The following is a 57,671-nucleotide window of genomic DNA, read 5'->3' on the forward strand; positions in this document are numbered from 1 at the left end:
TTACTCATGTTGCTCTTGCTACTCACTCCTGTGACTGCTTCCTCCGGGACCATCCGTCCCAGTATCAACCTGTCCGGCCGACAGGGGGAACCTCACTACCGTGCCGGCTCCGAGGATGCGTCGGGTGGTGTTCGTCGCGGTGCTGAGCTCGGAGCGGACCCTCGCCCTGGTACCTGACGAATCTCCTGGACGCCCGGCCCGATGGGTGCTTCCTTCAGGATCCGCCCAGGCTACGGAGCCCTACCATGATGCGGCGATGCGACTAGTCCACAATGTGGTCGGCACGATGCCAACGCGCGGTGGCACCGTTGAGGGGTGCCGTTGGGCTCAAGTTCCTGTACCCGTCGGCCAGAGCCGTCGAGAGGCGCACGTGTTCATCTTTCGCCTCATGGTGGCCGGCGGTCCGCCAAAGCATCTGCCTGGGAAGAGGCCAGTACGCTGGGCGGGACCAGACCAGTGGCCGGAGTTATGCGCTCACTGTGATCTGCCCGATGTAGATGCGCTGTTGACGGGATACCTGGACGGGTGGATCCCGGACGGGCGGATCACGTTGGGGCCTTGATCGCTCACGCTGTCCCGACGATTGCGGTGGCGGTCTCCTGCAGAGCCGTGGCGACTGCGGGCATATCTTGTTCTCGGAGGCGTACGGCGGGTGCGTGCACGGCGATCGCAGCGAGTGGCTCCCCAATGCGGTTCCGGACGGCCACCCCTACGCTGTGCAGGTCGTGCGCGCTTTCTTCGAGGTCTGCCGCCCATCCCCGGCCTCTGATTTCCTCCAGCTCCACCTCGAGCAGCGGCCATTCGGTGATGCTTGCTGCCGCCGTTGCGGCGAGTGCAGCCGGGAGAGCTGCGCGCACCTGTGCCGGGTCGCGGAGCGCAAGAAGGGCCTTGCCCGCCGCTGTGACATGCGCGGGAAGAGACTGGCCGAGTGGAGCGCTGACTCGCAGAACCTGCCGGCACTCGACTCCGTCGAGCAGCCGGACGACAGCGGCGTCCAAGCTATACAGGCATACCGTCTCCTGCAGCTTCTCGGACAGTTCTTCGAGGGGTCTGCGGGCCTGCTTCCGGACGTCCAGTTGAGCGATGGCGTCCAGTCCCATGCGTACGAGTTGCGGCCCCAGTGAGTATCCGCGCTGCCCCAGATCGTGCCGCAGGAAACCCGTGCGCGTCAGGGTGACCAGGATGCGATGCACGGTGGAGCGGGACATGCCGAGTTCCCGGGCAGTCTCCATGACACCGATCTTCCCCCGGTCATGAGCCAGGACAAGAACATCCAGAGCCTTCGTCACCGACGCCAAGGCCTCGGTCGCCGACAGATGATTAGCATCCACCATGATGGAACCGTAGCGCCCACAAGCTCCCAGGGACCGGGAGCTTCGACAGAATCCACACCGCCAGATTTCTGCGGTGCCACGCCTCACGGATCCAGCACGGCTTCTCAGGATTCCGACGAGTCACTTCTTCGCCAAGGCAGGTCGATTTCTGCGATAACTCCAACTGGACTTACCGCACTTGGGTGCGCTGCTGACCGTTTGGCGTCACCTCACAGGAACTGTGGGCGTGCCACAGTGTGCCGTCCCTACACTGGCAGCGGCCTTCCTCGAGGAGTTCACCATGGCGGGATACCGGACAGGCGCGCCTGCGTCGAGCAAAGGTGTCTATGTCGGCCTGGCCCGGCATGCCGTGGAGGAACTGATCACTTCGCTGCGTGGCGAGTTGGCCACGCTGGAGGCGGTCCTCGCGATGATGTGCCAGGAAGTCGAATCCACCGATGTTCACGAAGAGCGGCCGGCCACCGAGGAGGACACGGCGACCGTCCAGCCCTCCGGGGGGGCACCGTCCGAAGATTCTGTCTCCGACGAGGATCCGTCGACAGAAGAGGCGCCTCCGAGCTCTGGTACCCAGGCCCTGGGGCCTCCGCGCAACGGAAGCATGCGTGATGCGATCCTCACGCTCCTGTGCGCCACCCAAGAGGCGATGTCGATCACCGAAATCGCGGCGGCCGTGCGCCCGGGAGCGGACGCGACGGTCCGCTCATCCGTAGGGAAAACCCTCAACCGTATGAAGCAACTTGGCGAGGTGGAAAACGTAGCGCCAGGGATGTTCCGGGCCGTGCTGTCATCCCGAGTTGCTTGATCCACCTGAGCACGACCTCAACCCAATAAGCAGGCCTCCCTCGATTATCGGTCGAGGGAGGCCGCCCAAACGCACGAACGGACGCTTCTCCTAGCAGGGTTCCGGTCCGTCGTGCACGTTCACTCTAGCGCCGCCGACGGTAGCGCTAGAGAGAATCTGCGCCGTCATAGAATGGACCGTGCACGACTGACCCCAAACAGGCAATTGAGGATCAGTCATGGGCACATTGAGTCGCATTCGATCCGGGCCAGAGCGCAAGGCCCAGAGCGTGCTCCAGCCGGCAGACCGTCAGGACATCCGGCCAGCTGGCGCCCGCCAGCAGATCGCCGATGGTCTGCCTGCCGACATCGCTCTGGGCAGCCAGTGCGCGCAGCGAGAGTTTCGGTCGCTCCCCCAGGGCGGCGGTGAGGCGGCGGGCAATCGTCTGGACCACCGCTGCGGCGGGCTCCCCAACAATCCTGGCATCAGGCCACTCGTCCGGGTCGACGGCGTAATTCCGTGGCGACGCCGTGCGCGCTCGGCCTCCGGTCATAAAGATGCGCTCCTTCAGATCGTGATCGACACTGACATCAGCGGCCGGTTAACCGGCCAGATGTCATGGGCCTTGCGCCTGGAGGTCGCTGTGTCGAATCGTTTGCTGGCGTACTCGCCGAAAACGGAGACGGTGCCGCCCGCCCAGTGGCGACGCATCGCGCCGGTCGTCCGCTCGCTGGGATTCCTGGCCGTTGCGGCTGGCCCCTACGGCCCGGACGTGATCATGACGCCGCTCGCACGGCTGGTCGCCTGGACCGAGGCCCAGGGCCTCCCGCTGGAACCCTCGGTGATCCTTGACCGAAGCACCGTCGAACGGTTCATCCTCGTCGGCTGCAGCAGCATGGCCGCCAACAGTCGGCGGACCTGCAGTAGCCAGCTGCGCCGGGCTTCCGAAGCGCTCCTGCTGGATCAGCTCGGGCAGCATCCGCCGATTCGACTGAAGGCTGCCGCAATCCCGATGACGCCTTACCCACGGGCAGAAGTCGCCCACTGGCTGATCTGGGCGCAGAGCCTGCCCACCACGGCCCAGCGGCGCAATGCATGTTTGCTCTTCTGCCTCGGTATCGGGTGCGGCCTCGCCGTCGAGGATCTTGTGTACGTTCAGGGGCGGGACATCCACGCGGGCCCCACCGGGCGGGCACTGGTCAAGGTTCACGGGCGCCGGCCGCGGACCGTCGTGTGCCGTTACGCCTACGAGGAACTGCTCCTGGCGGAGGCTGCAGACATCCCGGCAGACGCGTACGTGTTCCGGCCAGACTGGCAGGACCGCACCAGCAAGCACATCGCATCGGATTGGCTCGCCAAGTACCCACGCATCATCGGCCGTTGCGACGGCGCGGTGCTGCAGACCCAGCGGCTGCGCACGACCTGGATTGTCGATCTGCTGAATGCGGGCATTCCACTGAAGGTGATTCTCAAAGCATCGGGGCTCGCGACGCTGCACAGCCTCTCGCGCTACCTCGTCTTCCTCCACGACGTATCCGAAGCAGAGGCATCCGATCTGTTGCGGGGAGCAGCGGCGTGAGCAGGAAGAACCCGGAGAACAAACCCTGTCGGCGTACCGGCCTCGCTTTACGCCCCGCACCGCAAGCCCCCGGCCGTACCCTCAACGATCGTGTCGTGAACCAGGTCTTCAATCTTGTGCGGCACAGCGGCGCACTGGAGCGCCTCCCCTCCGACAACCACAGGCCGGGGCCCAAGGGCATGCCCTTCCGCACCGTATTGATCGGCCTGATCCTGTCGCAGTACACGGGCAAGAGCGCAAACATCGACGACGCTTGGGAGACACTTTTCTTCGCGCTGTCTCCAGGGGCCAAAGCCCTGCTCGACGTTCCCGACATCGACCTGAACATCCCTGAGGGCGCCACCGGCGAAGAGATCGACCACATCGCGCACAAGCAGTACGCGATGTCGAAGCGGGTCTACCGGTCCTGGACATCGATGACCAAGCGCCTCGACCCGGCGCCGCACGACCGCCGCAAACGGCTGACACTCGGCGAGGCCAAGAAGATCCGGCGACGGTGGAATGCCCGCGCCAGCAGGGACACCGTGCGCAACCTGGAAGCCATCGCCCAGGACCTGGTTCTCGCCCCGGTCCTGGCCTCCTACCAGCGCGGCGACTTCGCTCGCTGGCACGGTCACGTCGCGGTCGACGACACTCCGGTTCCGATCTGGGGCAAAGGGCCTGACTACCGCAGGGACCGGGCCTCGCTTGAGATCACCGCGGGGATGTACGTGAAGGGAGGAGCGCCGAAGCGGCCACTGGATCCCGGCGGAGCTGCGGCCCCCACGAACACCGGCACCCGACGCGGCACCGCGAACAAGCCAGCGACTCGCAGTACCAAACCGACGCAGAAGAAGACCAAGGCACCAGAGAAGAAGGAGTTCCGCTACGCCATGATGGCCGCGTTCCCCGGCCACGGCCACGGCGACCTCGCCGGCGCCTACCCTGCGGTCTGTCTCGGCATGATCCTCCACACTCCGGGCACCGAACCGGGGCCGGCCGCCTTGCGCGCCATCCAACCGGCCTTTGAACGAGGCATGGTCAAAGACCTCTTCTGCGCCGACCGGGGCATCTCCCAAGCCAAGCCCCGCAACCTGCATCTGCAGCTGCTCGAACTCGGCCTCAACGCGGTGAAGCACTACAACGACGACAAGGTCGACCGGCAAGGGGAGTTCCGCGGCATGGAGCTGGTCGGCGGCGAGTTCTACTGCCCGATGATGCCGACCCCGCTCGTGACTGCAGGTACCACTTACATCAACAGCCGCACGGACGAGGACCGCGCCCACGCACTCAGCTTGATCCAGTCCCGAAAGGACTTCCAGACCAAGGTCAAGGAGTACGGCCCCGCGGGTGACCAGCGTCGACAGTGCCCGGCCCTCGGACCACACGCCACGGTCACCTGCTACCGCCGCCCCCAACCGCGACCGTCCACGATCGTCGACCTCGACGCCCCCACCGTCCGCACCCCAGCTGCCCTGCCCACCATCCCCCGGCCCAAGCGGGACACCAGCGCCTACCCCGACATCTGCACCGGGAAGAGCATCACTGTCCCGGGCGCCGTGCTGGCCAAATGGCGGCAGAAGTACGCCCTGTTCACACCTCTGTGGCAAGAGGCCTGGTCCGGACTGCGCAGTCAGAACGAAGGCGGCAACGGCAATCTTAAGAAATCCACCCTCGACAGCATCGACAACCCCCAGTTCCGCCTGCCCCACGGCCGCGTCGCGCAGACACTGCTCAACGCCGTGATCATCTTCGTGGCGAATCTCAGAGCCATCGAACGGTTCCGCCGCGACCAAGGCATCCAGCCGCGCCGAATCAGCACGCCGCATACCGCATCCCCAAGCGGCCGACCCGCCGACCCACCCCGGTCGGAACCGCTTCCGACCGGGCAGGGCAAGCCTCCGCCACGTGAGTGACGCATCCCCGCCGCGCTGCGCCCCCTGAAAACCCCACATGCCTGCGCCACGGCTACCAGCCGTCGCGCAGGCATGTCCTGTTTCCGCAGGTGAGAGGCGCAGCACCCGGACCGCCACCGCACCAACCCCTCACCGAGTCGATCACGCGACCCGAAGGCCTCAGGAACGACGAAAAACCGGTGAGTCACATGACTCGACCGGTAATTCGTGAACGCTTCGGGACGATCTCGTGAACGTCCCACAATGTGTCCGAGGGGGGACTTGAACCCCCACGCCCGTTAAAGGGCACTAGCACCTCAAGCTAGCGCGTCTGCCATTCCGCCACCCGGACAGGGTGTCTGCCGCCTGGCCGGAGGTGTTCCCCGCGGCGACATGGACAACAATACCAAGGTTTCGGAGTGCCTCTCACCTGCATATCCGGGCCTTCGGAGCGGGTCCGCGGCACACGGTGGGGGTGCGCATACAGTCTCACCATGGGTGACTGGATGACTACCGGTGGTCTGCGGGAAGGGCGGCGGCCGAGGGCGCTGTCGCCGTGGCGGGAGCATCTGCGGGACACGTTCTGGTTCGCGCCCACCGCGGCCATGGTGCTGGTCTTCGTGGTGTGGGCGGTGGCGACGGAGATCGACACCGCGATCGTCGACTCGCTGCGCGACGCTCGGGACTTCGACACCCTCGACGATCTGCTGCGGCTGGCCGACGACGCGAAGGCCGTGGTGACCGTCGTCAGCTCGGCGATGATGACCTTCATCGGTGTGGTCTTCAGCATCTCGCTGGTAGCCGTGCAGATGGCGAGCGGGCAGTTCAGTCCGCGCGTGGTGCGGATCTTCGTACGGAGCCGGATCACCAAGGCCACGTTCGCCGTGTTCCTCGCCACGTTCCTGCTGTCGCTGCTCGTACTGACCTCGTACGAGGGGCAGGCCGAGGCGCGGTACGTGACCTCGATCCCGCTGATCCAGTCGGTGCTGACGCTCACGATGCTGGGGCTGAGTCTCCTGCTCTTCGTGCTGTACGTGAACCAGACCCTGCGCCTCATGCGCATCACCCATGTCATCGACCGCATCACCCGCGAGGCGTTCAAGGTCGTCGCGCGCATGCCCGTGGGCCGCTCGACCGGCGAGGAGGACACGCTCGGGCCCGAGACCGCCCTGGTCACCCATCACGGGCGGGCCGGGGTCCTGCGGGATGTGAACATCGCCCGGCTGGTGAGGGCGGCCCGGCGGGAAGGTGTCGTGCTGAGGCTGATCCCGCGGATCGGAGACTTCGTCGTACCGGGCACGCCGCTGTTCGCCGTGTACGGAGGATCCGCCCCGGCGGGGCGGCCGCTCAATCGCACCGTGTCCGTCGGGGTGGAGCGCACCTTCCACCAGGACTTCGCGTTCGGACTGCGCCAGCTGTCCGACATCGGGCTGCGGGCGCTGTCGGCCGCGGTGAACGACCCGACCACGGCCGTGCAGGCGATCGACCGCATCGTGCAGTTCCTGGCCGCCGTCGCCGGCCGGCCCCTCGACGCGGCTCTCCATCGCGACCGGAGCGGGAACGTACGGCTGGTGCAGCCCGTGCCGGGGTGGACCGAGCTGGTCGATCTCGGGTTCGCCGAGATCCGGGGCTGTGCCACGGGCACACCGCAGGTCACCCGGCGCCTCGTCGCCGGGCTCGACGATCTGGCCGTGATCGCTCCCGCGGACCGGCGTGAGCCCCTTCTCCGGCACCGAGCGCTGCTAGTCGAGGCCGTGGAGCGCTCGGTCGCCGAGGCCTCGGACCGCGCCTTCGCCCTGCGACCGGACCGGCAGGGCATCGGTTGACCGGCCGGCACACCGGGACTTCCCCGCGGGGCGGCGCCCGGTCGCGGACGCCACCCCCGCCCACGCCCGCTCCCACTCGCACTCCAGCTCCGGCTCCGGCTCCGGCTCCGGCTCCGGCTCCGGCTCCGGCTCCGGCTCCGGCTCCGCAGAGGATCACGAAGGCTCGGAGCTCACGAGGCTCACGAGGCTCACGAGGTCACGGCATCAAGTGGTAATCCGGGAAGTTCCCCGGCAGCCGCTCCCCCGCCGGGCCCCGGGTCACCGCTCGCACCAGGAGTTCCCCGCCCACGAACGCGCCCCGCCACGAGGCCCCGAAGCCGCCGAAGAGTTCGTCGCGGTCGCCGCGGGAGCGGGGCCTGCCGTGGCCGACCTTGAAGGCGCGGATCTGGGGTGCCAGCCGGGTGTACGTCGCCTCGTCGTCCGTGGACAGCGTGGCGACCAGCGCGCCGTTCGACGCGTTCATCGCGGCGAGCAGTTCGGCCTCGGTGTCGACCAGGACGATGGTGTCGACCGGGCCGAAGGGTTCGGCGTGGTGCAGCGGCGAGGAGGGGGGCGGGTTGAGGAGCGTGACGGGCTGGACGTACGCCGCCGTGTCCTGGCCGGGCAGGAAGCGGGCGTCGGACGGCTTGCCGCGGTACAGCGGGACCGCGCCCCGGTCGATGGCCTCGGCGATCTGGTCCTTCAGCTCCTTGGCCTTGGCCGCGTTGATGACCGGGCCGAAGTCCAGCGACGGATACGGGTCGCCGGGCTGCTCGACGGCGAGCGGGTGACCGGTGCGCAGGGTGCGTACGGCCGGAAGGTACGCGGCGAGGAAGTCGTCGAACAGGGCGCGCTGGACGACGAAGCGCGGGTAGGCGGTGCAGCGCTGCTTGCCGTAGTCGAAGAGCTTGGGGACGACCGCCGTCAGCGCGTCCCAGTCGCTGTAGTTCCAGACGCCCCAGGTGTTGAGGCCCTCCTGTTCGAGGACATGGCGCTTGCCGAGGTCGGCGACGGCGGTGGCCACGGCGGCGCCGGTGTCCCGGCCGCCGACGAAGGAGACGCACCCGATCTCGGGCGCGCGCACGAGCGCCTCCGAGAGTTCGCTTCCGCTCCCGCTGACCAGGGTGAGGGGGAGGCCTTCGCGCGCGGCGAGCGCGCAGGCCAGGGTGAGGCAGGCGACACCGCCGTCGGTGGGGGTCTTGGCGATGACCGCGTTGCCCGCGAGCGCCTGCACCAGCATCGCGTGGACCAGAACGCTCATCGGGTAGTTCCAGCTGGCGATGTTGGACACGGGTCCGTCGAGCGGGGTCCGGCCTTCCACCATGGGCTCGACGCCGTCGACGTACCAGCGCACGCCGTCGATGGCGCGGTCCACGTCCGCCCGGGCCAGCCGCCAGGGCTTGCCGATCTCCCAGACGAGCAGGAGGGCGAGCAGTTCGCGGTGTTCGGTGAGGGCGTCGAGGGCCGCCGCGACGCGGGCCCGGCGCTCGGCGAGGGGAACATGGCGCCAGGCTCGGTGCTGGTCGAGCGAGGCGCGGACGGCCGCGCGGGCGGTGACGCCGTCGAGCCGTGGCGGTCCCGCGACGGGGCTGCCGTCAACGGGGCTGGTGGCGGGCAGCGCCCGGCCGTCGGCCTGCCAGCCGGAGTTCCAGAGGTTGAGCACCCGCTCGTCGCGGAACGCCTCGGGGGCGACGGCGAGGGATCTCCGCCAGGCGTCGGCCCAGGACGTGCCCGACTTGAGGACGAGAGGGGCGGCGTCGAAAGAGCCGGGTCCGGGACGGGTGGGGCCGGGAAGCGTGGGATCGGGAGGGGTGGGACCGGGTGGCGTGAGGTCGGGAGGGGTGGGGTCGGGGGTTGGCATCGGTTGTCTCCGCTCTCGGTGCACAGTCGGGGGCGGGGGCCCGGATCCTGCCGGACGGCAGGCCGCACAGGCCGCGCGAACAGTCGTCGCGTACATGAGGGAACGTAGTGGGGTCCGACGGTTTCCGACAGTCACCCCACATCAACTATGAGTGACATCACTCGCCGCCGCCCTCCGCCAGCCGCGCCAGGACCAGCCGTGCGGTCTCGGTCGGGGTGTCGCCGACCCGCACTCCGGCCGCCTCCAGGGCCTTCTTCTTGGCCCGGGCGGTGCCCGAGGAGCCCGAGACGATGGCGCCGGCGTGCCCCATCGTCCGGCCCTCGGGGGCGGTGAATCCGGCGATGTAGCCGACGACGGGCTTGGTGACGTGATCGCGTACGTACGCGGCCGCCCGTTCCTCGGCGTCGCCGCCGATCTCCCCGATGAGAATGATCAGCTCGGTGTCGGGGTCCTCCTCGAAGGCCGCCAGACAGTCGATGTGAGAGGTGCCGACGACGGGGTCCCCGCCGATTCCCACGCAGGTCGAGAAGCCGATGTCCCGCAGTTCGTGCATGAGCTGGTAGGTGAGGGTGCCGGACTTGGAGACCAGGCCGATGCGTCCGGGCCCGGTGATGTCGGCGGGGATGATGCCCGCGTTCGACTGTCCCGGCGAGATGAGGCCGGGGCAGTTGGGGCCGATGACACGGGTGCCCCGGGCGGCTGCGTGCGCGCGGAAGGCGACGGAGTCGTGGACGGGGATGCCCTCGGTGATGACGACGGCGAGCGCGATCCCTGCGTCGGCGGCCTCCATCACGGCCTCGCGGGCGAAGGCGGGCGGCACGAACACGACGCTCACGTCGGCTCCCGTCGCCTCGATCCCCTCGCGCACGGAACCGAAGACGGGGACGGTCCTCCGGACGCTCTCACGGCCCCCGGGGCCCGGAACGTCGAACTCCACGGCCAGGCCGGCCTTGCGCGGATTGACGCCGCCGACGACATCCGTGCCGGCGGCGAGCATGCGCCGGGTGTGCCGCATGCCCTCGGCGCCGGTCATGCCCTGGACGACGACCTTGGAATTCCTGGTGAGAAAGACGGCCATGTCCCGCTCCTTCAGCCGATGTGGGCCAGTCGGGCGGCGAGGCGGGCCGCGTCGTCCATGGTGGCGGCCTGGTGCACCAGGGGGTGCGCCCGCTCGCCGAGGACGGCGCGGCCCCGGGCCGCGTTGTTGCCGTCGAGCCGGACCACGAGCGGCTTGGTCGGCCGTACGGCGTCCAGCGCCCGCACGATGCCGTCGGCGACCGCGTCGCAGGCGGTGATGCCGCCGAAGACGTTGACGAGGACGGATCTGACGCCGGGGTCGGACAGGACGACGGACAGTCCGTCGGACATGATCCGCGCGGAGGCTCCGCCGCCGATGTCGAGGAAGTTGGCGGGGCGGGCGCCGCTGCCGGCGACGACGTCGAGCGTCGACATCACGAGGCCGGCTCCGTTGCCGATGACACCCACCTCGCCGTCCAGCTTCACGTAGTTGAGGCCCTTGGCCGCGGCGGCGGCCTCCAGCGGGTCGCCGTGCGAGTCCTCACCTTCGGCCCAACGCGGCTGGCGGAAGCGGGCGTTGTCGTCCAGGGTGACCTTGCCGTCCAGGGCGACGATCTGCCCCTGGACGGTGCGGACGAGCGGGTTCACCTCGACGAGGAGGGCGTCCTCGCGGATGAGCACCTGCCAGAGCCGCACGAGGACGTCGGCGGTCCGAGGCGGCAGTGCGGCGGCCCGGACGATCTCGGCCGCCTTCTGCGGGGTGACACCGTGCGCCGGGTCCACGGGGACACGCGCCACCGCCTCCGGCCGGGCCGCGGCCACCTCCTCGATCTCGGTGCCGCCCTCGGCGGAGGCGATCGCGAGGAAGCGTCCGGCGGCGCGGTCGAGGACGTACGAGACGTAGAACTCGCTCTCGATGTCGACCGGTTGGGCGAGCATCACCGTGCGGACGGGGTGCCCCTTGATGTCCGTGCCGAGGATGTCGCGCGCCGCGCGTTCGGCGGCGGCGGGGTCCTCTGCGAGCCGCACTCCGCCCGCCTTGCCGCGCCCGCCGGTCCTGACCTGGGCCTTGACGACGACCCGGCCGCCGAGTCGGCGCGCGATGCCGCGCGCCCGGCCGGGCGAGTCGGTGACCTCGGCGTGCGGCACCGGAACGCCGTACTCCTCGAAGAGTCGCCGTGCCTGATGTTCGTACAGATCCACGTTTCGGCTCCTGTCCTGAAAGTGGTGCACGACCCCTGGACATCACCCATCGGATGCGGGATAACAATCTTCATACAGTATTCGTCGACTGTATGCAATGTACGAACCTGACTCACCGCCGGCTCCACCGGGCGGCTCAAGGCAACGGACAAGTGAGGTGACCTGTGACGACCAAGGCTCTCGAAGGCATCCGGGTCCTGGACATGACGCACGTTCAGTCCGGTCCCTCGGCGACCCAGTTGATGGCATGGCTCGGCGCCGACGTGGTCAAACTCGAGGCGCCGGCCGGTGACATCACCCGCACCCAGCTGCGGGACATCCCGGACGCCGACTCCCTCTACTTCACCATGCTCAACAGCAACAAGCGCAGCATCACCCTCAACACCAAGACCGAGCGCGGAAAACAGCTCCTGACCGAGCTGATCCGCCGCTCCGACGTCATGGTGGAGAACTTCGGCCCCGGCGCGGTCGACCGCATGGGCTTCACCTGGGACCGCATCCGCGAGATCAACCCGCGGATCGTCTACGCCTCCATCAAGGGCTTCGGAGACGGCCCTTACACCGACTTCAAGGCGTACGAGGTGGTCGCGCAGGCCATGGGCGGCTCCATGGCCACCACCGGATTCGAGGACGGCCCCCCGTTGGCCACCGGCGCCCAGATCGGCGACTCCGGCACCGGCGTCCACGCCGTCGCCGCCGTTCTCGCGGCCCTCCTCCAGCGCACCCGCACCGGACGCGGCCAGCGCGTCAACGTGGCCATGCAGCACGCCGTCCTCAACCTCTGCCGGGTCAAGCTGCGCGACCAGCAGCGCCTGGCCAACGGACCGCTCGCCGAGTACCCCAACGACGACTTCGGCGACGAGGTCCCCCGTTCGGGCAACGCCTCCGGCGGCGGCCAGCCCGGCTGGGCCGTCAAGTGCGCGCCCGGCGGCCCCAACGACTACGTCTACGTCATCGTCCAGCCCGCCGGCTGGAAGCCGATCACCCGGCTCATCGGCCGTCCCGAGCTGGCCGACGACCCCGGCTGGGCGACCCCGCGGGCCCGGCTGCCGAGGCTCACCAAGATGTTCCAGCTCATCGAGGAGTGGACGACCACGCTGCCCAAGTGGCAGGTACTGGAACAGCTCAACGCCGAGAGCATCCCGTGCGGACCGATCCTGTCCACCAGGGAGATCATCGAGGACGCCTCGCTCGCCGCGAACGACATGGTCGTCGAGGTCGAGCATCCCGAGCGCGGCTCCTACGTCACCGTCGGCAGCCCCCTCAAGCTCTCCGACTCCCCCGTCGACATCACCGCCTCCCCGCTGCTCGGCGAGCACAACGAGGAGATCTACATCGGCGAACTCGGCCTCGGCGAAGAGGAATTGCGGCTCCTGAAGTCGGGCGGGGTGATCTGAGATGGCGGCACAGGACCGGGTGGCGAGGGTAAGGGCGCTCCTCGACGGCGTACGGCGCCAGGGGCGCACCGCGCTGACGGCACCCGAGGGCAAGCGGATCGCCGACGCCTACGGGATCGCCGTACCCGGCGAGGAGATCGCCCGCGACGAGGACGAGGCGGTCGCCTGCGCGGAACGCTTCGGGGGCCCCGTGGTGATGAAGATCGTCTCCCCCGACATCCTGCACAAGACCGACGCGGGCGGGGTGCTGGTCGGTATCGAGGGAGAGGCCGAGGTCCGGGCCGCCTTCCGGACCCTCGTCGAGAACGCCCGTGCGTACGACGTCCGCGCCCGGATCGACGGCGTCCAGGTGCAGGAGCTGATCCCGCCGGGGCAGGAGGTCATCGTCGGCGCCGTGACCGACCCGACGTTCGGGAAGATCGTCGCCTTCGGGCTCGGCGGTGTGCTGGTCGAGGTGCTGAAGGACGTCACCTTCCGGCTCGCGCCGGTGGACGCGGGCGAGGCGCTGTCGATGCTCGACTCGATCCGCGCCGCGCCGGTCCTGCACGGGGTGCGCGGTGCTCCCGCGGTGGACCGGACGGCGCTGGCCGAGCAGATCCGCCGGGTCTCCGAACTCGTCACGGACTTCCCCGAGATCGCCGAGGTGGACCTCAACCCGGTGATCGCGACCTCGCGGGGCGCGATCGCGGCGGACATCCGGGTGATCCTCGGCGCGGGCCCGGTGGCCGGGCGGCGCCGGTACACCCGGGCCGAGATCCTCGCCTCCATGGACCGGCTGATGCGGCCGCGGTCCATCGCCGTGATCGGCGCCTCCGACGTCCCGGGCAAGATCGGTCACGCGGTGCTGCGCAACCTCGTCGACGGGGGCTTCGCGGGCGAGATCCATCCGGTGAACCCCAAGGCCGACGACATCCAGGGCCGCAAGGCCTACGCGAGTGTCACGGACATCCCCGGCGAGGTGGACGTCGCGGTCTTCGCCGTCCCCGCCAGAGCGGTGCCACGGGTCCTGGAGGAGGTGGGACGCAAGAACATCCCCAACGCGGTCCTGATCCCCTCCGGGTTCGCCGAGACCGGCGAACAAGGACTCCAGGACGAGATCACGGCGATCGGCGAGCAATACGGCATACGCCTGCTCGGCCCGAACATCTACGGCTACTACTCGACCTGGCAGGACGTGTGCGCCACGTTCTGCACACCGTACGACGTGAAGGGCGGAGTCGCGCTCACCTCGCAGTCCGGTGGGATCGGCATGGCCGTCCTCGGGTTCGCGCGGACCACGAAGACGGGCGTCTCGGCGATCGTCGGGCTCGGCAACAAGGCGGACCTGGACGAGGACGACCTGCTCACCTGGTTCGGCGAGGACCCTCGCACCAGGTGCGTCGCGATGCACCTGGAGGACCTCAAGGACGGCCGCGCCTTCGTGGAGGCGGCCCGCGCCACCGTCCCGAAGAAGCCCGTCATCGTCCTGAAGGCCGGGCGGACCGCCGCCGGCGCGCGGGCCGCCGGCTCGCACACCGGAGCCCTCGCCGGTGACGACGCCGTGTACGACGACATCCTCCGGCAGGCCGGCGTCATCAGGGCTCCCGGGCTGAACGACATGCTGGAGTACGCGCGCGCCCTGCCGGTGCTGCCCGCTCCCCGGGGCGACAACGTCGTGATCATCACCGGCGCGGGCGGCAGCGGTGTCCTGCTGTCCGACGCGGTCACCGACAACGGGCTGTCCCTGATGGAGATCCCGCCGGATCTCGACGCCGCCTTCCGGGAGTTCATCCCGCCCTTCGGGGCCGCGGGCAACCCGGTGGACATCACGGGCGGCGAGCCTCCGTCGACGTACGAGGCGACGATCCGGCTCGGTCTCTCGGACCCGCGCGTCCACGCGCTCGTCCTCGGCTACTGGCACACGATCGTCACCCCTCCCATGGTCTTCGCCGAGCTCACCGCGCGCGTGGTGGCCGAATTCCGCGAACGCGGCGTCGAGAAGCCCGTGGTGGCCTCGCTCGCGGGCGACGTCGAAGTGGAGGAGGCCTGCCGGTACTTGTACGAACGGGGCGTCGTCGCCTACCCGTACACCACCGAGATGCCGGTGGCCGTCCTCGGCGCGAAGTACCGCTGGGCGCGCGCGGCAGGGCTGTTGGGGGGCCGTCCATGACATGAGTGTGCGCGGGGGCGGCCGACGGTGCGCGTCGGCCGGCCCCGGGACCCGCGGGCGCACGAAAGGCATTTGGCAGGGGGCGCTGACCAGATCTTTCGACGCAAGGGGATCTCGATCGACATGACAACCACCGGCTACTCGACCCCGGTCCCTCATCGCGAGGTGACGGACCGCAACGGACGCGTGTACCGCGTCGGCGAGACCGACCTCGACATCATGGGCCGAAAACGCGCCTGGATGGTCTTCCTGCCCTGGGCGGGCATGCTGGGCATCAGCTCGGCCGAGTACGCGTTCACTTCTGCGGAGGACACGCTCCACGAGGCACATCTGTGGAGCGGCGGACACATCTTCTGGCTGATGGGCGTCTGGGTGTTCTTCCAGGCGGCCGTGGCCTTCCCGGCCGGGCGGCTGCGTGAGAGCGGCAGGCTGCCCGCCCGTACGGCGATGCTGCTGGGCGCGCTCGGCACCCTGCTCGGCTATGTGTCCCTGGCCTTCGCGCCGCATGTGACGGTCGCCTATCTCGGCTTCGGCATGTGCAGCGGCATCGGCGCGGGTCTCGTCTACGCGACCTGCGTGAACATGGTCGGCAAGTGGTATCCGGAGCGCAAGGGCGGCAAGACGGGCTTCGTCAACGGCGGTTTCGCCTACGGGTCCGTGCCCTTCGTCTTCCTGTTCACCTCGTACATGGATCTCGGCAACTACCGGGGCGTCCTGGTGGGCACCGGCCTGGTCTGCTGCGCGCTGGTCGCGGCGGCCGGCTGGTTCTTCAGGGACCCGCCGAAGGGCTGGTGGCCGCCGGACGTGGACCCGCTGAAGGTGCCGGACGACCCCAGGATCCGGCGGGCGCTGGAGAAGAACCCGCCGGCGGTCAGGCAGTACACCCCGAGGGAGGCCGCGCGTACCCCCGTTCTGTGGATGATGTGGTTCTGTCTGCTGTGCACGGCCGGGATCAACATCTTCGGCATCGCCTTCCAGGTCCCGTTCGGCAAGGACATGGGCTTCACCGGCGGGATCGTGGCCACGGCGATGTCGCTGAAGGCCGTCGTCAACGGCACCGGGCGCGGGGTCATCGGCTGGATCTCCGACCGCGTCGGCCGGCGCCACACCCTGATCATCGTGTGTCTGGTGCTGGGTTCGGCCCAGTTCGGTGTGCTGGTGTCCGGCCGGATGGGCAGCATGCCGTTCTTCCTGATCTGCTCCATGGTCTCCGGCTTCGGCGGCGGCGCGATCTTCCCGCTGTTCGCGGCCATGACGGCGGACTACTTCGGCGAGAACAACAACGCCTCCAACTACGGGCTGGTCTACAGCTCGAAGCTGATCTCGGGCCTCGTCGGCTCCGGTATGGGCGCGGTCGTCGTCGGCGCCTGGGACTACCACGGCGCCTTCGTGCTCGCCGGGTCCGTCGGTCTGGCGTCCGCCGTACTGGCCCTGTTCCTCAGGGCACCGGGCCGGCCCGGTGCCCGGAGCATCGTTCCCAATCCGCACCCGCTCGGCGAGGAGATGGCGTCATGACGGCGGAACCCATCGCGGCGAAGGACTCGCCGGACGACCACGGCGCCCCGGGGCGCGCCTACCGGGAAATCACGGACGCCCGCGGCCGTGTCTACCGGGTCGGCGAGACGGACCGGGACATCCTCGGCCACTCACGCTCGTTCATGGTCTACCTGCCCTGGGCCGCCATGATGGCCATCAGCGTCTTCGAGTACGCGTACGGCTCGGCCGAGGACACCCTGTCCCACGCCCACGGCTGGTCCCAGAGCAACACCTTCTGGATCCTCAGCATCTGGGTGTTCTTCCAGGCCGGTATCGCCTTCCCGGCGGGCTGGCTGCGGGAGAGGGGCATCCTGACGGCCCGGGGAGCCATGTACACGGGATCGGTCATGTGCGCGTTCGGCTTCCTGGCCCTCTCGCACCTGAGCGATGTCCTGCTCGCGATCCTGGGCTTCGGTGTCATCGGCGGTGTCGGATCGGGCCTGGTGTACGCGACCTGCATCAACATGGTCGGCAAGTGGTTCCCCGAACGCCGTGGCGCGCGTACGGGATTCGTCAACGGCGGCTTCGCGTACGGCTCGCTGCCGTTCATCTTCATCTTCAACTACGCGTTCGACACGGCCAATTACCACCGCGTCCTCGACCTCATCGGCTGTTACGTGATGGTCGTGGTGCTGACGGCCGCGTTCTTCTTCAAGGACCCGCCGAAGAACTGGTGGCCCGCTGACATCGACCCGCTGACCCGCGACGGTTCCGGGAAGGGTGCCGCGAGCCTGTCCAAGAACCCTCCCGCCGTGAAGCAGTACACCCCCGAGGAGGCGATCAGGACCGGCGTGCTCCCGCTGATGTGGATCGCGCTGGTGATGACCGCCGGTGTGTCGATCTTCGGGATCTCCTTCCAGGTCGACTTCGCCAAGGAGGTGGGATTCGGCCCGCTGGTGGCGGCCTCGTCGATGGGCGTGATGGCGGTCGTCAACGGGGTCGGCCGGGGTGTGGTGGGCTGGCTGTCCGACTCCTGGGGGCGCAAGCGGACCCTGGTCTTCGTCATCGTGGTCCTCGGACTCGCGCAGTTCGGCGTGATCTGGGCCGGTGACATCCACAGCGAGGCGCTCTTCCTGTTCTTCGCCTTCCTCTCCGGGTTCGGCGGCGGCGCCTTCTACCCGATGTTCGCGGCCCTGACCCCGGACTACTTCGGCGAGAACTACAACGCCACCAACTACGGGCTGGTGTACAGCGGAAAGCTGGTCAGCGGTCTGTTCGGCGGCGGGCTCGGCTCGATGGTGGTCGCCGCCTGGGGCTACGACGGCGCCTACGCGCTGGCCGGCGGCATCTCCATGGTGGCGGCCGCGATCGCCCTGCTGCTCCGGCAGCCGGGGCACAGCACGGCGGACACCTCCTCGCCACAGCCGCAGCCGGTCGGCTGAGCGTCCACGGGCCACCCGGAGCCGGGTGACCCGTGGGCGGCCGTGCCCGGAACACCGCACGGCCGGCCCGCGCGGGCGTCGCCGACGCACCACCCGTACGCGAGGGTGGCCCTCACCTGCGAGTCGGCGGGGAGGGCCACCCTCGCGTCCGCCACAGGTGGGTGGCGGCTACTTCACGACGACGTGGTCGGCGGTGGAGGTGGCGGCACCGGTGGTGCCGGTGCCGGCGAAGACCCAGCGCCGGGAGCCTTCGGCGATCGCGGGGACGGTGGCCTTCAGGGCGCCGTCCGTACCGGACGTGACCGTCCTGACGGTCGTGTAGGCGTCATCTTGCACGTGTAGTCGCCGGTGCGGCCCGCGCACGGCTTGACGGGGTCCACCCACACGTCGGTCGAGACGGGCCAGCCACCGTGGTGGAGAGTCGCGCCGGCGCCGACCCGTGAAACCGTCCCGGGGCGGAAGCGGAACCCGTCGGCCGGCTACTTCGCGCGGTCGTGGTACATCTTCCGCGTGTGTTCGGTGTGGGCCCGCATGATGTCGGTGGCCCGCTGTCCGTCGCGCTGCGCTATCGCGGCGATCAGTTCGCGGTGTTCGATCCAGGACTGCCGCCCGCGCTGCCTGGCCACCGGCGTGTAGTACCAGCGGACCCGGCGGTCGACCTGTGCGGCGAGCTCGGCGAGGACCGTGTTGCCGGCGAGTTCCATGATCTTGGCGTGCAGCCGTGCGTTCATCGCGACCGCGGCGTCGACGTCGTCGGCGGCGACCGCGCGCTCGCCCTCCGCGCACAGGTCCTCGAGCGCGCCGACTGCGGAGGGGCCCGCGTTGGCGGCGGCGAGACGGGCCGCTTCGGCCTCCAGGAGCGTGCGGACCGTGAGGAGCTGGTCGGCCTCCTCCTCGGTCGGCTCGTGCACGAACGCGCCCTGGGCGGGCCGCAGATCGACCCAGCCCTCGGTGCTCAGCCGCTGGAGCGCCTCCCGTACGGGCTGCCGGGACACCCCCAGATGACCGGCGAGTTCGCTCTCGACGAGGTGCTGGCCCGGCTTCAGGGCACGGGTGGTGATGAGTTCGAGCAGCGCCTCGTAGACGCGGTCACGGAGCGGGCCGGGCCGCTCGAGCTTGGGTACCGCTCCCGAAGGCAGGCTGGTCGACAACATCACGGTCCCTCCCTGGGCGGCGTCGTCGCCGCGATAGGAAAGTCGATTATCAATTGTCTTTCGCCTACAGTCTACGGCGCACAAACGCGCCGCAGACAGGGGAGTTGGGCTTGTCACACCAGGGACACGGAGGGCCGGACGAGCGGTTCGGGCCGCCTCACGGGCAGCGGACGACCTGCCCGGCGTAGGAGAGGTTGCCGCCGAAGCCGAACAGCAGGACGGGGTCGCCGGTGGAGATCTCTCCGCGCTCGACGAGCTTGGAGAAGGCGAGCGGGATGCTGGCGGCGGAGGTGTTCCCGGAGTCGACGACATCGCGTGCCACGACGGCGTTCACCGCGCCGATCTTCAGGGCGAGCGGCTCGATGATGCGCAGGTTGGCCTGGTGCAGGACGACTCCGGCCAGGTCCTCGGGCGTGAGGCCGGCGCGCTCGCAGGCCTTCCGGGCGATCGGCGGGAGCTGGGTGGTGGCCCAGCGGTAGACGCTCTGGCCCTCCTGCGCGAACCGCGAGGGGGTGCCCTCGATGCGCACCGCGTGCCCCATCTCCGGCACCGAGCCCCACAGTACCGGCCCGATGCCGGGCTCCTCGCCCGCGGGGCAGGCCTCGACCACGGCGGCCCCCGCGCCGTCCCCGACGAGGACACACGTGGTGCGGTCGCTCCAGTCCGTCACGTCGGTCATCTTGTCGGCGCCGATGACGAGCGCCCGGGTCGCGGCCCCGGCACGCACGGCGTGGTCGGCGGTGGCGAGGGCGTGGGTGAACCCGGCGCAGACGACGTTGACGTCCATCGCGGCCGGCGAGGGGATGCCGAGGCGGGCGGCGACCCGGGCGGCCATGTTCGGGGAGCGGTCTACGGCCGTGGAGGTGGCGACGAGGACGAGGTCGATGTCGCCGGGCGCCAGACCGGCCGAGGCGAGCGCCTTGGCGGCGGCGTGCGCGGCCAGCTCGTCGACCGGTTCGTCGGGCCCGGCGACATGACGGGTCCGGATGCCCACACGGCTCCTGATCCACTCGTCGCTGGTGTCGACCAGGGCCGCCAGGTCCTCGTTGGTGAGTACCTTGGCGGGCTGGTAGTGGCCGACGGCGGCGATCCGTGAGCCGTTCATGAGTGGTCCCCCTCGTGCTTCGGGTAGCGGGATCCACCAGTCTGATCAGTGACTCACCAGTACGGCGGCAGGTGAAGCCACAGGATTGCGGCGCCAGGCTTGTCGGCTTCTGTCAGACCTTGGGACGTCCGAACAGCTACCCCGAAAACAGTTGAGTGGCCTTTTGTACGAGCTCGTAGACGCCATAGCACAGGGGCGCGCCCACCCACAGCCAGGCCAGGACGCTCAGCGCCCGCCGGTCAGGCGGACTCGGGCTGCTGTCGTGCGACATCGGTGGCCTCCCTCGGTGCGGGGATGTGATGGCGGGCGTGCACGGGCCGTACGAACTCGTTCGCGACGAAGCCGACCGCGAGCAGCCCGATCATGATCAGGAACGACAGGCCGTACAGGGACGAGCCGTGTCTGCCCGCCGCCTCCTGGTGGTCGGCGATCCGGTTCACGATCAGTGGTCCGAGGACGCCGGCGGTGGACCAGGCGGTGAGCAGCCGGCCGTGGATGGCACCGACCTGGTAGGTGCCGAAGAGATCCTTGAGGTACGCCGGGATCGTGGCGAAGCCTCCGCCGTAGAAGGAGAGGATCACCAGCGCGCTCAGGATGAACAGCGGTTTCGAGGAGTCGCCGAGCCAGGCGATGAGCGCGTACATCAGGGCGCCGACCCCGAGATAGACGCGGTAGATGTTCTTGCGCCCGATCAGGTCGGAGGTCGAGGACCAGCCGATCCGGCCCGCCATGTTCGCGGCCGAGAGCAGGGCGACGAATCCGGCGGCCGCGGAGGCGGTGACCGGGGTGGAGGTGTCCGCGAAGAAGTCCGTGATCATCGGGGCGGCCTTCTCCAGGATGCCTATGCCCGCGGTGACATTCATGCACAGCACGATCCAGAGGCACCAGAACTGGGGGGTGCGGACGGCGTTGCGGGCCGAGACCTGGACTCCGTCGAGCGCGCTCGGCCCGGACGCGGCCGGCTTCTCGCCGCGCGGCACGCGCACCAGCAGCACACCGAGCGCCATGAACACGGCGTACGACAGACCGTGCACGAGGAAGGCGAGCGCGATCCCCGAGGAGTCGGAACCGAACGACTTCAGCATCTGGGCGGACCAGGGCGAGGCGATCAGGGCGCCGCCGCCGAAGCCCATGATCGCGATGCCGGTGGCCATTCCGGGCCGGTCCGGGAACCACTTGATCAATGTGGAGACGGGGGATATGTAGCCGATGCCGAGTCCGAAGCCGCCCACGAAGCCGTAGCCGAGGACGATCAGCCAGTACTGCTCGGTGGCCGCGCCGAGCGCGGAGATCAGGAAGCCGGAGGAGAAGCAGACGAGGGCGACGGTCATGGCCCAGCGGGGACCGTTGCGCTCGACGAGGGTGCCGCCGAAGGCGGCCGACAGGCCGAGCATCACGATGGCGAGCTGGAAGGGCAGCGCGCTCTGGGTTCCGCTGAGACCGAGCGCGGATTCGAGCGGCGGCTTGAAGACGCTCCAGGCGTAGGCCTGGCCGATGGAGAGATGGACCGACAGGGCGGCCGGCGGGACGAGCCAGCGGCTCCAACCGGGCGGTGCGACAGGAGGGCTCATGATCCGGGACGATAGGAACGCGCCGCCCGGCTGTGAAGCGGCGCGACGCGAACTCGTCGACCGTATGCGATGAGCGGTATCCCTGACGCGACGAACGGTCGCTGCGCGGCCGGTGCGCCGACTGCACAGAGGGCGGTTCGGCCATGTCCGGTGAGATGAGCCCCGGCGGGGCGGCGACATCCAGTGCGGTCCGGCGGGCCGGCGGCATCCCGTGCGCTTCGGCGGGCCGGCGGTCCCACCGCCCGACGGCGGCCGGCGCACCCCAGGCGGTCCGGCCACGCCCAGGGCTCCCCGGGCCGCCCGAGTCGGCCGTCGCCGCGCCTTGGTTCCTGTCCGGGCCCGGCAGAGGCGTGGAGTGCCTGTCCGGGCCCGGCCGGGACTCCCCACCGTGACGGCGGACCCGGTCCGGCCCCTTGTCGGCCTTCATTCCATCCTGTAGACAATATTTCGTCGACAGAGTTCGGCAGTTCCTCGGTACCCTCGACCGAACGGAGCGCCACACAGTGAGAGTCGCAGTTCTCGGCGCCGGTGCGATCGGCGCCTACGTCGGCGCCGCCCTGCACCGCGCGGGCGCCGACGTGCATCTCGTCGCCCGCGGACCGCATCTCGCGGCCATGAGGCGGCACGGCATCCAGGTCCTCAGTCCACGCGGGGACTTCACCGCGCGTGCCCACGCCACCGACGACCCGGCCGAGATCGGTCCGGTCGACTGCGTCTTCCTCGGCCTGAAGGCCAACTCGTACGCGGCGTGCGGGCCGCTGATCGAGCCCCTGCTGCACGACACCACGGCGGTGATCGCGGCCCAGAACGGCATTCCCTGGTGGTACTTCCACCGGCACGGCGGACCCCACGACGGGCACCGGCTGGAGAGCGTGGACCCGGGCGGCGCGGTCAGCGCGGTGCTGGCCCCTGAGCGGGCGATCGGGTGCGTCGTCTACGCCGCGACCGAACTGGAGGAACCGGGTGTCGTCCGCCACCTCGAAGGCACCCGGTTCTCCGTCGGGGAACCGGACCGCTCCGTCTCGGCACGCTGCCGGGCCTTCAGCGACGCCATGCGGGAGGGCGGCCTGAAATGCCCCGTCGAACCGGACCTGCGCAACGACATCTGGCTCAAGTTGCTGGGGAACATCTCCTTCAACCCGATCAGCGCGCTGGCCCGCGCCACCATGCGGCAGATGTGCCTGCACGGCGGAACGCGCAGGGTCATCGAGATCATGATGGCCGAGACGCTGGCCGTCGCCCAGGCCCTCGGCTGCGAGGTGGGGGTGTCCATCGAGCGGCGCCTCGCCGGTGCCGAGCGGGTCGGCGACCACCGCACCTCCACGCTCCAGGACCTGGAGCGCGGCAAACCGCTGGAACTCGACGTGCTGCTCGCGGCCGTCGTGGAACTGGCGGAGATCACCGGGGTGCCGGTCCCGACGCTGCGCACCGTGTACGCCATCTCGGATCTGCTCGCGCTGCGGACGACGGCGTGAGAGCGGGGCGGGCCGCGCCCCCGGCGAGGCAGCACGCGGCCCGCTCCGCGGGTGCAGGACAATGAAACGTGGAGGTCGCCTCCGCACCACGGCCCGGGCGACCCGAACGTCAACCGGTGACCGCCAGGCCCGATCCGGCCGGCCGCACGTACGGAAGCGGGACTGATCAGGACATGGGACGAGTCACGGAACGACGCAAGGTGATCCGCATCCGGGACGGCGCCGTGAGCACCCGCCCGGACACCCTCGTCGCCGAGGAACCCCTGGAGATCCGGCTCAACGGCAAGCCCCTGGCGATCACCATGCGCACCCCGGGTGACGACTTCGCGCTGGCCGCGGGGTTCCTGGTGAGCGAGGGGGTGCTCGGCCGGGCCGAGGAGTTGCAGAACATCGTGTATTGCGCGGGCGCCACGGTGGACGGATCCAACACGTACAACATCGTCGACGTGCGGACGGCGCCCGGTGTCGTCATCCCCGACATCACGCTCGAACGCAATGTGTACACGACGTCGTCGTGCGGTCTGTGCGGAAAGGCGAGCCTGGACGCGGTCCGTACGACGGCCCGCTGGACCATCGACGACACGCTGGACGGCACCACTCCCCCGCTGCGGCTGGAGCCCGACCTGCTCGCGAGCCTCCCCGACCGGCTGCGCGCGGCCCAGCGGGTCTTCGACCGGACCGGGGGTCTGCACGCGGCGGCCCTGTTCACCGAGGCGGGCGAGCTGGTCGACATACGCGAGGACGTGGGCCGGCACAACGCGGTCGACAAGCTGGTCGGCCGCGCTCTCCAGAACGGCACGCTCCCGCTGTCCCGGACGATCCTGCTGGTCTCCGGCCGGGCCTCCTTCGAGCTGGCGCAGAAGGCGGTGATGGCGGGCATCCCGGTGCTCGCGGCGGTCTCCGCCCCGTCGTCGCTGGCCGTCGACCTGGCGGCGGAGACCGGCCTGACCCTGGTCGGCTTCCTGCGCGGCGCCAACATGAACGTGTACGCGGGCGAGCACCGCATCACCCTGCGGGCCACGGCCGGCCAGGGCTGACACCGGTTCCCCGCGACACGGCGGCGGGGCCCCGAACGGCGGGGAGCGCCCCCTGCGCCGGAGGGGGCCCGCCACTGCCAAGGCCCCCGCCACCGCGCCGTACCCGACGGGCTTCGGCCGTGCCCGACGGGCTTCGGCCGTGCCCGACGGGCTTCGGCCGTGCCCGACGGGCTTCGGCCGTGCCCCGGGTTCATCGCGCCGAGAAGCGCACCTCCGCGGCGGTCGCGACGGTGCCGAGGCGCGGGAAGTCCAGCCGGACGGAGGCGTCGTGCTCGGCCGGGGTGAACGCGGACATCGCGTCCTTGACGAAGACCAGGTCGTAGCCGAGGTCGCCGGCGGCACGGGCGGTCGACTCGACCCCGAGGTTGGTGGCGATTCCGCCGAACACCAGGGTGGAGACGCCGTGTTCGCGCAGCCGCTCGTCGAGTCCTGTGCCCTGGAACCCGCCGATGGTCCGCTTCACGATCTCCAGATCACCCTCCGCGACGAGTCCGGCGGCCAGTCCGCTCCCGGGCGGCTGCTCGGCCACTCCGGACCGCTCGACCCGGACGAGCACCACGAGAGCGCCGGCCTCCCGGAAGGATTCCGCCAACTCCTGCGCGGTGGCGAGTACTTCGGTCCCCTTGTGCGGTTCCAGGGGCAACGCCACGATGCGCTCCATCAGATCGACGAGCACGAGGGCGGTGCGCGCCGGGTCGAGGGCGAGGCGGGGTTCGGCTTCGGGTGCGGTCATGACGGAACGTTAGCCCGCGTCAGCCGTCCGTACCGGAAATCCGGATCGACAAGCCCGTGAACGGCTCCTCCCCGGACGGCCGCACCAGCGCGCAAATCTGGCGTGAACACGACCGGTACCTGCTCCTTGTGGGGTGTGTGAACGCCCAAGTAGCCTCTGCGGCGCGAACGTTGGACGTGGGATGTCCATAGAATCCGGAATGCCCAGCCGCCGTACGAAGGGCAGGTCGCACCATGCCGTCACGCCTCCCCACCCGTCTGAGATCCCTCCTCGTCGCCCTCATCGGCATCGCCTCGCTGGTCGCGCTCCCGGGCACAGCCCGCGCCGAGCCGTCGGCCGGCGTCGCCGAGTTCGGTCAGCAGGTGCTGTTCAAAGCCTCCCAGGATGCGGGCTACGCCTGCTTCCGCATCCCGTCCGTCGTCCGCACGGCCAAGGGGACGCTGCTGGCCTTCGCCGAGGGACGGGTCCTGAACTGCGGCGACGCGGCCGACATCGACATCGTGGTGAAGCGCTCCACCGACGGGGGGCGCACCTGGAGTCCGCTCCAGGTCGTCAACGACGGGAACGGTGACACCCACGGCAACCCCACACCGGTCGTGGACCGGGAGACCGGCCGGATCGTGCTGGCGGAGACCTACAACACGGGCCGCACCGACAGCGCGAGCTGCTCGGTGCCCTGCGACCGCACCCCGCACCTCCAGTACAGCGACGACGACGGTCTCAGCTGGTCGCCGCCGCGCGACCTGAGCGACGAGATCCTGCCCGCGGACTGGAACTCCTGGTACGCCACCGGTCCGGTGCACGGCATCCAGCTCACCCGCGGCCGGCACGCGGGACGGCTGGTGTTCGCCGTCAACACCGAGACCTGGGACGGCAGCCGGGTCACCGCCAACAACGCCGCCCTCATCACCAGCGACGACGGCGGCGACCACTGGGACATCGGGGCGAGGGACTCCTGGCCGATCGCGGCCGACGGCACCTTCAGGCAGAAGCCGTCCGAGATGACGCTCGCCGAGCGCGCCGACGGATCGATCCTGGTCAGCGGCCGCGAGCAGGACGGCACCGACCTCGGCCACCGTACCCAGGCGGTCAGCGGGGACGGCGGTGACAGCTTCCTGGCCCCCTTCCGTGACATCCCGGGCCTCTACGCGCCCCAGGTGCAGGGCTCGACGCTGCGGGTCGGCGACCGCGTCCTGCTGTCCTGCCCCGCCGACCCCGACCGCCGCCGGACCATGATGATCCGCTCCTCCTACGACGGCGGACGAACCTGGGACAGCGTGGACCGCGGAACGGTCGTCACCACCGACTGGTCCGGCTACTCGGACCTGGTGCGTATCGACGGCGGCACGGTGGGCCTGCTGTACGAGGGCGGCGCGGTGGACGCGCGCGACGAGATCCGCTTCGCCCGCTTCACCGAGGACTGGCTCCAGCCGCGCCGGGGCCCGGACCCGACGACGGCCGACCTCGCCGCGCACACCAGGCGGGCCGCGGTCCTCGGCGGCCCGAGCGAGACCTCCGGCGTTCTCGGCGGCGCGCTGGAGTTCGACGGCACCGACGACGCCGTACGCCTGCCGTATCAGGACCGGCTGCCGCTGGGGACGAAGGACTTCACGGCGTCCCTGTGGTTCCGCTACACGGCAACCAGCGGTGAGCAGCCCCTGCTGTGGATGGGCGGGATCGGTACGACCCAGCCGCAGGTGTGGCTGCGCGGGGAGCCCGCGTCCAACCGGATCACCGGTCTCATCACCACCAGGAACGGCGCATCGGCCCCGGCCACGGCGTTCGTGCGCACCACCGGCGCCTTCAACGACGGCCAGTGGCACCATCTGGCGCTCCGCCGCGGCGGAGGCCGGCTGAGCCTGTTCATCGACGGGACGACCGTGACCGCGGCCGACGTACCCGGATCGGTGAGCCGGAACTCTCCGTTCGGCGTGCACGTCGGCCAGCGGATGGACAGCCGGGCCTACTTCACCGGAGCGATCGACGATGTGCGGGTCTACGACCGCGCGTTGAGCGACGACGAACTGTCGGCGCCGCCCTCACCGAAGGCGAGCCGGGACACCGTCCTGTGGCTCCCCCTGGACCAGGTGAGCGGTGACCGCTAGGGACTGTCGTTCCGATCGGGTCGGGCCGGCGCGGGGAGGCGCGGCCCGGGGAGGCGCGGGGAGGGAAGGGGAGCGCAGGTCCTAGCGCTCCGCGGTCGCGACCGCGGAGGACCGGGATCCGGTGGAGCGGGCCGTGCCGGTGGCACCTCCCGCTCCACCCGCCGCTCCACCCGCCGTGCCTCCCGTGCCGCCCCCGGTACCGGGGAGCTCGTCGGCCGGGCCGGTCCGGACGCTCGCCTCGGGATCGCGGGCCCGGCGTCTGGCGATCACCGCGCACACCATGAGCTGCATCTGGTGGAAGAGCATCAGCGGGAGCACGGCGAGGGAGGCGTGCGCGCCGAACAGGACGCCGGCCATGGGCAGGCCCGAGGCGAGCGACTTCTTGGATCCGGCGAACTGGATGGCGATCCGGTCCTCCCGGCCGAAGCGCAACGCCTTCGTGCCGTACCAGGTCAGCAGGAGCATCACGCCGAGCAGCAGCGCCTCGACGACGAGGAGCCCCGCGAGCCGGACGGCGCTCACCTGGCCCCAGATGCCCTGCACCATCCCCTCGCTGAACGCGGTGTACACGACGAGCAGGACCGAGCCGCGGTCGACGTAGCCGAGTACCTTCTTGTGGCGTGCGACGAAGGCGCCGATCCAGGGCCGCAGCAGTTGTCCGGCCAGGAACGGCACCAGGAGCTGGAGCACGATCCTGACGAGCGAGTCGGCGGAGAATCCACCGCCGCTGCTGCCGAGGAGGAGCGCGGCGAGCAGCGGGGTGATGACGATGCCCGCGAGCGAGGAGAAGGAGCCCGCGCAGATGGCGGCGGGCACGTTGCCGCGGGCGATCGAGGTGAACGCGATCGACGACTGGATGGTCGAGGGGACGAGCGTGAGGAAGAGGAGGCCGGTGTAGAGGTCGTGCGTCAGGAGCACCGGCTCCAGGCCGCGGGCGGCGAGACCGAGCAGCGGGAACGCCACGAAGGTGCAGATCAGGACCGTACCGTGCAGCCGCCAGTGTTTGAGGCCGTCCGTCGCCTCACGGGTGGACAGGCGCGCGCCGTACAGGAAGAAGAGGAAGGCGATGGCGGCGGTGGAGGCCCCCGAGGCGACGTCCGCGGCCGTTCCGCTCGCGGGGAACAGGGCGGCGAGACCCACGGTCCCGAGCAGCAGCAGGATGTAGGGGTCGACCGGCATCCAGCTCGGCCACTTCAGGCGTTTCACGGTGCTCCACTGCTCGGTTGCTCGGTTCGGTGCGTCTGGACGGCCGGGCGGCCGGGCCTCGGTGCGTGAGGCCGGCCGTCGGGGGCGGATCGTGCCCTCTCCATCGTCCTCTCGCGGTGGGCGATCGGGAATCCGTCATACCGCTCTGACTGTCATCACGTATCGCGATAACGTGAGGGTGTGTACGACCCTTCCCAGCTGCGTACGTTCCTGGCGGTGGCCCAGACGCTGAGCTTCACGCGGGCCGCCCGGCGGCTGGGGGTGCGCCAGTCCACGGTCAGCCAGCACGTGCGCCGGCTGGAGGACGCCGCCGGGCGGCAGTTCTTCTCCCGCGACACCCACTCCGTCGAGCTCACCGAGGACGGTGAGGCGATGCTCGGCTTCGCGCGGCGGATCCTGGAGGTGCAGGAACAGGCGACGGCGTTCTTCACGGGGACACGGCTGCGTGGCCGGCTGCGCTTCGGCGCGTCCGAGGACTTCGTGCTGACCCGGCTGCCGGAGATCCTGGAGGGGTTCCGCACCGACCACCCCGAGGTGGATCTGGAGCTCACGGTCGAGCTGTCCGGCACTCTCCACGAGCAGCTCGCCGCCGGGCATCTCGATCTGGTGCTGGCGAAGCGGCGGCCCGAGGATCCGCGCGGCGAGCTCGTCTGGCACGACCGCCTCGTGTGGATCGGCGCCCAGCGGCTGCGGCTCGACGCGGACCGCCCGGTCCCGCTGATCGTCTACCCGCCCCCGGGCATCACCCGTGCGCTCGCCCTCGAAGCGCTGGAGCGCCAGGGCCGTCCGTGGCGCATCGCCTGCACCAGCGGCAGCCTCAACGGTCTCATCGCGGCGGCCCGCGCGGGCCTCGGCGTGATGGCCCACTCACGGGGGCTGGTGCCGCCGGGTCTGGTCCGGGTGCCGGAGAGGGCGGGTCTCCCGGAGCTCGGCGAGGTCGACTTCGTACTCGTGCACGGCCGGCGGCGGCCGTCCGCGCAGGGCGCCGCGGACGCGCTCGCGACGGCGATCCTCGCGGGCGGGGACCGGCTGCACCGGGGGCAGCATGGCTAGGGTCCGTCGGGCCGGCACGGCGGCAGGCAAGGACCGGCTGCACCGGGGGCAGCACGGCTGAGGTCCGTCGGGCCGGCACGGCGGCAGGCAAGGACCGGCTGCACCGGGGGCAGCACGGCTGGGGTCCGTCGGGTCGGCACGGCGGCGGGCGCCGGCCGGGACGGCCCCAGGGGGCGGGTGCGAGGGCCCGGTACCTACGGCCGGGCCGCCCGGGACCCATGGGTCACATGGCCCGGAACGATGGATTCCATATCGGCTCTCCACGTCGTCGGACACCGGCTCCGGGTCGTAGCGATTCCGTGGAGATTAAGGAGTCGAAACCTACGGACCCGTAGGGAATTCTGTCCGGCCCCTCCCCTTGTGCGGGCATTTTCCGTGGTTGACCTGTGCGGAGGCCAGGCCCCCCGGCGGTTCGAACCCCCTCCCGCACGCTCGCGTGGTGGGGTAGCTTTCACGGCGCTGTGCGGAGGCCACGAGGAGCGGTATTGCGCGAGTTCACCAACCCCCCGCCGGCGTCGGCGCCGCCGGTGGGCGGCCTGGCCGATGCCGTGTTCGAGTACGCCCATCTGGACCCGCTCCACGTCGCCCTCGGCCGCAAGGACGAGCAGGGGCAGTGGCGCGACGTCACCTCGGCCGAGTTCCGGGACGAGGTCCTGGCGCTCGCCAAGGGCATGCTGGCCCAGGGCATCCGCTTCGGCGACCGGGTCGCCATCATGTGCCGTACCCGCTACGAGTGGACCCTCTTCGACTTCGCCCTGTGGACGATCGGCGCCCAGGTCGTGCCCGTCTACCCCACGTCCTCCGCCGAGCAGGTCTTCTGGATGCTGCACGACGCGCAGGTGTCGGCGGTCATGGTGGAGCACGAGGACCACGCGATGACCATCGCCACGGTCGTCGACCGCCTGCCCCAGCTGCACAAGCTGTGGCAGCTCGACGTGGGCGCGGTGCACGAGCTGTACGAGGCGGGCGCGCACCTCGACGACGAGGTGGTCCACCGGCACCGCCGCGCGGTCACCCCCGAATCGATCGCGACGATCATCTACACCTCGGGCACGACCGGACGCCCCAAGGGCTGTGTCATCTCGCACGCGAACTTCATGTTCGAGGCCGACACCGTCATCGGGCGCTGGGAGCCCGTCTTCCACTCCAAGCGCGGCGACGAGGCCAGCACCCTGCTGTTCCTGCCGCTCGCGCACGTCTTCGGGCGGATGGTGCAGATCGCCGCGTTCCGCGGGAAGGTCAAGTTCGGGCACCAGCCCCAGTTGCACGCGGCCGCGCTGCTGCCGGACCTCGCCGCCTTCCGGCCCACCTTCTTCCTCGCGGTGCCGTACATCTTCGAGAAGGTCTTCAACTCCGCGCGCCGCAAGGCCGAGAGGGAGGGCAAGGCAGGCCCCTTCGAGAAGGCCGTGGACGTAGCGGTGCGCTACGCGGACGCCGTGGAGGCCAAGGCCTGGGGTACGGGCCCCGGCCCCTCGGCGAGCCTGCGCATGCAGCACCAGGTCCTCGACAAGCTCGTCTACTCCAAGGTGCGGGCCGCGATGGGCGGCCGGGTCAGACACGCGATGTCCGGCGGTTCGGCGATGGACCGGCAGCTCGGGCTGTTCTTCGCGGGCGCGGGCATCATCATCTACGAGGGGTACGGGCTCACCGAGTCCACGGCCGCCGCCACCGCCAATCCGCCCGAACTCACCCGGTTCGGGACCGTCGGGCAGGCGATCCCCGGCACCACGGTGCACATCGCGGACGACGGCGAGATCTGGCTGAACGGCGCCCACGTGTTCCAGGGCTATCTGAACAACGACAAGGCCACCGACGCCACCCTGCACGACGGCTGGCTCGCCACCGGTGACCTCGGCTCCCTGGACGAGGACGGGTACCTCACGATCACCGGGCGCAAGAAGGAGATCCTGGTGACCTCCGGCGGCAAGAGCGTCTCGCCGGGCGTGCTGGAGGAGCGGGTGCGCGACCATCCGCTGGTCGCGCAGTGCATAGTGGTCGGCAACGACCGGCCGTACATCGCCGCGCTCGTCACCCTCGACTCCGAGGCCGTCGAGCACTGGCTCCAGATGCGTGGCAAGCCGTCGTTGTCGGCCGGTGATCTGGTGCGCGACCCCGATCTGGAGACCGAGGTACGGCGCGCCGTGGTCGCCGCGAACACCCTGGTCTCGCAGGCCGAGTCCATCCGCACGTTCCGGATCCTTGCCAACCAGTTCACCGAGGAGCACGGCCTGTTGACGCCGTCGCTGAAGCTGAAGCGCAAGGCGATCGAGAAGGCGTACTCGACGGAGGTCGACGCGCTCTACCGGACCTAGGACCCGTTCGTCGGGTCGTCGGGTCGTCGGGATCGTGTCGCGCGGCGCGGGGTGCGGCCCCGCTGCCGGGTGGACGGCAGGGCCGGCGAAAAGGGACCCGTGCCGGGCCCCGGCGCAAACTCCGGCGTGATTGATCGGACTATTTCAGCCAATCTTCGATTTCGCACGCCCGGAGCCCGGTCAGGAATGCATCACGGCCCGTGATCGTTGACGATACGAGAACCACCCGACGACTGAAGGATCGAGAGCTCGTGAGCAAGGTCCCCCCGATCATCCTGAACAACGGCGTCGAGATGCCGCAGCTTGGCTTCGGCGTCTGGCAGGTGCCGGACGACGAGGCGGAGCGGGCGGTCTCCACCGCGCTGGAGTCCGGGTACCGCAGCATCGACACAGCGGCGATCTACGGCAACGAAGAGGGAACCGGCAAGGCCGTCAACGCCTCCGGCATCGCCCGCGAGGAGCTCTTCGTCACCACCAAGCTCTGGAACAGCGACCAGGGGTACGACTCCACGCTGCGCGCCTTCGACACTTCGCTGAAGAAGCTCGGCCTGGACCATGTCGACCTGTATCTGATCCACTGGCCGACGCCGTCGCGCGGTCGCTACGTCGACACGTTCAAGGCCCTCGAGAAGATCTACGCCGACGGCCGCGCCAAGGCCATCGGCACCTCGAACTTCCTGCCGGAGCACCTGGCGAAGCTGATCGACGAGACGTCCGTCATCCCGGCCGTCAACCAGATCGAGCTGCACCCGCACCTCCAGCAGCGCGCGGCCCGCGAGTTCCACGCCGAGCAGGGCATCGCGACCGAGGCCTGGTCGCCGCTCGGCCAGGGCAAGGGCCTCCTGGAAGTCCCGGCGATCATCGCCATCGCCCAGAAGCACGGCCGCACCCCGGCCCAGATCGTCCTGCGCTGGCACCTCCAGCTGGGCAACGTCGTGATCCCGAAGTCCGTGACCCCGTCCCGGATCAAGGAGAACATCGACGTCTTCGACTTCTCGCTGGACACCGAGGACATCGCGGCGATCTCGGCCCTGAACGAGGACCGCCGGATCGGACCCGACCCGGCCGCGTTCGACATCGGCTGACCGTTCCCGGTCGCCGTCGGCACCGGCACCGGCAGATCGTTCCCGGGTTCCGTCGGCGCCGGCCGACCGGCCCCGGCGCCGACCGGCCCCGACCGAACTCGCCGCCCGGCAGCACGCCGTCGGCCCGGATGCTCACCGCATCCGGGCCGACGGCCTTTTCGTGCCTTGGACCGGACCAACCCGGTGACGGGTCTTGACGCGGTCATGCAAACAGGGCCACCTTGTACGCAACCCGGTAAGGAAAGTTTCCTAACAGAAGGGTTCCCCCACAGTGCGTACTCGAACACTGACCTTGTCCGCGGCTCTCTCAGCGGCACTGCTCACCCTCGCCGCGCTCCCGGCCGACGCCTCCGCCGTCGCGAAACCCCGCTCGGCACAGGAGGGTTCGGTCAGCGCGGCCGCCCTCCTCGCCAAGGTGACGTCCTGCTCGCAGATCTCGAACGGCAAGTACAAGTCGGACGACGAGACCTCGGCCACGATCCCCGTCTGCGGCAAGAACGGCGCCGTGTTCTGGAAGGCCGACATGGACGTCGACTGCGACGGCCAGGTCACCGCCAAGTGCAGCGCCGACACCGACCCCTGGTTCCAGGACGACACCGCCTTCCACCAGTCCGACGGCCGACCGCTGCGCGCCGACTCGCTGCCCTATGTCGTCGTGCCGAGCTCCAGCAGCATCTGGAAGTACACGAGTTCGGGAATCAAGGGCGGCGGTGCGGTCGCGGTCGTCTACAACGGCAAGGTCGAGTACGCGGTGGTCGGCGACACCGGCCCGACGAAGATCATCGGCGAGGCGTCGTACGCCACCGCGAACGCCCTCGGTATCGACCCCGACCCGGAGACGGGCGGAGCCGACAGCGGCGTGACGTACATACTGTTCAAGAACTCGCAGGTGTCCCCGATCGAGAGCCACAGCGCGGCCGTGTCGCTCGGGGACTCGCTGGCCAGGCAGTTCCTCGCGAACAACTGAACGCCCGGGGCGCGGAGTCGCCCGCGCCCCGGCACGGATCAGACGGGCTGGCCGATCGGGCGGACGACGACGGTGTTCACATCGACACCCGTCGGCTGCCCGACCGCCCAGACGATCGAGTCGGCGAGCTGGTCCGCGGTCAGGAGATGCCCCGGCGGCAGGCTTCCGTAGCTGTCCCAGAACGGGGTCTCCACACGGCCGGGCGAGATCAGGGTCACGCCCACGCCGTACTCGGTGACCTGGCGCCTGGTGTTCTCGGCGAGTCCGGTCACGGCCCACTTGGTCGCGCCGTAGATGTTGCCGGGCGTGTTCACATGCCCGGCGACACTGCCGATCAGGACGATACGACCGCGGGACTCCTTCAACGCGTCGATGGACGCCCTGATGAGCAGCGCGGGACCCAGCACATTGGTCAGCACCATCTCGGACCAGCCGGCCGGGTCTCCGTCCGCGACCGTGTCGTGGGTGGCGAAACCGGCGTTGGCGACGACGATGTCGATCCGCCCGAACTCCTTGAGCGTCGTCTCGACGGCGGCCCGTACCTGGTCGTACTCGGCCGCGTGCCCGACGATCGTCAACAGCCCTTCGGGGCGGCCGAGTTCCTCGGCGAAGGCGTTCAGCCGCTCCTCTCCGCGACCGGTGACGGCCACCCGGTGCCCTGCGTCGAGCAGCCGGCGGGCGACCGCGGCCCCGATGCCGCTTCCGCCCCCGGTGATGAGCGCGACAGGAGAATCGGTCATGGTGTACCCCCAGGAGTGTCCGGCCCCGAACGGGCCGACTGCGCATGGAACTCCGGGAGTTCATCACTTGGAGCGCCCTCGATGTCAAGGTCCGCCGACCGCCCTCGCCGCGGCGGGAGCGTCACCGGGACTACTCCGGCCTGACCCCCACGTACACCGTCATGGCCGTCAGGACGAACACGTCCGAACGGTGGTGCACGCTCGCCTTGTCGTCCGGGTCGAGGAGCCGGTCGAGCGTGGCGAGGTCCTCGGCGTCGAGCCCTTCGGCGAGCCCCTCCCGCCTGCGGGTGAGGGCGGTGACGACGAAGGCGCGGGCCTCGTCCGAGACCGGGGCGGGCAGATCGAGCAGGAAGGTGCGGGTCGCCGTGTGGCGCAGGCCGACGGCGCTGAGCAGCGCGGGCCAGTCCTCCGTCTCCGCCACGGCTCCGGGCAGCTCGGTCCGCATCCGGGTGAACCACTCGTCGTGCACCGCGTCGATCCTGGCCTCGAGCCCGGGCCGGCCGATGCCGGTGTCACGCGGGAGGAATCGGGTGGGCAGGCCGCCCTCCAGCAGGGCGAGGGTGCCGCCGGGGGCGAGGCTCCGGACGAAGCCCGTGAGCGCGGCCCGCTGGTCGCCGACATGGTGAAGCGACCTGCTCGCCCACAACAGGTCCACCGGAAACTCCAAGTCACCTACTCCGTCGGAGAGTTCGGCCTCGATCGTGCTGAAGCGGTCGGCGAATCCGAGCCGCTCGGCACGGGCGCGGGCCTCCGTCAGCAGGGGCTCGGCTCCGTCCACGGCGACGACCCTCGCGCCGGGGAACTTCTCGGCGAACAGGCCGGAGATGACCCCGGGGCCGCTTCCCGCGTCCACGATCAGCCCCGGATCGGGCCGCTGCTCGCGCAGCCACTCGGCTGCCTGGACGTACGCCGGGGTGAACAGCTCCGCCTCCTGCACCAGCATGGGCAGCATCTGGCCGAAGTCCATGTGGGTGTGGTCGTGGAGGCCGCCGTGCCCCTGACTCGGCGTGGAGTCGTGGTGGTGGCCGTGGTCGTGCGCCCCGCCCTGATGGGGCGCCGGGCCGCCGCCGTGGTCGTGGCCGCTGCCGTGGTCGTGGTCCTGCGCCATGGGACAAGCCTCTCTCTCGGTATGAGGACAGCGTGCGCCGCCACTCCCGGAAACGGCCAGTCGTGTTGCTCGAACGGCAAAAGCGGGCGCAGCCGGAATCCGGATGCGCCCGCGCAGGACCGAAGGCCCCCTCCACGGTGGTTCGCGGTCCGCCAGGGGGTCGGGGAAGGGCAACACACCCCTGGCGGACCGCGCGCGGTCAGCCGGTCACAGGGCCGGGTACGCGTTCTTCATGAGCTGCTGGAACTGGGCGGAGAACCAGTGCCCGGAGAGCGGGGCGTTCGGCAGCGCGCCGGAGAGGTTGTTCCCGTTGCGGGCGTTGCCCGTGTAGGTCGGGTCGCACATCCGGTCGAAGCCCTTGCCCTCGTCGTTCGCGATCGCCGTGCTGGAGCCGTCGGACTCGCCCGGAGGCTTCATCCAGACATAGGCGTCGATACCGGTGGCCGGTGCCGCCTGCGGCCGCTCGCCGAGGCCCGCGCCCGACTGGTTGCACCAGTTGCCGATGTGGATACGGCGGTCGTAGCGGCCCCCGTCGACGTACGTGTCGACGCTGGTCGTCGCGCCGGGACCGGTGGGCCGGGCGGTACCGCCCCAGCCGTTCCTGGAGGTGTCGATCAGCATGCCGATACCGGAGTTGAAGCCGACCGAGACGAGCTGGGTACGGAAGGCCTGCGCGAAGGAGAGCTCGTCGACATAGCGGTTCCAGTCCACCCACTTGGACTGGCGCACCGAGGTGCCGTTCACCGTGTCGTTGATGGTGAAGTTGTTCTCCTTGAGGGCGCTGTAGTTCGCCGTGTTGGTGATGAAGCCCTGGACGTCGTCGACCGTCGCGCCCTCGGCGGTCGCGGCCTGCTTGAAGATGGTGGCGGCGGGGGCGAAGTTGTCGTCCCAGCCGAGCCATCCGTGGTGGCCGGCGTCGAGGTAGTTGTAGACGTTCGGGATCGCGCCGAGCTTGGCGAGCGCGTAGCCGACACCCTTCACGTAGTTGCCGTTGGCGAGCATGGTGTCGCAGTTCGCGGTGGCGGTGGCGCGGCTGCCGGTGTTGGTGACGAGGTTCGGCAGCGAGTCGATCTCGATGGTCGTGACGATACGCAGCGAGGCGTACTTGCTGTCGGCGAGGATCGCCGCGATCGGGTCGATGAACTGCGTCTTGTACTTGTCGATGTCCGTCGGGCCGAGTTCGCCGTTGGAGGCGAGGGCCGCGCAGTCACGGCCCGGCAGGTCGTAGACGACGAGCTGGACGACCTCTTCGCCCGTGCCCTTCTGGGCGAGTGCCGCGTCGAGGTGGGCGCGCAGGCCCATGCTGCCGGACGCGCCGTTGATCGCGGCGATGCGGTCGAGCCAGACGCCGGTGGGCTGGTTGGAGATCCGGCTGCCCCCGGTCTCGGCGGCGGCCTTCGCCGACCACTCCGGGTTCACGTACACCTTGGCCCCGGCGTACGGGTTGTCGACCCGGGTGCCGGTGCCGCCCCCACCACCCCCTCCCCCGCCGCCGCCTCCGTCGTCGACGTTGCAGGTGACGCCGTCGAGGGTGAAGGATGTCGGGATCGCGTTGGTGCCGCTGTAGGAGCCGTTGAAGCCGAAGCTGACCGAACCGCCGGTGGCCAGCGTGCCGTTGTACGACTCGTTGTTCGCGGTGACGGCGGTGCCGCTCTGGGTGAGCTTGGTGTTCCAGTAGCTGGTGACCTTCTGATTGCCGGCGTACGCCCACTTCACCGACCAACCGGACTTCGCGGCACTGTTGTTGGTCACGGTGACGGCGGCGGTGAAGCCGGTGTCCCACTGGCTCTGCACCTTGTAGTCGACGGTGCAGGGGATGGAGGCGGCGGCGCTCGCGCCGACGTCAGCGGGAACCGCCGCCGAGGCGGCGCCCGATCCCGCGGCGATCAGGGCGAGGGCGCCGAGAATCGCTGTTCTTGCGCGGCTCATGTGCGGGTTCCTTATCCGTTGAGGGCGCGCAGGTGGTCGCGCAGCCCGATGCCGTAGGAGGTCGGAGTTCCGTCGTAGTTCGAGATCAGCGAAGGACCGGAGGAGCAGTCCCAGGTGTTCCAGGTCCAGCCGAGATAGGAGAGCCCCCGGTCGTCGAACCACTTCATGACGGTGTCGACGAAGGAGTGGGAGCAGGTGTTCTCCCCGATCTCCCCTGCCACGAGGGGGACTTGGGCCGCGACCGGGGCGAGCGTCGAGGTCCAGCAGCTCTCGCTCGCGCAGGTGTTGAAGTTGTAGACGTGGTACGCGGCGACGAGATTGCCCGTGGGATCACTGGGTTTGTACGTCAGCCACTGGCTCAGGTCGTTGGAGTACGCGAGACCGCCGGCCAGGATCACGTTCTTGGCGCCGGTGCCGCGTACCGCGTCGACCAGGCTCTGCATTCCGGCCACCTGGTAGGAGATGCCGGGGCAGGTGCCGCCGTCGCGCCAGCAGGTCCACGCCTGGGTGGCCGTGGAGGTCGCGCGGTCCGGGTAGGGCTCGTTGAACAGGTCGAACGCGACGGCCTGGTCGTCCTTGAAGGTGCTCGCGACCGAGGACCAGAAGGACGGGGTGTACTGCGCGTCGGGCATCGGTTTCTGGCAGGTGGCGTGCACGTCGGAGCAGCCCGCCGAGTTGCCCGTGTACTGGCCGTACGTCCAGTGCAGGTCGAGGACGGGCGTCATGCCGTGCGCCTCGACCTTGGCGACCAGGTCCTTGACCGCGGTGATGTAGTTGGCGCCGGCGTACTCCGGTTTGATGTTGGAAAGGCCCAGCCAGCACTCCTCGTTCAGCGGGATGCGGACCGTGTTGGCCTTCCAGTCGGCGATCGCCTTGACGGAGGCGTCGTCGACGGGACCGTCGAAGAAGCCGTAGCCCTGGACGCACATGAACTCGCCGCCGGAGCGGTTGACCCCGAGCAGCCTGCGGGTGGCTCCCGCGGAGTCCACCAGCTTGTTGCCCGACACACGCAGCTTCGGCGCCGAACCGCCGGCCGGCGGCGGATCGGTCGGGGTGGGCGTGGGTGTGGGCGTCGGCTGGGTGTCCACATTGCAGGTGGTGCCGTTGAGCCGGAAGGCCGTCGGCACCGCGTTGCTTCCCGACCAGGACGCGAGGAAGCCGGCGCTGACGCTCGCACCGCTCGCGAGCGAGCCGTTCCAGCTCTCGTTCGCCGCGGTCACCGTCGTACCGGACTGGGACCACTTGGCGTTCCAGCCCTGGGTGACCTTCTGACCGCTCGGGAAGTCGAAGCCGAGGCTCCAACTGCTCAGTGCGGCCATGTTGTTGGTGATTTTCACGGCGCCCTGGAAGCCGGTGTCCCACTGGCCGGTGACCGAGTACTCCACCGTGCAAGCGGGAGTTGCTCCCGAGGCCGTGACGACCGGCGCGACAGCCGTGCCCACCAGGGCGACGGCGGCGCCGATCACTAAGAGAGACAAACGCGGGGGGTGACGCATGAAGCGACTCCTTGCAGATCTGGCGCGCCGTGACAGACGCGTCGACTGATGGAACCGCTCCCACTGGTGCGGATGAAGCTAGCGCCAAGTGCCGCCGTTGCCCAGAGGAGTTGCACAGTCGATCTGTCGAATCATTTCGACTCTTCAAGCACCTTGACCGCTCACACCCCTCTCTCCAATATGGGAGCGCTCCCACTGGTTCAAGGCTTGTTGCTCCTCCCCCCATTCTCCGAGCCGCAAGGAGGAACCAGCACCATGGATCCCAGCCCTCGATTGAGACGTCGTAGCAGTTCACGACGTCTTTGGACCGCCGTCGTGGCCGCCTTGGCCCTTCCGCTCGCGACTCTGGCGACCGGTACGACTTCCGCACACGCGGCCACGGTTCAGTGCAGCGTCGACTACAAGACCAACGACTGGGGCTCCGGCTTCACGGCGGACCTGACGATCACGAACCGGGGCACCGACGCCATCAACGGCTGGACCCTGACGTACGGCTACACGGGCAACCAGGCCCTCACCAACGGCTGGAACGGGACCTGGTCGCAGTCGGGCAAGACGGTCACCGTGAAGAACGCGGCCTGGAACGGGACGATCGCCGCCGGGACCGCCGTGACCACCGGCGCGCAGTTCACCTACAGCGGCACCAACACCGCTCCCGCGTCCTACGCCGTCAACGGCACCACCTGCGCCGGAGCCCATCAGCCGCCGATCACCGTGCTGACCAGCCCGACGGCGGGCGCCGTCTACACCCAGGGCGACTCGGTCCCGCTGGCCGCGACCGCGGCGGCGGCCGACGGGGCGACGATCTCCAAGGTCGAGTTCTACGACGACACGGCCCTGCTCGGCACCGACACCAGCTCACCGTTCACGCTGTCGGCGTCCGGTCTCGCCGTCGGCAGCCATTCCATCGTCGCGAAGGCGTACGACAGCCTGGGCGCGTCGGCGGAGTCCGTGCCGGCCGGTATCACCGTCGCGGCGGGGCCGGCGATCGTCGCCTCACCGACGCAACTCGGCGTCCAGCAGAGCAAGTCGGGGACGTTCACGGTCAAGCTCTCGACCCAGCCGAGCGCGAACGTGACGGTGGCGGTGGCTCGCACGGACGGCAACACCGGGCTGTCCGTCACCGGTGGTTCGAGTCTGACGTTCACCCCGGCCAACTGGAACACGGCCCAGACGGTGACCGTCACCGCCGACGCCTCGGGCACCGGGTCCGCGACCTTCACGGCCTCGGCGACCGGTCAGGCCAAGGCCACCGTCACGGTGACGGAACTGGCCGCGACGAAAGCGTACGACGCGCGCTTCCTGGATCTCTACGGCAAGATCACCAACCCGGCGAACGGCTACTTCTCCCCCGAGGGCATTCCCTACCACTCGGTGGAGACGCTGATCGTCGAGGCGCCGGACCAGGGGCACGAGACGACGTCGGAGGCGTACAGCTATCTGATCTGGCTCCAGGCGATGTACGGGAAGGTCACCGGCGACTGGTCCAAGTTCAACGCCGCGTGGACGACCATGGAGACGTACATGATCCCCACGCACGCCGACCAGCCGACGAACTCCTTCTACAACGCGTCCAAACCGGCCACCTACGCGCCGGAGCTGGACACCCCGAACGAGTATCCGGCGAAGCTCGACACCGGTGTCTCGGTCGGTCCTGACCCGATCGCGGCCGAGCTGAAGAGCGCGTACGGCACGGACGACGTGTACGGGATGCACTGGCTCCAGGACGTGGACAACACCTACGGCTACGGCAACGAGCCCGGCAAGTGCGAGGCGGGACCGACCGCCACGGGTCCGTCGTACATCAACACCTTCCAGCGCGGCGCGCAGGAGTCGGTGTGGGAGACGGTTCCGCAGCCGACCTGTGACGCCTTCAAGTACGGCGGGAAGAACGGGTACTTGGACCTCTTCACCGGGGACTCCTCGTACGCGAAGCAGTGGAAGTACACGGACGCCCCGGACGCCGACGCGCGTGCGGTGCAGGCCGCGTACTGGGCCGATGTGTGGGCCAAGGCCCAGGGCAAGAGCGCCGATGTCTCCACGACCGTCGGCAAGGCCGCGAAGATGGGCGACTATCTGCGCTACGCCATGTACGACAAGTACTTCAAGAAAATAGGCAATTGCGTCGGCCCGACGACCTGTGCGGCGGGTACCGGCAAGGACGCCTCGCACTATCTGCTCTCCTGGTACTACGCCTGGGGCGGCGCGAGCGACACCTCGGCGGGCTGGGCCTGGCGCATCGGATCCAGCCACACCCACGGCGGCTACCAGAACCCGCTGGCCGCCTACGCGCTCAGCACCAACGCCGACCTGAAGCCCAAGTCGGCGACGGGCGCAACCGACTGGGCCACCTCGCTGACCCGGCAACTGGAGTTCTACCGCTGGCTCCAGTCGAGCGAGGGCGCCATCGCGGGCGGCGCCACGAACAGTTGGGCGGGCCGTTACGCGACGCCTCCCGCCGGGACGCCGACGTTCTACGGCATGTACTACGACCAGCAGCCGGTGTACCACGACCCGCCGTCCAACCAGTGGTTCGGCTTCCAGGCGTGGTCGATGGAGCGGGTCGCCGAGTACTACCAGCAGACGGGGAACGCGAGCGCCAAGGCGGTCCTCGACAAGTGGGTCGCGTGGGCGCTGTCCAAGACCACGATCAACCCGGACGGCACCTACCAGATCCCCTCCACGCTCCAGTGGTCCGGCGCACCCGACACCTGGAACGCGTCAAGTCCCGGTGCCAACACCGGACTTCATGTCACCGTCGCCGACTACACCAACGACGTCGGGGTGGCCGCCGCGTACGCCAAGACCCTGTCGTACTACGCCGCGAAGTCCGGCAACACCCAGGCGAAGACGACGGCGAAGGCGCTCCTGGACGGCATGTGGAACAACTACCAGGACGGTCTGGGCATAGCCGTCCCGGAGACCCGCGCCGACTACAACCGCTTCAACGACAGCGTGTACGTGCCGAGCACCTTCAGCGGCACGATGCCGAACGGTGACGCGGTCAACTCCTCCTCGACCTTCTCCTCGCTGCGGTCCTTCTACAAGAACGACCCGGCCTGGTCGAAGATCCAGAGCTATCTGGCGGGCGGCGCCGCGCCCTCCTTCACCTACCACCGGTTCTGGGCGCAGGCGGACATCGCCCTCGCCATGGGCTCGTACGCGGAGCTTCTCGAATAGTCCCCGCTGTGGCTCCGGGTACGCGGTCCTGTCCCTGACGGCAGGACCACCGGCCGGGCGGCTCCTCATCGCACTGAGGACCGCCCGGCCATCACGTTTTCCACTCTCCCCTTGCACATTCCACGTGCGCTCCCCTTCCCCTGAACTCTCCCGGAGGACCCCACCGTGCGAAGAACCCGCATCCTCACGGCCGTGCTCGCCCTCGCCGCCGGATTACTGGCCGGCACCCCGCCCGCGCTGGCCGCGAGCACCCCGAGGACGACGGTCGCGGCCGACACGTACACCTGGAAGAACGCCCGCGTCGACGGCGGCGGCTTCGTCCCCGGCATCGTCTTCAACCGCACCGAGAAGAACCTCGCCTACGCCCGCACCGACATCGGCGGCGCCTATCGCTGGGTCCAGGCGTCGAAGAGCTGGACACCTCTGCTCGACTCGGTCGGCTGGAACGAGTGGGGGCACTCCGGCGTCGTCAGCCTGGCCTCCGACTCCGTCGACCCGGACAAGGTGTACGCGGCGGTCGGCACGTACACCAACAGCTGGGACCCGACGAACGGGGCCGTCCTTCGCTCCTCCGACCGGGGCGCGAGCTGGCAGAAGGCGGACCTGCCGTTCAAGCTGGGCGGCAACATGCCGGGACGCGGCATGGGTGAGCGGCTGGCCGTCGACCCCAACAAGAACAGCGTGCTGTATCTCGGCGCGCCCAGCGGCAAGGGCCTGTGGCGGTCCACGGACGCCGGCGCGAGCTGGTCGCAGGTCACGGCCTTCCCCAACGTCGGCAACTACGCCCAGGACTCGACCGACACGAGCGGCTACGCCTCCGACAACCAGGGGATCGTCTGGGTCACCTTCGACGAGTCGACCGGCACCCGGGGGAGCGCCACGCAGACGGTCTATGTGGGGGTCGCCGACAAGGACAACGCGGTCTACCGCTCGACGGACGGCGGAACGACCTGGTCGCGGCTGCCGGGGCAGCCGACGGGCTACCTCGCCCACAAGGGCGTCCTGGACGCGGTGAACGGCTACCTCTATCTCGCCTACAGCGACAAGGGCGGCCCGTACGACGGCGGCAAGGGCCAGTTGTGGCGGTACGCGACCCGGACCGGGACGTGGACGAACATCAGCCCGGTGGCGGAGGCCGACACCTACTACGGCTTCAGCGGGCTGACCGTCGACCGGCAGCACCCCGGGACCGTGATGGCGACGGGGTACAGCTCCTGGTGGCCGGACACCCAGATCTTCCGGTCCACGGACAGCGGCGGCACCTGGACGAAGGCCTGGGACTACACGTCGTACCCGAACCGCTCGAACCGCTACACGATGGATGTCTCGTCCGTGCCCTGGCTGACCTTCGGCGCGAATCCCTCGCCGCCCGAACAGACCCCCAAACTAGGCTGGATGACCGAAGGTCTTGAGATCGACCCGTTCGACTCAGCCCGGATGATGTACGGGACGGGCGCGACGGTCTACGGCACCGAGAACCTCACCAACTGGGACAGCGGCAGCCAGTTCACCGTCAAGCCGATGGTCCAGGGCCTGGAGGAGACGGCCGTCAACGACCTCGCCTCTCCCCCGTCGGGCGCTCCGCTGCTCAGCGCGCTCGGTGACATCGGCGGCTTCCGGCACACCGATCTCACCAAGGTCCCGTCGATGATGTTCACTTCACCGAACCTCACCACCACGACCAGCCTCGACTACGCGGAGACCAACTCGAACACGGTGGTCCGCGTCGGCGACCTCGACTCCGGTCCGCACATCGGCTTCTCGACGGACAACGGCGCCAACTGGTTCGCGGGCAGCGACCCTTCGGGGGTCACCGGCGGCGGGACGGTCGCGGCGGCCTCGGACGGCAGCCGCTTCGTGTGGAGCCCGGCGGGCACCGGGGTGCAGTACACCACCGGGTTCGGTACGTCGTGGTCCGCGTCGAGCGGGATACCCGCCGGCGCGGTCGTGGAGTCGGACCGGGTCGACCCGAAGACCTTCTACGGCTTCAAGTCGGGCAAGTTCTACGTCAGTTCGGACGGCGGAGCGACCTTCACGGCTTCCGCGGCCGGCAACCTACCGGCAGGGGACACCGTGCGCTTCAAGGCGCTGCCCGGCACCAAGGGCGATGTGTGGCTGGCGGGCGGGGCGAGCGACGGCGCGTACGGGCTGTGGCACTCGACCGACGGCGGCGCGACCTTCACCAAGCTGTCCGGCGTCGACCAGGCGGACACGATCGGCTTCGGCAAGGCGACGGCCGGCGCGTCCTACCAGACGCTGTACACCAGCGCGAAGATCGGCGGCGTACGGGGGATCTTCCGCTCGACGGACAAGGGCGTGAGCTGGACACGCATCAACGACGATGCCCACCAGTGGGGTTGGACCGGCGCGGCCATCACCGGGGACCCGCGGATCTACGGGCGGGTGTACGTCGCGACGAACGGGCGCGGCATCGTCTACGGCGACACGTCGGACACCGGGGGCGGTGACGGCGGCGGCGGTACGGACCCGACGACCCCGCCGACCGGGGCCTGCACGGTGACGTACAAGATCACGAACCAGTGGCAGGGCGGCTTCCAGGCCGACGTGTCCCTCGCCAACACCGGCTCCACCGCCTGGACCGGCTGGACACTGGGCTGGTCCTTCGCCGACGGCCAGAAGATCACTCAGCTGTGGAACGCCGACTACACGCAGCCGGGTGCGGCGGTGAGCGCCAGGAACGTCGGCTGGAACGCGAACGTGGCGGCGGGCTCGACGGTCGGCTTCGGCTTCACGGGGAGCTGGACGGGGGCGAACACGAAGCCGACGGCCTTCAAGCTGGGGGGTCAGACCTGCGCGGTGAGCTGATCCGCTGTTCCACCCCCGCAGGGGCACATGCCCGCCGGACGCGCACCCGGTTCGGGCATGTGCCCCTGAGCGGACGCGACTCCGCGATGATCACACCTGCGCATCCTCCTTCATCATTCACTCACATCTTCTTCACATCTCTCGATATCGTCACCCCACCACGAACCATCCTTGGGGGGACCATGTCGAACAGCACGCCGCCGCACGCCCATGAGGAGTCGCCCGTAGCTCCTCGTTCCAGGCCGGAGCGGACGAGAGCCCGTCGGTCGCTGAAGCGCTATGTGCTGCCGGCGATCGCCTTCGCGGCCCTTCTCGGCGTGAGCGCCTGCGGCAGCGACGACGGCGGCCAGAAGAACGACACCACCAAGGTCGCGGCCGCCAAGGTGCGGCCCACCGTCACGGTCACCGCGACGGCGACCGAGACGGTGACCGCGGAGCCGGAACCGGCGCCGACGGTGACGGTGACCGCGACGAAGACGGTCAAGGTGAAGGTCACCGTCACCGCGAGAGCCGCCTCGAACAGCGGCTCCGGTGGCAGCGGAGGGAGCAGCGGGGGAACCAGCGTCGGCACCTGCTCGATCACCTCCAACGCGGGCAACTGCTATTCGGCGGGCCAGTACTGCCGCAACAGCGACCACGGCGCCAGCACGACCACCGCGGGCGGCACCAGGATCACGTGCGCGTACCGGTCCGGCGGGTGGCGCTGGACGTACAGCTGACGGTGACGCCGTGTCAGGGTGACGACAGCGGCCATGCCGTGCAGGAGGGATCCGAGGCGCAGGCATCCGGAGACTTCCGAATCCGCGTGGCCCGCTCCAGTTCGGCCTCCGTGAACATCTTCAGCTGATCCGGCAGCCCCTCGCACTCACCGGGCCGGGTGTTGAAGCCGTCGCCGGGGTCGTAGTCGTCCGCCGACATGGCCCCGAGCCAGGCGTCCACGCAATCCTGGTGGACCCGCACCGCGGACGCCGCGGAAGGCTTCGCCCCGGAGACCTGCACGCCGGGCCCGCCCTCGCCGCCGGAGCCGAAGCAGCCGGCGAGCGCGAGCCCGGCCGCGGCGAGCAGGGCGGTGGTGGAGCGGCGCACGGATCCCCCAGGGTGGCGCGATGTCGGGGTCCGGACGCTAGCGACGACGGATCGGCGGGGGCCGCATTTTGGCCGAGTGTCACCCAGACGGGGATGTTCCCTGACCGGCGGGCCGGGGAGCGCTTTCAGATCCTGCGGAACGCCCGCAGGGTGAAGTCCGGTTCGCGGCGCGGGACATCAGGGCCTGGCAGGGTCTCGACGCGCTCGGCCAGTCGGAGGCCGCCGGCCGCGTAGAGCCTGCCGCTGCGGATGTACTGGGCCACGCCACGCGGGGTCCGGCCCTGGCCGTGGCCGCGGAAGAGGGCCGTGCCGCTCGGGACCAGACCGTGCTCGGCGGCGTACGCCGTGACGCGTTCGGTCGCGTCCTCGGCGTTTTCGGCTCGGCAGTGCGCGGTCAACGCGTCGATGTCGCTGCCGACTTGGTGGGCCGCGGCCTTGTCGACGGTGGTGACGAACACACCGCCGGGGCGCAGGACACGCGCGGCCTCGGCGACGACGGGGCGCGCGTCGTCCAGCAGGTGCAGCAGCCAGACGGCGCACACGGCGTCGAACGAGCCTCCCGGGAAGGGAAGCCGACGGCCGTCGGCGCGGACGACGGCACCGGGGAGGCGCTCCACCGCCCGGCGTGTCATGCCGTGGGCCGGGTCGGCTCCCGTCACGCTCAGCCCCGGTCGCCCGGCGGCGAGCCTGCTCGTCACGATGCCGGTGCCGCAGGCGAGGTCGAGCAGCCGGCGGGCGTCGTCGGGGACCAGCGCGAGCACGCCGGCGGCAGCGGCGGCGGCCCGTGGCTCGCCGCCCCGCGTCGCGTCGTAGCCGTCCGCTTCCTTGTCGTAGTCCAGCACGCGGATCAGCTCGCCCCGTGCCCCGGCGCGAGTTCCTCCACCCTGCGGGCGAGATCGAAGTCGAGCGCTGTGACGGCACCCCCGATGCTGTGGGTGTTCACGGTGAGGACGATCGTGTTGTAGCCGAGGGTGAGGTCGGAGTGGTGGCCGAGCTCCTCCTGCACCTGGGCGATGTGCACGACCATCGCGGTCGCCGCGAAGTGGGTGCCGAGCCGGTAGGTACGGGCGAGCCGGTTGCCGTCCAGGGACCAGCCGGGCAGCTCCGCCAGCCGTTCCTCGATCTCCTTGGTCTCCAGCGCTTCGACGGCCATGGACGTGATCCCTTCGTACGGCGGGTGAGGCGTGCGGGGCGGCGGGTCCGAGGTGCGGCATGGGGCGGACCGGCGACGATGGGCGACCGGAGCGGGTCCATCGCCCAGCGTGCCACAGCCGGCACCCCTCGGCAGGGCACGCGGGCCCGGCGGCTCACCTGCGGCGGCCGGACGGGGTACCCGACCGGGGTGACTGCCCGGGCGATCCACTCGATGACGACCAGGCCCGCCGATGACCAGGCCTCCTCCGGCTATCCGCCCGGCCACCGACGGACTCGGCCACCTCCGGCGATCCGCCCGGCGCCGAGGGACTCCGCCTCCGTGACCGGCTCGGCTTCCGTGACCGGCCGCCTCCGATTCCTTTGGGCCGATCGCGCGCGTGTGCGCCTGCCGACGGCACGTCCTCCACCGTGAAGAGCGTCATCCGGGTGTCGCGCCGATCCGGGGCTCCACCGCCACCTCCGAGGAAGGGTTCCGGGAACCGTTAACGTGCCGCTCCTCGGCTACGGTCCTCACATGAGCATCGTCCCGTCGGGTCCCGCCGCCGTCCCAAGTACCGTCGCCGGCGCCGGTGTCGGACCGCTGCTGCGCGGCTGGCGGGAGCAGCGGCGGGTGAGTCAGCTGGAGCTGGCGCTTCGGGCGGACTCCTCGGCCCGGCACATCAGTTTCATCGAGACGGGCCGCTCCCGCCCCAGCGAGGAGATGGTGCTGCGGCTGTCGGAGCACCTCGACGTGCCGGTGCGGGAACGCAACGCGCTGCTGCTCGCGGCGGGTTACGCCCCTCGCTACGCGGAGACCCCGTTCGACGACCCGTCGATGGAGGCGCTGCGCGAGGGCATGGAGCGGCTGCTCCAGGGCTACGAGCCGTATCCGGCGCTGGTGGTGGACGCGAGATACGACGTCCTCGCGGCGAACCGCGGTATCGCCATGCTGCTGGAGGGTGTCCCGGACCGGCTCCTCGTGCCGCCGCTCAACGCGATGCGGCTGACCCTGCATCCGGAGGGTCTGGCGCCGCGCATCCGCAATCTGCGCGCGTGGCGGGACCATCTGCTGGCCCAGATGGACCGGCAGATCGCTCTGCGCCGTTCGGAGCCGCTGCGCGCGCTGTACGAGGAGGTGGCGGCGTTTCCGGTCCCGGACCGGGACGTGGCGCCGGACGACGAACCGCTCGTTCCCTCGGCCCACTTCGCACTCCCGCTGCGGATCGAGCACGAGGGCCGAGTGCTGTCGTTCTTCTCTTCCATCTCGACGTTCAACACCCCGATGGACGTGACGGTGGCCGAGCTGGCCATCGAGACGTTCCTTCCGGCGGATCCCGCTACGGGCAAGTACCTTCATTCACTGCATGCATGACGCCCGTCGCCCTTCCGCACCCGGGCGGCCGGGGACGGGGGGCACGATGTCGATGTCTCACTCCCTACGGTTCGTCACATCGCTCTGCATGACTATGTGTTGGGGCCGATCGATGATGGTTCGGCGCGGGCATGGCACACTGCACGCATACTTCGGCGCGTGGGGAGGCGTGGCGTGAGTGAGCGGCGGCCGGCACCCACGGTGGGCCAGGTGGTCCTGGGGCGACGGCTCCAGGAGTTGCGGGAGGCCGCGGGCCTGAAGCGGGAGGAGGCGGCGCGTGTCCTGCGGGTCGCGCCGGCGACCGTGCGGCGGATGGAGATGGCCGAGGTCTCCCTCAAGATTCCTTACGTACAGATCCTGTTGACGACGTACGGTGTCGCCGACGACGAGGCCGAGACGTTCGTGGCGCTGGCCGAGGAGGCCAACGAGCCGGGCTGGTGGCAGCGGTTCCACGATGTGCTGCCGGACTGGTTCAGCATGCACGTCAGCCTGGAGGGCGCGGCCCGGCTGATCCGCTCGTACGAACCGCATTTCGTCCCGGGGCTGTTGCAGACCGAGGAGTACGCGCGGGCCGTGCTGGAGGCCGGGACGGTGGGGCAGACAGGCCCCGACGCCCTCGACCGGCATGTGGCGCTGCGCATGAAACGGCAGGCGCTGCTCACCCGCGAGAACCCTCCTCACCTCTGGGTGATCATGGACGAGACGGCCTTGCTGCGTCCGGTGAGCGTGCGCGGTGAGGTGATGCGCGACCAGATGGACCGGCTCCTCGAATGGGTCGATCTCGATCACGTCACGCTCCAGGTGGCCGAGTTCGCGGCCGGCCCGCACCCGGGGACGTACACGTCCTTCGCGCTGTTCCGCTTCGCCGAGCGAGAGCTGCCGGACATCGTCTACAGCGAGTACGTGACCGGTGCTCTCTATCTCGACGCGCGTGAGGAGGTGGCGCTGCATCTGGAGGTGCTGGACCGCATGTCGGCCCACGCCGCCTCCGCCGAGCGCACCAAGGAGATCCTCCGCGAGTTCCGCGAGCGTTACTGAGCGGCCCCCCGGCCGCCGCCCCCTTCGTTCCCTTCGCGTTCCTCGTCCACGATCTCCGCGTCCACCACGGCGTCGTCCTCGCCCGCGGCCTGCCCGGTGGCAAAGTCCGTGGGCGGCCGGTCCTGCGGGTCCGGCTGCTGCTGGGCACTGGCGTACATGGCCTGGCCCATCTGCTGGCTGACGGTGGCCAGTCTCTCGATGGCGCCGCGCAGGGCGGCGGTGTCGGTGGAGGAGTCCTCCAGGAGCGCTTTCAGTTCGTCGGCCGCCGAGGCGACCGCGGCTTTCGTGTCGGCGGGGACGCGCTCGTCGTTGTCGCGGACGAACTTCTCCGTCTGGTAGACGAGTTGCTCACCATGGTTACGGGTCTCGGCCGCCTCCCGGTTGTGCCGGTCCTCCTCCGCGTACTGCTCGGCCTCGCGCACCATGCGGTCGATGTCGTTCTTCGGCAGCGCGGAACCGCCGGTCACGGTCATCTTCTGCTCGCGCCCCGTGGCCAGGTCCTTCGCCGAGACATGGGTGATCCCGTTGGCGTCGATGTCGAAGGCGACCTCGATCTGCGGGACTCCGCGCGGCGCGGGCGGCAGTCCGGTGAGGTCGAAGACCCCGAGCTTCTTGTTGTAGGCGGCGATCTCGCGCTCGCCCTGGTAGACCTGGATGCCGACCGAGGGCTGGTTGTCGGCGGCCGTGGTGAAGATCTCCGAACGGCGCGTGGGAATCGTGGTGTTGCGGTCGATCAACTTGGTCATGATGCCACCCTTGGTCTCGATGCCGAGGGACAGCGGGGTCACGTCGAGGAGCAGGACGTCCTTCACGTCCCCGCGGATCACACCGGCCTGGAGTCCTGCGCCGAGGGCCACGACCTCGTCGGGGTTGACGCCCTTGTGCGGGTCCTTGCCGGTGAGTTCCTTCACCAGGTCGGTCACGGCGGGCATCCGGGTGGATCCGCCGACCAGGACGACGTGGTCGACGGCCGACAGTTTCACACCGGCGTCCTTGACGGCCTGATGGAAGGGGGTCTTGCAGCGGTCGAGCAAGTCGGCGGTGAGTTCCTGGAATTGAGCGCGCGTCAGTTTTTCGTCTAGGTGGATCGGGCCCTGGGCGGTGGCGGTGATGTAGGGCAGGTTGACGTTGGTCTCGGTGGACGAGGACAGCTCGATCTTGGCCTTCTCGGCGCCCTCGCGCAGCCGTTGCAGTGCCATCTTGTCGTGTCCGAGGTCGATGCCGTGGGCGGCCTTGAAGCGCTGGGCGAGGTGCTCGACGATCCGCTGGTCCCAGTCGTCACCGCCGAGCCGGGTGTCGCCGTTGGTCGCCTTGACCTCGATGACCCCGTCGCCGATCTCCAGGAGCGAGACGTCGAAGGTGCCTCCGCCCAGGTCGAAGACGAGGACGGTCTGCTCCTCCCCGCGGTCGAGCCCGTAGGCGAGGGCCGCGGCGGTCGGCTCGTTGATGATCCGTAGGACCTTCAGGCCGGCGATCTCGCCCGCCTCCTTGGTGGCCTGGCGCTGCGCGTCGTCGAAGTAGGCGGGCACGGTGATCACGGCATCCGTGACGTCCTGGCCGAGATAGGCCTCGGCATCCCGTTTCAGCTTCTGAAGCACCCGCGCGGACAGTTCCTGGGCCCGGTAGCGGGTGCCGTCGATGCTGCCCTTCCCGGGAAACCGCCAGTTCACATCGCCCATGTACCGCTTCACGGACCGCGCGGTGCGCTCCACGTTCGTCACGGCCTGCCGTTTGGCGACCTCGCCGACCAGCACCTCGCCGTTCTTGGCGAAGGCGACCACCGAGGGCGTGGTGCGTGCTCCCTCCGCATTGGCGACGACCGTCGCCTCACCGCCCTCCAGGACGGCCACCACCGAGTTCGTCGTACCGAGATCGATCCCGACCGCACGTGCCATGTCCGTCCCCTTCTGCCACGGCTCTGCCCGCCCCCAAGCACAAATCGTGTGTTCTCGCTTGTCAATGGCGCGGACGGCCTGACTGGGGCGGACACGCCGATGCCGCGCCCCACGGACGGGACGCGGCATCGGCGTACGGACGTCAGGCGAGCTTCGCCGACAGCGTGATCGTCGTGCCGGTCAGGGCCTGGCTGACCGGGCAGTTCTTCTTGGCGTCCTCGGCGGCGGCGACGAAGGCGTCGTTGTCGATACCCGGCACCGTGCCCTCGACCGTGAGGTGGATGCCGGTGATGCCCTCGCCGGGCTGGAAGGTGACGTCGGCGTTGGTGAGGAGCTTGGCGGGCGGCGTCCCGGCACCCGCGAGGGCGTGCGACAGCGCCATGGAGAAGCAGCTGGAGTGGGCGGCCGCGATCAGTTCCTCGGGACTGGTCTTCCCGTTCGCCTCCTCGGCCCGCGACGCCCACGTCACCGGCTGCCGGCCGATGCCGGAGGAGTCGAAGGTGACGACGCCGTTGCCCTCGATCAGGTTGCCTTCCCACACGGTGTGTGCGGTGCGCGTGGTTGCCACGATGATTCCTTTCGGGTGTGGTCCCGTTGCCGGGGTCCGTGTCTCCCATCCGATCACACATGGGCCCGGAGCACCCCGCGGTTCGGGCGGCGACCTGCCGGTGCGTGTCCGGGACTTCGCCGGCAAGTGCCGTACGAGCGGCCGCGGGCGCGCCGCTCGGGACGCTCAGGTCACCCGGAAGACCGGCCCGCGCGCGGTGAACGGCAGCCGCGCGCCGTGCGGCACCAGATAGGCGTGCTCGCGCCGCACCCGCAGCACGTCGCAGTATCCGTCCGTGATCACCAGGACGGGCGCTCCCGGCGGGAAGTCGTCGGCGCGGTGCAGCAGATCGATGCCCGGTTGCAGCACCGTGCCGCCGCGCCCGTGCACCCGCACGCGTCCGGCGATCTCCGTGACGGGCAGATAGCCCGCGTCGTGCGGGGCGGCGTCGCAGAACACGACCCGGGCGGCCGGTACGTCGCGGGCCCCGGCGTACGAGGCGATGGCGCCCAGTGCCTTGCCGAGCAGGGTGCGGTCCATGGAGGCGGAGGTGTCGAGCACGACACCGAAGGTGCAGCGGGCGATCTCCTCGGGCGGGAACCAGCGGCCCGCGCGCGGGATGTCCGGGGTGGCCGCCTGCCGTCGGGAGGGACGGGCGTACGACCGCAGCGGTTCGGGCCGGGGCACGAACTCGTCGAACCAGCGGGCGAGCCGGGCGTCCCAGGGCAGCGGCGGGTGGCTGAGCGCGCGGATCTCCTCGACCAGGCCGCCGGGGAGGAAGCCGCGCTCCTGCTGTTCGTGCAGATCGAGGCCCCGCGCCAGACCCCGGCGGTAGAACTCGTCGAGGTCGACGTAGTCGCGCGCGGAGCCGAGCGGTCCGCCCAGGATGTCGCCCGCTCCCTTGCCACGCAGCGTGGCGAGGCGGCGCATCCGGCGCAGATCGCCGGCGATCCGGTCGTACACCTCCTCGGTGGACAGGTCCTTCAGCTCCGGGTCGTACAGGAGCCCGTCGGGCATCATGCCGACCTGCATCTCGCACAGCCAGCCGTTGATCACATAGTCGGCGGCGATGTTGAAGAGGTACGGGTCACGGGCGCCGCATCGGTCACCGTGGCGCAGGGCGGCGTGCAGCATCTCGTGGGCGAGGACGAACCGCCATTCCTCGTCGCTGAACCGGCGCAGCGGGTTGATGTAGATCTCGGCCGCCCCGGTGTCCACGGCGGCGACGGAGATGCCGTGGGCGCGGGCGAGTTCGGCGTCGGCGACGAGGGTGATGCCCGCCGCGAGGCCGCCGAGCAGCGGGTAGGAGGAGACGAACCAGCTCAGCGCCCGCTCCCAGGGCCGGAGCGGGACGGGACCTTCGCTCATGGAGGCGCGTCTGCCGCCCGCCACGTCCATCGCGGCGGACATGGTGCGGGTCAGCGCGTGCGCGAAGGCCACCTGCCAGTCGGTCGGGGTGCTCCCGAGCCAGGCGTCCCAGGGCACGAGCACCTGGTCCGGGTCGGCGCCGGCCGTGCCGCAGTTCTCGTACCGGAGCGGGATGCCGTCGCGGCGCCAGAGGGCGGCCAGCCTTTCCTCGTCGCCTTCGGGGTAGGAGGCCGGGAGGTCCTCGGGGGCCAGGCCCGGCGAGAAGCCGAGCAGGAAGCGGTTCACCACCATGCAGCGGGCGGCGAGGTCGAAACGGTCGGGCTGCTCGCGTGTCCCGGCGGCGGCCGGAAGATGGCCGAAACCCAGATGGATGACGGCGTGGGCCACGGCCCAGGCCCAGGCGGCGGGTTCGGCGCGACGGGCCGGGTCGACGTGCAGGGTCCCGTTGGAGTCGACGGTCACCAGCCCGCCACGGGGAGCTCTGGCGCACGTGTCCTCGCGGCAGACATGGAAGCCGACGGCGTCCAGCGCCGGGTTGGCCCGGGCCAGCCGCATCCCCTCGGCGAACGCCTCGGCGGCGGGATCGGGCCTGGCCTTGGCGCGGGCCCTGCGGGAAGCGCTCACCGGCGCGCCTCCACCAGGCGCGGCATGTCCCTGGCCGCCTCCACCAGGAACCACGCGGGCAGGACGGGATTGCCGTCTGCGTCCGAGGCGATGACGCTCTGGGCGACCTCGACGGATATCTCGGCGAGCTGGACGAGCAGCGACTTGGCCCGGTACGCGGTCTGCCGGACGGTCGCCGGGATGTGGTCCCGGTTGGCCGGGAGTTCCTTGACGAGCCGGCCGCGGAAGGACTCCGCGAGGTAGTAGAGGAGATCGCGGTCCTCCGTACGGGAGGGCCAGCGCGCGTCACCCTTGAGGATGGCGTCGATACCGAAGCGGCTGCGCACGATCTTGACGTACCCGCAGAACGCGACCGCGTGGGCGGGCGTCAGCGTGCCGTGGGCGATCACCTTCAGGGTCTGTTCGTCGACGGCGTCGCCGAAGGAGCCCAGCGCGTCGGAGAGCATGTGCCAGGAGCGCGGCGTGGAGAAGGGCTCCTCGGTCTTCGGCGGCTTGGACCACAGGTGGTCGGGGCGGTCGGTGAGGTGGTCGAGCACCCACGGGTGGATGTCGTTCGCGGCGGCCCAGACGAGCCAGTCCTTCGGAGAGGCCTCCAGATGAATGTGGGTGAGGCGGTTGACCAGCGCCGAGGCGATCGGGCGGGCCAGCGCGTTGTCCGTCGAGCGGTTGCCCGCGCCGATCACGATGGAGCCCTTGGGCAGCTCGTAGTCACCGATGCGGCGGTCCAGGATCAGCGAGTAGAAGGCCTTCTGCACATCGGGGGTGGCCGCGTTCAGCTCGTCCAGGAACAGGCAGTACGGCTCGTCGCGGGCTATGGCCTCGGGCGGGCAGAAGACGGAACGCCCGTCGCGGATCTGCGGCACGCCGATCAGGTCCTCGGGCGCCAGCTGCGTGCCCAGCAGGCTCACGCACTCCAGCCCGAGCGATTCGGCGAACTCCCGCACCAGGGAGGACTTTCCGATGCCGGGGGCGCCCCAGAGGAAGACCGGCCGCACGGTGGCGAGACCGAGCAGCAGCTCCGGGACACGGGAGGGAGTGACGGTGACGGCTGCCTGCACAGGCGAGCTCCTCGGACGTGGGAGAGGTGCTGGGAAGAGGTGCGAGGGGCACGCGGGCGAGGGCACGGCGTGCGATGCCCACAGTGTGGGCGCGGCGGTCCGTCTCCCGCCTCCCATTTTCCGGCGTGCGCGGCCTCTTCGGCCGGTCGCGCTCTCGTTCGTGGTGGAGTCGCGGCTCAGGCGGCCTGTTCGTCCGGGCGGGCCGGCAAAGGGACTTGGGGGCCGTCGCACTCGCGCAGCCAGCCCCGCAACACGTCGTGGACCCGCTCCGCGCCGACGAGTGCGGTGTCCGTACCGGCGGGATCCGTGTGCGCGCCGGCCGGGGCGGAGAGGGTCAGCGGGGAGAGCAGGAAGGGGTGTCCCTGCGCGCCGCCGAGCCCGCCGTGCGAGCCGATCTGCTCCTCGAAGGCGAGGACTTCGCCCTCGACGGGGTCGTACCAGGAGTTGACCATGATGTCGGCGGTGTGCGGGAACGAGTGGGTGCGCCGCACCGCGGCGGCGGCGCCGGGGCCGAAGTCGGCCAGGGGGCCCGGGTGTTCGTCGTCGAGCCGGTCCAGCGGCGCCTCGGCGCCGTGCGCGCCGAGCACGAGTCCGCCGTGCTCCTCGCTGCGGACCAGGAGGAAGCCGACGCCGGGGTGGTCGGCGAGGGTGGACAGCAGCGCCGGATGGCGCCGGTCGATCTCCTCGCGGCTCATCCGGTGCGCGACGTCGGGGAAGGAGACGAGACCGAGGTTGCCGGAGGCCAGCACCAGGGGTTCGGAGCGGCGTCCCGCCCCTCCGCGCCGTTCCTCGCGGTCCTCGACCGGTCTGCGCAGGGCGGCGCGGACGGCGGTGCGGGCCTCGGCGCCGCTGTGGGTCCTTCGGGCCCTGCGGGGCACGGGCAGCCCGCAGCCGGCCCGGACCAGATTGCCGAGGCTGAGGCCGTACCTGGTCAGGAAGGTCTCTCCCGGGCTCTGGCCGTGGTCGGAGAGCACGACGATCCGGTACGGCCGCGGGGCGTGCTCGGCGACCTTCTCGATCAGCGCGAGCGAGCGGTCGAGCCGCTCCAGGATCCTCGCGGCGTCCCGGCTGCGCGGCCCGGAGTGGTGCGCCACCTCGTCGTAGGCCACGAGGTCGGCGTAGACCGCGTTGCGCCCGGCGAGCATGTCGCCGATCACCGCGGCGACCACGACGTCCCGCTCGACGACGGTCGCGAAGGCGCGGACGAACGGGTACAGCCCGCCGCGTCCGACCCGGGGCCGTCGCCGCTGGAGACGGGCCCGGGTGGACTGGCCCGTCTCCCTGAACACCTCGGCGACGAACGACATCGCCGTCCGGACGGCGTTGGCCGGGTCGGAGAAGTACGCGAAGTAGCCCGCCCGCGAGCGGTTGTCCCGTCCCCTGCGCGCGGCCACGGACAGCACGAGGGCGAGCTCGTCGGCGCCTCCGCCGAAGAGGTTGCCGCGGCTCGCGCCGTCGACGCCGAGCAGGCCCCCCTCGCCGGTGCGCACGACGGCCCGCCGCTGGAGTTCGGCCGCGCTGGTCGGCCGGTTGCAGACCATGACCTCCTGGGTGTCCTTCTCGTACCACCGGAAGGCCGGGACGTCGTGGTTGCTGCCGTGCAGGATGCCGAGCTGGCTGGCTCCTGTCTGGCTGGACCAGTCGGTTCTCCACGGGGTGAGCCGGTGGGTGGGACGGCTCCCGTCGAGCCATCGGGCGGCGGTCGGCATCAGTTCCCTGTCGATCGCCTCCCGCAGCACGTCGTGCCCGACGCCGTCCAGCTGGAGGAAGAGCACGCCGGGGGTGGAGGGGCCGGGCCGTCCGGCCGCGCGTCTGCGGCGCCGGTCGGAGAGGCGGTAGAGGCGGCGCCGGTACGCGTCGTCGTCCCGTACGGCGAGGGCGGCGCCGGTGGCCGAGGCGACGGCCGACATGACGGCGGCCACGACCACGGCGGTCTCGGGGGCGGCCTCGCCGTGCCCTGAGGGGTTGATCCACAGGGCGATCAGCAGCAGCGAGCCGTTCAGGAAGAAGACGAGCAGGCCGAGCACCAGGGCGGGAACGAGCAGCAGGGCCCGTACGAGCAGGGGCCACACCAGCGACGACAGCAGGCCGAAGACACCGGCGCCGGCCGCCGCGGTGACGGCGATCCGCGTCGCGCTGTCCCCGCTCGGCGACTGAAGGCGGAAGTCGGGCAGCACACCGGCGAGGACGAGCATCGTGACCGTGGACACGGCCCACACCGTGATACTGCGTCCCGCCGCGCTGGCCAGGCGCCGCCACCGTCCTTCGTCCACGCCCAGTCCACCTCACGTCCCGGCCCGCCCGGTCCGCGCGGCCTGCTCCCACCCTGTCACAACGGCCGGAGATCCCCAGAAGTCCCCAAAAGCCGCAGGAAGTCCCGCGGTGACCTTCCCCGGCGGGGGTCTCTCAGAGGGCGTGCCTTCCCCGGCGCCTGTCCTGCCGGAACTCGCCCCGGTCGCCCCGAGCGAGGGTCAGCGGCCGTCGTAGCCCGCCGTGGGCATCGACAGGCGGCGGTGGACCCTGGCCTTCATCTGGGCGTCGTACGACGG

44 protein-coding genes and 1 tRNA gene (1 of these 45 running past the window's edge) are annotated in these 57,671 nt (G+C 70.1%); 20 read left to right on the plus strand and 25 right to left on the minus strand.

Annotated elements, in window-relative coordinates:
• Positions 1 to 566: 566 nt before the first annotated feature.
• A complete protein-coding gene (locus tag ABZV42_RS16940; protein ID WP_356052399.1) occupies positions 567 to 1,334 on the minus strand; it encodes an IclR family transcriptional regulator in 768 nt (255 codons plus the stop codon).
• 280 nt (positions 1,335 to 1,614) lie between these two features.
• Between ABZV42_RS16940 and ABZV42_RS16945 the strand changes: the two genes are divergently transcribed.
• Complete coding sequence (locus ABZV42_RS16945) at positions 1,615 to 2,136, plus strand: hypothetical protein (protein WP_356052401.1); 522 nt, start codon at positions 1,615 to 1,617, stop codon at positions 2,134 to 2,136.
• A gap of 211 nt (positions 2,137 to 2,347) precedes the next feature.
• Here ABZV42_RS16945 and ABZV42_RS16950 read toward each other — a convergent pair whose 3' ends face one another.
• A complete protein-coding gene (locus ABZV42_RS16950; RefSeq protein ID WP_356052403.1) occupies positions 2,348 to 2,668 on the minus strand; it encodes a helix-turn-helix transcriptional regulator in 321 nt (106 codons plus the stop codon).
• A gap of 21 nt (positions 2,669 to 2,689) precedes the next feature.
• Between ABZV42_RS16950 and ABZV42_RS16955 the strand changes: the two genes are divergently transcribed.
• Entirely contained in the window at positions 2,690 to 3,694 is a 1,005-nt protein-coding gene (locus tag ABZV42_RS16955; protein ID WP_356052406.1) for a hypothetical protein, read from the plus strand.
• A 95-nt stretch (positions 3,695 to 3,789) separates the two neighbouring features.
• Complete coding sequence (locus tag ABZV42_RS16960; protein ID WP_356052408.1) at positions 3,790 to 5,589, plus strand: hypothetical protein; 1,800 nt, start codon at positions 3,790 to 3,792, stop codon at positions 5,587 to 5,589.
• Between the two features lie 246 nt (positions 5,590 to 5,835).
• Here the strand turns inward: ABZV42_RS16960 and ABZV42_RS16965 are convergent.
• A tRNA-Leu gene (locus ABZV42_RS16965) sits at positions 5,836 to 5,920 on the minus strand.
• A 142-nt stretch (positions 5,921 to 6,062) separates the two neighbouring features.
• Here ABZV42_RS16965 and ABZV42_RS16970 point away from each other — a divergent pair.
• Positions 6,063 to 7,394, plus strand: a complete 1,332-nt coding sequence (locus tag ABZV42_RS16970; RefSeq protein ID WP_355978521.1) for a DUF2254 domain-containing protein — start codon at positions 6,063 to 6,065, stop codon at positions 7,392 to 7,394.
• A 196-nt stretch (positions 7,395 to 7,590) separates the two neighbouring features.
• Here the strand turns inward: ABZV42_RS16970 and ABZV42_RS16975 are convergent, their stop codons facing one another.
• The 3 genes from ABZV42_RS16975 to sucC form a co-directional block, all read right to left on the minus strand.
• Positions 7,591 to 9,234 carry an aldehyde dehydrogenase family protein gene (locus ABZV42_RS16975; RefSeq protein ID WP_356052410.1) on the minus strand — a complete coding sequence of 548 codons (1,644 nt, stop codon included), beginning with the start codon at positions 9,232 to 9,234 and terminating at the stop codon, positions 7,591 to 7,593.
• Between the two features lie 157 nt (positions 9,235 to 9,391).
• A complete protein-coding gene (sucD, locus tag ABZV42_RS16980) occupies positions 9,392 to 10,312 on the minus strand; it encodes a succinate--CoA ligase subunit alpha (RefSeq protein WP_355978527.1) in 921 nt (306 codons plus the stop codon).
• A gap of 11 nt (positions 10,313 to 10,323) precedes the next feature.
• Entirely contained in the window at positions 10,324 to 11,454 is a 1,131-nt protein-coding gene (gene sucC / locus ABZV42_RS16985) for an ADP-forming succinate--CoA ligase subunit beta (RefSeq protein WP_356052412.1), read from the minus strand.
• Between the two features lie 164 nt (positions 11,455 to 11,618).
• Here sucC and frc point away from each other — a divergent pair, with 164 nt between their 5' ends.
• The 4 genes from frc (at position 11,619) to ABZV42_RS17005 (ending at position 17,918) form a co-directional block, all read left to right on the plus strand.
• Positions 11,619 to 12,851, plus strand: coding sequence for a formyl-CoA transferase (gene frc / locus ABZV42_RS16990; RefSeq protein ID WP_355978532.1), 1,233 nt, complete (start codon positions 11,619 to 11,621; stop codon positions 12,849 to 12,851).
• A gap of 1 nt (position 12,852) precedes the next feature.
• Positions 12,853 to 15,000 (plus strand): acetate--CoA ligase family protein, encoded by a 2,148-nt coding sequence (locus ABZV42_RS16995; RefSeq protein ID WP_356052414.1) that lies wholly within the window; start codon positions 12,853 to 12,855, stop codon positions 14,998 to 15,000.
• 123 nt (positions 15,001 to 15,123) lie between these two features.
• Positions 15,124 to 16,515: an OFA family MFS transporter gene (locus tag ABZV42_RS17000; RefSeq protein WP_356052416.1), complete on the plus strand. Its 1,392-nt coding sequence runs from the start codon at positions 15,124 to 15,126 to the stop codon at positions 16,513 to 16,515.
• Positions 16,512 to 17,918, plus strand: a complete 1,407-nt coding sequence (locus tag ABZV42_RS17005) for an OFA family MFS transporter (RefSeq protein WP_355978541.1) — start codon at positions 16,512 to 16,514, stop codon at positions 17,916 to 17,918. Before ABZV42_RS17000 ends, ABZV42_RS17005 begins: the two co-directional genes overlap by 4 nt.
• Positions 17,919 to 18,086: 168 nt before the next feature.
• Here ABZV42_RS17005 and ABZV42_RS17010 read toward each other — a convergent pair whose 3' ends face one another.
• The 4 genes from ABZV42_RS17010 to ABZV42_RS17025 all read right to left on the minus strand — a co-directional run bounded on the left by ABZV42_RS17010 (position 18,087) and on the right by ABZV42_RS17025 (position 21,748).
• A complete protein-coding gene (locus ABZV42_RS17010; protein ID WP_355978544.1) occupies positions 18,087 to 18,254 on the minus strand; it encodes a hypothetical protein in 168 nt (55 codons plus the stop codon).
• Positions 18,255 to 18,397: 143 nt separating this feature from the next.
• Complete coding sequence (locus ABZV42_RS17015; RefSeq protein ID WP_356052418.1) at positions 18,398 to 19,072, minus strand: GntR family transcriptional regulator; 675 nt, start codon at positions 19,070 to 19,072, stop codon at positions 18,398 to 18,400.
• Positions 19,073 to 19,229: 157 nt separating this feature from the next.
• Positions 19,230 to 20,177, minus strand: coding sequence for a beta-ketoacyl-ACP synthase III (locus ABZV42_RS17020; RefSeq protein ID WP_355978549.1), 948 nt, complete (start codon positions 20,175 to 20,177; stop codon positions 19,230 to 19,232).
• A gap of 239 nt (positions 20,178 to 20,416) precedes the next feature.
• Positions 20,417 to 21,748: an OFA family MFS transporter gene (locus ABZV42_RS17025; protein WP_356052421.1), complete on the minus strand. Its 1,332-nt coding sequence runs from the start codon at positions 21,746 to 21,748 to the stop codon at positions 20,417 to 20,419.
• Between the two features lie 503 nt (positions 21,749 to 22,251).
• On the opposite strand from ABZV42_RS17025, the gene ABZV42_RS17030 reads away from it, so the two are divergent.
• Together ABZV42_RS17030 and fdhD are read left to right on the plus strand one after the other, a co-directional pair.
• Positions 22,252 to 23,223: a 2-dehydropantoate 2-reductase gene (locus ABZV42_RS17030; RefSeq protein ID WP_355978553.1), complete on the plus strand. Its 972-nt coding sequence runs from the start codon at positions 22,252 to 22,254 to the stop codon at positions 23,221 to 23,223.
• Between the two features lie 173 nt (positions 23,224 to 23,396).
• Positions 23,397 to 24,260 carry a formate dehydrogenase accessory sulfurtransferase FdhD gene (gene fdhD / locus ABZV42_RS17035; RefSeq protein ID WP_356052423.1) on the plus strand — a complete coding sequence of 288 codons (864 nt, stop codon included), beginning with the start codon at positions 23,397 to 23,399 and terminating at the stop codon, positions 24,258 to 24,260.
• A 190-nt stretch (positions 24,261 to 24,450) separates the two neighbouring features.
• Here fdhD and ABZV42_RS17040 read toward each other — a convergent pair whose 3' ends face one another.
• Entirely contained in the window at positions 24,451 to 24,993 is a 543-nt protein-coding gene (locus ABZV42_RS17040; protein WP_355978557.1) for an isochorismatase family protein, read from the minus strand.
• A 233-nt stretch (positions 24,994 to 25,226) separates the two neighbouring features.
• On the opposite strand from ABZV42_RS17040, the gene ABZV42_RS17045 reads away from it, so the two are divergent.
• Positions 25,227 to 27,098 carry a sialidase family protein gene (locus ABZV42_RS17045; protein ID WP_356052425.1) on the plus strand — a complete coding sequence of 624 codons (1,872 nt, stop codon included), beginning with the start codon at positions 25,227 to 25,229 and terminating at the stop codon, positions 27,096 to 27,098.
• Positions 27,099 to 27,179: 81 nt separating this feature from the next.
• On the opposite strand, the gene ABZV42_RS17050 is transcribed toward ABZV42_RS17045, so the two are convergent.
• Positions 27,180 to 28,277, minus strand: coding sequence for a bile acid:sodium symporter family protein (locus ABZV42_RS17050; protein ID WP_355978892.1), 1,098 nt, complete (start codon positions 28,275 to 28,277; stop codon positions 27,180 to 27,182).
• A gap of 207 nt (positions 28,278 to 28,484) precedes the next feature.
• Here ABZV42_RS17050 and ABZV42_RS17055 point away from each other — a divergent pair, with 207 nt between their 5' ends.
• From ABZV42_RS17055 to ABZV42_RS17070, 4 genes are all read left to right on the plus strand, one after another.
• Entirely contained in the window at positions 28,485 to 29,357 is an 873-nt protein-coding gene (locus tag ABZV42_RS17055) for a LysR substrate-binding domain-containing protein (protein WP_355978561.1), read from the plus strand.
• A gap of 485 nt (positions 29,358 to 29,842) precedes the next feature.
• On the plus strand, positions 29,843 to 31,669 hold the full coding sequence (locus ABZV42_RS17060) for an AMP-dependent synthetase/ligase (RefSeq protein WP_355978563.1): 1,827 nt from the start codon (positions 29,843 to 29,845) through the stop codon (positions 31,667 to 31,669).
• Positions 31,670 to 31,962: 293 nt separating this feature from the next.
• Positions 31,963 to 32,754 (plus strand): aldo/keto reductase, encoded by a 792-nt coding sequence (locus ABZV42_RS17065; RefSeq protein ID WP_355978894.1) that lies wholly within the window; start codon positions 31,963 to 31,965, stop codon positions 32,752 to 32,754.
• 271 nt (positions 32,755 to 33,025) lie between these two features.
• Positions 33,026 to 33,721, plus strand: a complete 696-nt coding sequence (locus tag ABZV42_RS17070; protein WP_356052427.1) for a glycoside hydrolase family 75 protein — start codon at positions 33,026 to 33,028, stop codon at positions 33,719 to 33,721.
• 38 nt (positions 33,722 to 33,759) lie between these two features.
• Here the strand turns inward: ABZV42_RS17070 and ABZV42_RS17075 are convergent, their stop codons facing one another.
• From ABZV42_RS17075 to ABZV42_RS17090, 4 genes are all read right to left on the minus strand, one after another.
• A complete protein-coding gene (locus tag ABZV42_RS17075; RefSeq protein WP_355978567.1) occupies positions 33,760 to 34,461 on the minus strand; it encodes an SDR family oxidoreductase in 702 nt (233 codons plus the stop codon).
• A 130-nt stretch (positions 34,462 to 34,591) separates the two neighbouring features.
• Positions 34,592 to 35,569 carry a class I SAM-dependent methyltransferase gene (locus ABZV42_RS17080; protein WP_355978569.1) on the minus strand — a complete coding sequence of 326 codons (978 nt, stop codon included), beginning with the start codon at positions 35,567 to 35,569 and terminating at the stop codon, positions 34,592 to 34,594.
• Between the two features lie 207 nt (positions 35,570 to 35,776).
• The gene (locus ABZV42_RS17085) at positions 35,777 to 37,498 is read right to left on the minus strand and encodes a glycoside hydrolase family 6 protein (RefSeq protein WP_355978571.1); all 1,722 of its coding nucleotides are present in this window, start codon (positions 37,496 to 37,498) and stop codon (positions 35,777 to 35,779) included.
• 11 nt (positions 37,499 to 37,509) lie between these two features.
• Positions 37,510 to 38,994 (minus strand): cellulase family glycosylhydrolase, encoded by a 1,485-nt coding sequence (locus ABZV42_RS17090; RefSeq protein WP_356052429.1) that lies wholly within the window; start codon positions 38,992 to 38,994, stop codon positions 37,510 to 37,512.
• A gap of 255 nt (positions 38,995 to 39,249) precedes the next feature.
• Between ABZV42_RS17090 and ABZV42_RS17095 the strand changes: the two genes are divergently transcribed.
• The 3 genes from ABZV42_RS17095 (at position 39,250) to ABZV42_RS17105 (ending at position 45,719) form a co-directional block, all read left to right on the plus strand.
• Positions 39,250 to 42,174 carry a glycoside hydrolase family 48 protein gene (locus tag ABZV42_RS17095; protein WP_355978575.1) on the plus strand — a complete coding sequence of 975 codons (2,925 nt, stop codon included), beginning with the start codon at positions 39,250 to 39,252 and terminating at the stop codon, positions 42,172 to 42,174.
• 165 nt (positions 42,175 to 42,339) lie between these two features.
• Entirely contained in the window at positions 42,340 to 45,000 is a 2,661-nt protein-coding gene (locus ABZV42_RS17100; protein ID WP_356052431.1) for a cellulose binding domain-containing protein, read from the plus strand.
• A 182-nt stretch (positions 45,001 to 45,182) separates the two neighbouring features.
• A complete protein-coding gene (locus tag ABZV42_RS17105) occupies positions 45,183 to 45,719 on the plus strand; it encodes a hypothetical protein (RefSeq protein ID WP_356052433.1) in 537 nt (178 codons plus the stop codon).
• A 13-nt stretch (positions 45,720 to 45,732) separates the two neighbouring features.
• On the opposite strand, the gene ABZV42_RS17110 is transcribed toward ABZV42_RS17105, so the two are convergent.
• The 3 genes from ABZV42_RS17110 to ABZV42_RS17120 all read right to left on the minus strand — a co-directional run bounded on the left by ABZV42_RS17110 (position 45,733) and on the right by ABZV42_RS17120 (position 47,239).
• Positions 45,733 to 46,086: a hypothetical protein gene (locus ABZV42_RS17110; protein WP_355978581.1), complete on the minus strand. Its 354-nt coding sequence runs from the start codon at positions 46,084 to 46,086 to the stop codon at positions 45,733 to 45,735.
• 125 nt (positions 46,087 to 46,211) lie between these two features.
• On the minus strand, positions 46,212 to 46,928 hold the full coding sequence (locus tag ABZV42_RS17115) for a class I SAM-dependent methyltransferase (protein ID WP_355978584.1): 717 nt from the start codon (positions 46,926 to 46,928) through the stop codon (positions 46,212 to 46,214).
• Positions 46,929 to 46,933: 5 nt separating this feature from the next.
• A complete protein-coding gene (locus tag ABZV42_RS17120; protein ID WP_355978586.1) occupies positions 46,934 to 47,239 on the minus strand; it encodes a 4a-hydroxytetrahydrobiopterin dehydratase in 306 nt (101 codons plus the stop codon).
• Between the two features lie 516 nt (positions 47,240 to 47,755).
• Between ABZV42_RS17120 and ABZV42_RS17125 the strand changes: the two genes are divergently transcribed.
• Together ABZV42_RS17125 and ABZV42_RS17130 are read left to right on the plus strand one after the other, a co-directional pair.
• Complete coding sequence (locus ABZV42_RS17125; protein WP_356052435.1) at positions 47,756 to 48,592, plus strand: helix-turn-helix transcriptional regulator; 837 nt, start codon at positions 47,756 to 47,758, stop codon at positions 48,590 to 48,592.
• Between the two features lie 174 nt (positions 48,593 to 48,766).
• A complete protein-coding gene (locus ABZV42_RS17130) occupies positions 48,767 to 49,630 on the plus strand; it encodes a helix-turn-helix transcriptional regulator (RefSeq protein ID WP_356052437.1) in 864 nt (287 codons plus the stop codon).
• Here ABZV42_RS17130 and dnaK read toward each other — a convergent pair.
• The 6 genes from dnaK to ABZV42_RS17160 form a co-directional block, all read right to left on the minus strand.
• Complete coding sequence (gene dnaK, locus ABZV42_RS17135) at positions 49,624 to 51,525, minus strand: molecular chaperone DnaK (protein WP_355978595.1); 1,902 nt, start codon at positions 51,523 to 51,525, stop codon at positions 49,624 to 49,626. The genes ABZV42_RS17130 and dnaK overlap by 7 nt on opposite strands.
• Before the next feature lie 142 nt (positions 51,526 to 51,667).
• Entirely contained in the window at positions 51,668 to 52,093 is a 426-nt protein-coding gene (locus tag ABZV42_RS17140; protein WP_355978598.1) for an OsmC family protein, read from the minus strand.
• Positions 52,094 to 52,258: 165 nt separating this feature from the next.
• A complete protein-coding gene (locus ABZV42_RS17145) occupies positions 52,259 to 54,064 on the minus strand; it encodes a hypothetical protein (RefSeq protein WP_356052439.1) in 1,806 nt (601 codons plus the stop codon).
• The gene (locus ABZV42_RS17150; RefSeq protein WP_355978604.1) at positions 54,061 to 55,122 is read right to left on the minus strand and encodes a MoxR family ATPase; all 1,062 of its coding nucleotides are present in this window, start codon (positions 55,120 to 55,122) and stop codon (positions 54,061 to 54,063) included. The genes ABZV42_RS17145 and ABZV42_RS17150 overlap by 4 nt, the downstream gene beginning before the upstream one ends.
• A gap of 176 nt (positions 55,123 to 55,298) precedes the next feature.
• Entirely contained in the window at positions 55,299 to 57,395 is a 2,097-nt protein-coding gene (locus ABZV42_RS17155) for a phage holin family protein (protein WP_355978606.1), read from the minus strand.
• A gap of 198 nt (positions 57,396 to 57,593) precedes the next feature.
• Positions 57,594 to 57,671 carry the 3' end of a hypothetical protein gene (locus ABZV42_RS17160; RefSeq protein WP_355978897.1) on the minus strand. It continues 309 nt past the right edge of the window, so the window shows 78 of its 387 coding nt (coding positions 310–387); its start codon lies beyond the right edge, outside the window — the gene reads right to left on this strand; it ends in the stop codon at positions 57,594 to 57,596.

The sequence above is a fragment of the Streptomyces sp. NPDC005281 genome, assembly GCF_040607495.1.
In the GTDB taxonomy this organism is placed as follows: Bacteria; Actinomycetota; Actinomycetes; order Streptomycetales; family Streptomycetaceae; genus Streptomyces.

What these genes read in the sequence shown, in the direction of transcription:
- ABZV42_RS16940 (WP_356052399.1), bottom strand. Translation starts at nt 1,334, where the DNA reads ATGGTGGATGCTAATCATCTGTCGGCGACCGAGGCCTTGGCGTCGGTG.
- ABZV42_RS16945 (WP_356052401.1), top strand. Translation starts at nt 1,615, where the DNA reads ATGGCGGGATACCGGACAGGCGCGCCTGCGTCGAGCAAAGGTGTCTAT.
- ABZV42_RS16950 (WP_356052403.1), bottom strand. Translation starts at nt 2,668, where the DNA reads ATGACCGGAGGCCGAGCGCGCACGGCGTCGCCACGGAATTACGCCGTC.
- ABZV42_RS16970 (WP_355978521.1), top strand. Translation starts at nt 6,063, where the DNA reads ATGGGTGACTGGATGACTACCGGTGGTCTGCGGGAAGGGCGGCGGCCG.
- ABZV42_RS16975 (WP_356052410.1), bottom strand. Translation starts at nt 9,234, where the DNA reads ATGCCAACCCCCGACCCCACCCCTCCCGACCTCACGCCACCCGGTCCC.
- sucD (WP_355978527.1), bottom strand. Translation starts at nt 10,312, where the DNA reads ATGGCCGTCTTTCTCACCAGGAATTCCAAGGTCGTCGTCCAGGGCATG.
- ABZV42_RS16995 (WP_356052414.1), top strand. Translation starts at nt 12,853, where the DNA reads ATGGCGGCACAGGACCGGGTGGCGAGGGTAAGGGCGCTCCTCGACGGC.
- ABZV42_RS17000 (WP_356052416.1), top strand. Translation starts at nt 15,124, where the DNA reads ATGACAACCACCGGCTACTCGACCCCGGTCCCTCATCGCGAGGTGACG.
- ABZV42_RS17005 (WP_355978541.1), top strand. Translation starts at nt 16,512, where the DNA reads ATGACGGCGGAACCCATCGCGGCGAAGGACTCGCCGGACGACCACGGC.
- ABZV42_RS17015 (WP_356052418.1), bottom strand. Translation starts at nt 19,072, where the DNA reads ATGTTGTCGACCAGCCTGCCTTCGGGAGCGGTACCCAAGCTCGAGCGG.
- ABZV42_RS17020 (WP_355978549.1), bottom strand. Translation starts at nt 20,177, where the DNA reads ATGAACGGCTCACGGATCGCCGCCGTCGGCCACTACCAGCCCGCCAAG.
- ABZV42_RS17025 (WP_356052421.1), bottom strand. Translation starts at nt 21,748, where the DNA reads ATGAGCCCTCCTGTCGCACCGCCCGGTTGGAGCCGCTGGCTCGTCCCG.
- fdhD (WP_356052423.1), top strand. Translation starts at nt 23,397, where the DNA reads ATGGGACGAGTCACGGAACGACGCAAGGTGATCCGCATCCGGGACGGC.
- ABZV42_RS17040 (WP_355978557.1), bottom strand. Translation starts at nt 24,993, where the DNA reads ATGACCGCACCCGAAGCCGAACCCCGCCTCGCCCTCGACCCGGCGCGC.
- ABZV42_RS17045 (WP_356052425.1), top strand. Translation starts at nt 25,227, where the DNA reads ATGCCGTCACGCCTCCCCACCCGTCTGAGATCCCTCCTCGTCGCCCTC.
- ABZV42_RS17050 (WP_355978892.1), bottom strand. Translation starts at nt 28,277, where the DNA reads ATGCCGGTCGACCCCTACATCCTGCTGCTGCTCGGGACCGTGGGTCTC.
- ABZV42_RS17065 (WP_355978894.1), top strand. Translation starts at nt 31,963, where the DNA reads ATGCCGCAGCTTGGCTTCGGCGTCTGGCAGGTGCCGGACGACGAGGCG.
- ABZV42_RS17075 (WP_355978567.1), bottom strand. Translation starts at nt 34,461, where the DNA reads ATGACCGATTCTCCTGTCGCGCTCATCACCGGGGGCGGAAGCGGCATC.
- ABZV42_RS17080 (WP_355978569.1), bottom strand. Translation starts at nt 35,569, where the DNA reads ATGGCGCAGGACCACGACCACGGCAGCGGCCACGACCACGGCGGCGGC.
- ABZV42_RS17085 (WP_355978571.1), bottom strand. Translation starts at nt 37,498, where the DNA reads ATGAGCCGCGCAAGAACAGCGATTCTCGGCGCCCTCGCCCTGATCGCC.
- ABZV42_RS17090 (WP_356052429.1), bottom strand. Translation starts at nt 38,994, where the DNA reads ATGCGTCACCCCCCGCGTTTGTCTCTCTTAGTGATCGGCGCCGCCGTC.
- ABZV42_RS17095 (WP_355978575.1), top strand. Translation starts at nt 39,250, where the DNA reads ATGGATCCCAGCCCTCGATTGAGACGTCGTAGCAGTTCACGACGTCTT.
- ABZV42_RS17105 (WP_356052433.1), top strand. Translation starts at nt 45,183, where the DNA reads ATGTCGAACAGCACGCCGCCGCACGCCCATGAGGAGTCGCCCGTAGCT.
- ABZV42_RS17120 (WP_355978586.1), bottom strand. Translation starts at nt 47,239, where the DNA reads ATGGCCGTCGAAGCGCTGGAGACCAAGGAGATCGAGGAACGGCTGGCG.
- ABZV42_RS17125 (WP_356052435.1), top strand. Translation starts at nt 47,756, where the DNA reads ATGAGCATCGTCCCGTCGGGTCCCGCCGCCGTCCCAAGTACCGTCGCC.
- dnaK (WP_355978595.1), bottom strand. Translation starts at nt 51,525, where the DNA reads ATGGCACGTGCGGTCGGGATCGATCTCGGTACGACGAACTCGGTGGTG.